This window comes from Bacteroides sp. NSJ-48 (assembly GCF_014287405.1).
GTDB lineage: Bacteria > Bacteroidota > Bacteroidia > Bacteroidales > Bacteroidaceae > Bacteroides > Bacteroides stercoris.
On record NZ_JACOOD010000003.1, the window covers coordinates 115,343 to 170,265 of the forward strand.

The following is a 54,923-nucleotide window of genomic DNA, read 5'->3' on the forward strand; positions in this document are numbered from 1 at the left end:
GGGAGTTCTCCGGCAAAACCACTTCATAAAAGTTAGCGTATATCACCCGATGGGACAGCACATGTTTCACATTTCGAAACACCAAACGTACTTCCGGTACCTCTCCTTCCGCTATAAGTGAGCGAAAAGATGCGGATGATAAAAATTCCTCTTCCGATAGATTTCTATCCGTTTCAACCAATAGCAATTCAAACAGGTTTTTCCAAATATCATCAGCCGTTCGTTTATGTATAAAGGTACACGCGCCCATGCGTACATATATATAATTAAAATAACGGTTGGACGTCTTGGTTCTATGTTGCTTCACGGGAAGTTGCATAACCTGTCCTTTCGATAAGGCGGAACAGCTATCCGCCAAAGGACAAAACATACAGTTAGGAGACTGTGGCGTACACTGAATAGCCCCAAAATCCATTATAGCCTGATTATAAGTAGCCGGGCAGGATTTATCGAGCATTTCATCAGCTAAAGCAGCAAAAAGTTTCTTTCCTTCCGTAGAGTCAATAGGCACATCAATGCCGCAATAACGGGAAAGCACACGATACACATTTCCGTCCACTACTGCATAGGGCATATTATAGGCTATGGAACAAATGGCGGCAGCCGTATAATCCCCTACCCCCTTCAAAGCCCGCACTTCCTGATAGCTTTCCGGAAACTTACCGTTCATACTCTTAGCAGCAGCATGCAGATTACGGGCACGAGAATAATACCCCAATCCCTGCCAATACTTCAAGACCTCGTCTTCCGAAGCCGAAGCCAAAGTTCTCACATCAGGAAAACGGCGGATAAAACGAAGAAAATACTCATATCCTTGTACCACTCTCGTCTGCTGCAAAATAATCTCAGAAATCCATATCCGGTAGGGATCAGTAGTGCCTCTCCAAGGCAAATCACGTTTATTATCCGCGTACCAATCCAATAAAGCTTCAGTCAATCTATTCATATATAGTTTCATACCCCAAAAGGACACACATCCTTTTTCAAAAGAACAAAAATACAGTTTTTCAGTCTAACAAAACCTAATGCTTTGACTTTTTTCAAAAAATGTCCAAAATATATTTTTTAGAGCCGCTAAAAAGCTATATATTTGCAGTCCAAAAAATTAGAAAACTATAGTAATAATATTTTTTTTAAGAAAAAAATGACTAAAGCTGATATTGTAAACGAAATTACAAAGAACACCGGAATCGACAAAGTAACAGTGCTTGCAACCGTTGAAGCGTTCATGGACGCAGTGAAGGCATCTTTATCTAAAGATGAAAATGTTTATCTCCGCGGGTTTGGTAGTTTTGTAGTAAAGAAAAGAGCTCAAAAAACAGCTCGTAACATCTCAAAGAACACTACTATCATTATTCCGGAACACAACATTCCGGCTTTTAAACCTGCCAAGACATTCACCATTGCTGTGAAAAAATAATAAACAATTAGTATTAACCCATAAAATTTTGAAGCTATGCCAAGCGGAAAGAAGAAAAAAAGACATAAAATGTCTACGCACAAGCGTAAAAAAAGACTAAGAAAGAACAGACATAAAAGCAAAAAGTAATTTTTAGTCTGAAGGACAAAATAAAGAACAAACTTGTGAAGCTAATTGTCTCGCGGGTTTGTTCTTTGTTTAAGTATCAAACCGGTTCGTCAATGTAAAAAAGATTGATGTACCGGTAAATCTGAACAGAAAACATCTGTATAATAAAAATGTAAAAGCAAATTATTGTGACAAGCGAACTCGTTGTAGACGTACAGCCCAAAGAAGTTTCCATTGCTTTACTCGAAGACAAAAGCCTGGTGGAACTCCAAAGCGAAGGAAGAAACATTTCCTTCTCTGTGGGCAACATGTATTTGGGACGTGTCAAGAAATTGATGCCGGGCCTGAATGCCTGCTTCGTGGATGTAGGTTACGAGAAAGATGCTTTTCTTCATTATCTGGACTTAGGTCCTCAATTTAACTCATTAGAAAAATACGTAAAGCAAACTTTAAGCGACAAAAAAAAGCTTAATCCAATTACCAAAGCAACCATACTTCCCGACCTTGAAAAGGACGGAACAGTATCCAACACACTCAAGGTAGGACAAGAAGTAGTGGTGCAAATCGTAAAGGAGCCTATCTCAACCAAAGGGCCGAGACTGACTTCCGAACTCTCCTTTGCCGGAAGGTATCTTGTATTGATTCCCTTTAATGATAAGGTTTCCGTATCACAAAAAATTAAATCAAGTGAAGAGCGCGCCCGCCTCAAACAACTGCTGATGAGCATCAAACCCAAGAATTTCGGTGTCATCGTCCGCACTGTTGCCGAAGGTAAACGCGTGGCCGAGCTTGACGGAGAGCTTAAAGTTCTATTAAAACATTGGGAAGAAGCTATTGTCAAAGTACAAAAAGCCACCAAATTTCCGACACTGATTTACGAAGAAACCAGCCGCGCCGTAGGTTTGTTGCGCGACTTGTTCAATCCTTCTTTCGAAAACATCTATGTGAACAACGAAGCTGTATTCAACGAAATCAAGGATTACGTAACACTCATCGCCCCTGAACGGGCAGGAATTGTAAAACTGTACAAAGGACAACTTCCTATTTACGACAATTTCGGTATCACCAAACAGATAAAATCGTCATTCGGCAAAACCGTTTCATACAAAAGCGGGGCTTACCTGATTATTGAGCACACCGAAGCGCTTCACGTAGTAGACGTGAACAGCGGTAACCGCATCAAGAATGCCAACGGGCAGGAAGCCAACGCACTGGAAGTGAATCTGGGAGCTGCCGATGAACTGGCGCGCCAATTGCGGCTAAGAGATATGGGTGGTATCATCGTGGTGGATTTCATCGACATGAATGAAGCCGAAAACAGACAAAAGCTTTACGAACGTATGTGTGCCAATATGCAGAAAGACAGAGCACGACACAACATCCTGCCACTCAGCAAATTCGGATTGATGCAGATTACGCGTCAACGAGTACGTCCGGCAATGGATGTGAATACTACGGAAACCTGTCCAACCTGCTTTGGTAAAGGCACTATTAAATCGTCCATCCTCTTTACGGACACTTTAGAGAGTAAAATTGACTACCTTGTCAACAAACTGAAGATAAAGAAATTCTCGTTACACATCCACCCGTATATCGCTGCCTACATCAATCAGGGAGTTCTCTCACTGAAACGGAAATGGCAAATGAAATACGGATTCGGAATCAAGATTATTCCAAGTCAGAAATTAGCATTTCTGGAATATGTTTTCTACGATCCGCAGGGAGAAGAGATTGACATGAAGGAAGAAATCGAAATCAAATAAAAGAAACGGCGAAGTCAGATAAGATACTTCGCCGTTTTTTTTGTTTATCACAGTGCCAGACGGTAGATTTCCTTACTGTCCTGTTTAGTCAGTTTCACATAATTGCCCACAAACTCTCCCTTATTGCGATGCAGGTTATCCGCCAAGCGGTCTATATCGGGATTCTCAATACCCAGTTCCTTAAAGTTAACCGGCAGCCCTATAAAACGGAAAAAGTGTTTCAAACGGGATACACCCGCCAATGCCATCTCTTCCAAATCCTCCGATTCGGGAACACCGAAAACACGGTTGGCAAACCGGGCTATCTTTTTCGGATTATGTCCGGCCACAAAAGTCATCCATGCCGGAACTATTACAGACAATCCGGCGCCATGCGTAACGTTGTAAATCGCACTGACTTCATGTTCCAGAAAATGCGAAGCCCAATCTTCCTCGCAACCCACACCACAAGTCCCGTTATGAGCAATCGTTCCGCACCACATAATATTGGCGCGCGCACCGTAATCTCCCGGATTTTGTTTTATGCGATAAGCTTCTTTAATGATAGCCGTCAGCGTACCTTCACAAAGACAGTCGCTAATCTCCACATCCTGCGTATTAGTAAAATAACGTTCCATGATATGCACCATCATATCGGCAATGCCGCAAGCCGTCTGAAAAGGCGGCAATGTATAAGTCAATTCCGGATTCATAATGGAAAAGACAGGGCGCAACAATTCCGGCACACGCAAGCTTAGCTTTTGCAGGGTATCCACTTTCGTTATCACCGAGTTGCCCGAGCCCTCGCTACCCGCAGCAGGAATTGTCAGCACAACAGCAACTTTCAATGCTTCCGTCACTTTTGCCTTACCTATAAAGAAATCCCAAAAATCGCCCTCATAAGGTACACCGGCAGCAATAGCCTTTGCTGTATCAATTACAGAACCGCCTCCTACCGGGAGCAGTAAATCAGCCTGTTCACGACGGCAAATTTCAATCCCCTCATACACCTTCGTATCCACCGGATTAGGTTGCACACCACCCATCTCGCAATAACGAATACCGGCTTTCTGCAAAGATTGCTTCACTCTGTCCAACAACCCGCTGCGCAGCACGGAACCGCCACCATACACAATCATTACTTTCCGTGCCCCATACTTACCGGCTAAGGCACCGACTTGCATTTCCGTGTCCTTGCCGAATACAAATTCGGTAGGACTATAAAAGACAAAATTATTCATATACCTATAACATAAAAACAGATTAACGCAAATATACGCAGAGTTTCAAGATAAAGAATGCCCCCTGCGTAAATTTGCGTTAATCCACACCTGATAAATTATCCTATATACCGACTGTATCTTTCAAAGAAACGCTTGAATGCTCCCCACTTCATCAACCCTTGTTCAAATACCAGAACCCCCAGCAACGCGCAGGAAATGCCCAACATCACATCAATCAGATAATGATGTCCGGAATAGACAGCCGTCCACCAGATACCCGCCATGATAACAGAGAACAAAGCTATCAGCCATTTCTTGCAACGTCCCATAATAGCGTATGCTACAGCCACCACCATATAAGCCGCATGCAATGAAGGAACAGCGGCAAACACATTGGCGTTCCGTCCATAAATGGAATGAAAGACAGAGCACCCCAACAGTTCGTCAAAGCGCCCCAGTCCCGCTACATTACCCGGAGTATTGAGAACCGGCTCAAAGCCATAATTCATGGCATACCAGGGCGGTGCTGCCGGATGAATATAATATCCGGCAAACCCGATAAGATTTACCAGCAGAAAGACCATGGCAAAGCGAAGATATACCTTGCGTTCGCCTTTCAGATAAAGCCACAGACCGAATGCAATGGGAACAGGAACCCAGCAAAGGTAGAATATACCGGCAAAGAAATCGCCTACCGTACAGTGATTCTGTGCAAAATACTCGCAGGGAATCAATCTTGTCCCATCAATCGAGATACCGAACAAGGACTTCTCCGCCTCATACAATCCCTGCACATCAATAGGATTCACCTCATAGTTGGGATACACCCGCATCCAGTCGTAAGAAATGCCAAAGATGATAAAAGGAAGTAGCGCTACCGCCAATTTACGGGTTGTTTTTCCTGCAAAAAAGAGTATCAGAAACAGTCCCGTCATTAAAAGATGCTCTGTACGCAACCCTATACACACGGCTGTCAGCAACAAGAACAGTGCTGTAAGGACAACAACAGGCAACGCTTCTTTGACAGAAGGAAAAATATCTTTTCTCATTATTGTTTCTTTAATAATTTATAGCAATGCGCAATGCGCGCGAATGCTGTCAGATTAGCAAGAACGGCTATCACGGCCATAGGAACAATCAGTATCAGCATAGGGTCGAACGCCTCGCAATCTCCGAAAATACCACAGAATAAAGCACCAAGGCTGGTCAGCACCACACGCTCGGGACGCTGCATGAAGCCTACTTTACATTCCAGTCCCAATCCTTCGGCACGTGCACGCACATAACTCACCATAAGCGAACCGACCAATGCGACAAAAGTAATCATCGATCCCCACAGATACCCTTGCAAAATCAGATAATAGAAAATACCGAACAGCGTCACCATCTCGCTATAACGGTCGAGCACCGAGTCATACAATGCTCCGAACGTAGAAGACATATTACCTACACGCGCCACGCGCCCGTCCATCATATCAAACAAACCGGCAAAGAGAACAATACCTCCTCCCCAGCCCACATAAGCAAGCTCACCCGGTTTATACATGCCCGCATACACAAATACGCATGCAGCCACGATGTTCATCACCAATCCGGTAGTAGTAATAAAATTAGGCGTAATGCCTACCTTGATCATTCCATGCACAACCGGATTTATAATCTTATAAATCAACTGTTGCAGCCAATCTCTATAATTCATATCAGTTCTATTTAGTCTCTAAAATATTGTCGTATAAATTTCCCGAAATTATGATTACGATATACGAATACCCGTTGCAGATGATAGTTCCAGAAGAACGCCACCAGGATGGCTACGATAATCTTGGACAGGATAAACACATCGTTTATATAATGTCCCAGCAATCCGTCCACCCAGTGCATACCCGTCAGCCACTCGGTCAGGGCAAACGTGCCCCATGTATTCAATAAAATACTACCTCCCCAGACAAAAAGATACTTCAGTGCAACATGCGTCTTTTTGCAGTCGTCCGCATGAAATACCCACCCGTAATTGATAACGCAATTCACCACGCCGCCAACTACAGAGCCCAGAAAAGTAGCATACAAATAAAAAAGTCCGGATAGTTTAACCAGCAGAATGGTCACCAAGAAATCTATGAGACTTGCCACGTATGACGAAAGCTGAGCCTTGATAAAGACCCAAACAGCATGACGCCAGCCTGCAAATCCCGGTTTTCCTTTCAGCTTATCAGCCATCTTACTCCGATTAAGACTACAAAGCTATAAATTCCCGCCAAGATATCGTCCATCATCACGCCAATTCCGCCCGGAAAACTTTCCATGCGACGGATGCCTAACGGTTTGAATATGTCAAACAGACGAAAGAGAGCAAAAGCCCCCAACGCATACCATACATTTCCAGACGGTGCTGCCAGCAATGCAATCCACACTCCTACCATTTCGTCCACCACCACCCGTGACGGATCCTCTCCCCAGAAAGGTTCAAGACGATTGGTCGCCCATACTCCCATTACCGTAAAAAAGAGAATAAGAGCCACCGTCAGCCATATCAGGCATATTTCCGAAACAATGAAAGATATTCCGAACCAGATAAGCACGGCCAGTAAAGCGCCTGCCGTACCCGGAGCGAAAGGAGAAAAGCCCGAACCGAAGCCCGTACCGATGATAACCGGGAAAAAAGAGGGTTTCTTCATTGATAAAAAGTGATAGAATAATAAAAGTGACAAGATAATGCGGTGATAAAGTCATAAAAGTGGTAAGGCAGTAAAGTGATGACATTTCAAGCAGAAACTTGCCAATCACTCTATCGCCTTATCACTTTTATTACCTTACCGTTTTCTTATTTTAGTCCAAATAGCTCGGTGCAGTTTCGCCTACCATATTACGCAGGGTTTCCTTCACCATTCTCCATTGTTGGAACAAGTCATGTACCGGTTCGTGTTCAAAGTCGTGCATCGGGCTCTTGCAGAAGAATGACAGCCAAGTCTGGATACCGCACATACCGGCACGCAGAGCGAGGTCACTGAAGATAACTAGGTCGAGTGCGATAGGAGCTGCCAGGATAGAGTCGCGGCACAGGAAGTTAACCTTGATTTCCATCGGATAACCCATCCAGCCGAAGATATCGATATTATCCCATGCCTCCTTGTTGTCCTTACGGGGCGGGTAATAGTTGATACGTACTTTGTGATATACATCACCGTACAAATCGGGGAATTTTTCGGGTTCGAAGATATTGTCGATAACGGACAGCTTGCTGACTTCTTTGGTCTTGAAGTTTTCCGGTTGGTCAAGCACTTCACCGTCACGATTACCCAAGATATTGGTAGAGAACCATCCGCTTACACCCAGCATACGGGTCTTGAACATCGGAGCAAGTACAGTCTTCATCAAAGTCTGACCGCTCTTGAAGTCTTTACCGGCAATAGGCACATTCATCTTCTTGGAGAATTCCCACATAGCCGGAGTATCTACGCACAGGTTAGGAGCACCCATGATGAACGGAGCACCTTCTGCGATTGCAGCGTAAGCGTAGCACATGCTCGGAGAAATAACTTCCGTATTGTTTTCCTTCATTGCCTTTTCCAAAGCAGCGAGCGACTTGTGCTCTTCTGCCAGAGGAACATAAATTTCAGTACTTGCAGCCCACAACACGGCGATACGGTCGCAATTGTTGTTTGCCTTGAAAGTGCGGATATCCTCACGCAACTGCTCTACCATGTCCCAACGTGTAGCTGCATTCTTGATGTGCGTACCGTTCAGACGTTTTGCAAAATTGTGGTCAAAAGCGGCAGGCATAGGTTTGATGGCCTTCAACTCATCTTTTACGAGGTTCAAGTCCTTTTCCTTCAAAACCTCTGCATACATTGCAGCTTCATACGCATCATCAGCGAAAATGTCCCAACCGCCGAAGACGATGTCGTTCAAATCAACCAAAGGCACTATATCCTTAATCAGATGTTCTTTGCCGTCCTGCATACGCATAGTAGCCATTTGTGCGATTGAGCCTATAGCTTTTGCCAACCCCTTACGGGCTGCTAATGTACCTGTAATCATAGTGGTTGCAACCGCACCACCTACTCCGACTACCAGTACGCCTAAACGACCGGTTGCCGGCTTAATGTTTTCTTTCATTGCCATTGAATTATTTTAGTTTAAAAAATTGCTCAAATTTAGGGTATTTTACCCAATATAGATTAGTCTTTTTATCCGATTTAATGCTCTGTTAGTAAGATTTAAGTTAAAATGTCATGTGCAGACTGATTCTAAGCCCGGATTTATCTATATTCGGTAAATCGCGGTAAGTCAAACGCCATACATAATCCACCCGGAGCACTTTCAAAATGTTCTCAATGCCTACCCCTACCTCCACGTACGGAGTGTGTCCCATAGTAGTGCTTCCTACCGGAAAGGCAAACAACCCTTCACTGAATTCCGGATTGTTCTTGTCGCTCAGATTTCCATAAATTCCCCGACAGGACAACACTTCGCGCCATTTCAATTTTTTCAACAACGGAATACGGTTGAAGAGAAAACCGTTCAAAAAATAAGTCACATCCCACGAGGCATATTCATCGTTCATAAATTCCATTGCATTCATCAGCGAGTAAGACTCCGGCTGAATGGTATAGGACAAGTTGGCATTGGGAATGATAAGCAGCGGAAAAGGAACTTTATTCCACACCTTACCGGCTTTCAGTATGACGTCCGTATAGCCGAAAGCCGAGAACCAGAAACGTTTCTGAAATCCTGCCTCCGTATAATGATAGGTATAGTCTCCACCCAGCACTCCTTTGGTGGCCATGGTATGCGTCAGCGTAAATACCGGAGCATCCAAAGATACCGGAAAACGATTCCACTGTGTCTGAAAGAACTTCTCATTAGGAGCATAACGCAGTTTAAGTTCCAGTTCACTGGTCGAAATACTTTTTACAAACGACTTATCTTCATCCTGCCTGATGAAAGGAATGAGATGCGAAGATTCATCTTTCCGCAGACGTGTGGTTACTTGAAAGGAGAAGCCCGAATGAAACTCGTTCGTATACGTCAGTTCCGCTTTCCGCTGATAGCCGATACGGTCGTCCTTCTGGCGTTTCAACGCCAAAAAAACGTTATCCTGACTGGTATAGAGATAATGTTGCCCATACTGGTTGACATCGGACAAATAACGGAATTTGAGCGAATGAATCGGAAACTCATTGGCATATTCCTTTTTCCTATGGAAAGAATATTCCAGTTCCGCCAACCCCTTCACACGTTCGTCGCGGAAACCGTACGCCACATATCCCCTGCCGAACAAATGCGGATTAAGCCATGCCGTTGTCATCCCACCGGCACGCACACGCACTCCTTCCAGCGCATTACCGCTGATGGTGGTGTTCATCATACCGATATAGAACAAAGGAGCTTTCTCCTTAGGTGCGGGAATATATCCGGTAAACAGCACCTTCAGCACCTTCTCCGTCCAATAATAAACCGGATAACTACGCAGTTGCGCCATCATCTTGTCTACGGAAGTCTCTTTCTTACTCACTTCCGCAAGGCGGTTGGCATCCCAGTAAGCATCTGAATGAGCGGAAGAGTCCATACCCTCAATCACCTTCTCGGGTTTTCGGAACGCCTGCAAGGCATCGGCGGTGGGTTCGTAAGCATAATTCTGGTAATAAACATCCCGTTTGGCATAGATGCCGTCGCTGTTGTCCACCAATTTGAATTCCGTCGTGATACTTTCATTCATAAGTTGCCTTGTACCGTCTTCCGCACGGTCGAAGTCCTGTTCTATCTTCATGTAATCCACAAAGTTCAGATTGATTTTCTGAGGAAAGTTCATCACTACGCGACGCACGAAATACGTACTGTCCAGCATGACGTACAGATGCCCCGTAAAGCCGAACGACTCGGAGTTGAAAGGTACGAAAGTCAAGTCCACGCAAGGCTTTCCGGCAACGGTCAGCGTATCCATCAGATAGTATTTGTAGAACGAAGGGCCTAAAGAAGATAACGGACTGACAAACTTATTGGTAAACAGCGTTATGTTGTTCTGATAAATATCCACGTCCGTCATAGTAACGCTGATGGCCTGCTCCATCCCCTGCTGTGACAGCATTTCGTCCACTCCCGCCTGCCGCCGCGCCTTCACCCATTGCTTTTCGCTGTGCGGCGACTTACGGTAATAATCCGTAGCCAGCAACTCGCGGTTGGACACCGCCAGTACCGGTTTTCCCGTCACGGCGGAAGTATCCACATAATCGGTCAGGAACTTGAACTTGCGGTACAGCCACTTCTGCTGCTTCACACTGTCAAAGTTGTTAATGGCAAACGTCATTTTCTCATAACGCTCGCGCTGCCAGAAGTCGCGCTCATCCGGAGAATAATCATCCCGGTGCTCTATCATCTTCCGCACAAACTCCACAGCCGGATTGTTTTTCTTCTTGTAGCGCTCGCGTTTCGGTTTCACCACCACTTCATTCAGGGCATAAGTGGTGGGGGCAAGCGCCACTTTTATACGCTCCCCGCGTGCCGGATGAATCAGCCGGATGTATTCATTATAGCCCACGGCCGAGATTACCAGCCGTGCTTCCGGGCGATAGGTCTTGAAGGAAAATACCCCCTTGTCATCAGTCATCCCCCCCTCTGTGGTTCCTTTCAGATAGACCGAGGTATATGGCAACGGCTCCCGTGTCAGCGAATCCGTGACAACACCTTGCACTATATATTGCGCCCTCACAGGAAGTGCAATTATCTGCAACAGCAGAAATACCCTAATAAACAACCTCATACCTTACCCATCTATCATTCAGTGCGCAAAGGTACGGAAGAAAACTTTTTCTAAAAGTCCGGTTTTGCGGAATAAATGTTCTAAAAAACCACTTTTATTCAAAACACTTCCCGTTAAAACCCGTTGTATAGCGAATACGACTTACAAAAGACGTACAAACCGACCTAAATACTTAATTATGGAATGGATTTTCAACCAACTCAGAGAACGTCCCGAATTAGCCATTTTCCTCACCATTTTTCTGGGGTTCTGGCTGGGTAAGCTGCGTATCGGCAAGTTTACTTTAGGAACCGTCACCAGCGTGTTATTGGTAGGCGTAGTGGTAGGACAACTGAATATTGCCGTACCCGGCCCGGTCAAGTCAGTGTTTTTCTTGCTGTTTCTGTTTGCCGTAGGCTACAAGGTAGGCCCGCAGTTCTTTCGCGGACTGAAAAAAGACGGATTGCCCCAAGTGGCTTTTGCGGTGCTGATGTGCGTATCTGTTTTGGGAGTAACCTGGCTGCTTGCCCTGCTCATGGGATATAACATGGGAGAAGCCGCCGGATTGCTTGCCGGCTCACAAACCATATCGGCCGTCATCGGCGTGGCCGAAGATACAATGGCAAACATGGGACTGGACGAAGCGCAACGGCAGAGCTACGTCAACATCATCCCCGTATCCTATGCCGTAACCTACATTTTCGGTACCGCCGGCTCGGCTTGGGTGCTATCGTCCATCGGACCGAAAATGCTGGGCGGACTGGATAAGGTGAAAGCCGCCTGCAAGGATTTGGAAGTCCGTATGGGCAACTCTCAGGCAGACGAACCCGGCTTCATTCATGCCGCACGCCCCGTCACTTTCCGCGCCTATCGCATCGAAAACGAATGGTTCAAAAACGGGAAAAGGGTCATAGACCTTGAAGTGTACTTCCAGCAACAGGACAAGCGTCTGTTTGTGGAACGGATACGCAAGGCAGGCATTATCCGCGAGGTCAGCCCCAACGTGCAACTGGAAATAGGGGATGAAGTCGTACTAAGCGGACGCCGGGAATACGTTATCGGCGAAGAGGATTGGATAGGACCTGAAATACAAGACCAGCAGCTATTGGACTTCCCCGCAGAAAAACTGCCCGTCATGATTACCAAAAAGACCTTTGCCGGAAAGACCGTTTCGGCCATCCGCAACGAGAAGTTCATGCACGGTGTCAGTATCCGCAGCATCAGGCGTGCGGGCATCGACATCCCCGTCATGGCGCAGACCACCGTAGATGCCGGCGACGTGGTAGAGGTAGTGGGAACCAGGCAGGAAGTGGAAACAGCCGCCAGACGTTTGGGCTATATAGACCGTCCTACCAATCAGACTGATATGATTTTCGTAGGGCTCGGCATCCTTGTAGGCGGGTTGTTCGGTGCACTATCCGTCCACATCGGCGGCGTACCAATCAGCCTGAGCACCAGTGGCGGAGCGCTGATAGCGGGATTGCTCTTCGGCTGGCTGCGCAGCAAGCATCCCACTTTCGGACGCATTCCCGAACCGTCGCAATGGGTACTGAACAATGTAGGGCTGAACATGTTTATCGCCGTAGTAGGCATATCGGCAGGTCCCGGTTTTGTACAGGGATTTCACGATGTGGGTATCAGCCTGTTCCTTGTAGGCGCAGCAGCCACCACTTTCCCACTGATTATCGGGTTGTTGCTTGCCAGGTATCTGTTCAAGTTTCATCCGGCCATCGCATTGGGATGTTGTGCGGGCGCAAGGACCACTACGGCAGCCCTCGGAGCCATACAGGATGCCGTAGAGAGTGAAACGCCTGCGCTGGGTTATACCGTGACGTATGCCGTAGGCAACACCCTGCTGATTATATGGGGAGTGGTTATCGTCCTGCTGGTTTAATGCCCTGAAGGCTTAAAGCAGATTACCTAATAAGTAAAAACTGTTTTCAAGCTTACTAAAATCTTTCCGTCCGACAGCTGTCGGACGAAAATTCAACAATTGTCGGACGATAATTCAACAGCTGTCGGACGAATTGAAAACAATTATCGGACGAATAGATTTTAGCATACCTGGAATTAGTTTATGCTGACTGTCACTTTTATTATAACGCTTTTTAAAAACTAAACTTCAGATTATATGGATACAAAACTTTTAGAAAAGAAGATGGAGAATATCAGTCCCTTTGAACTGAAAAACCGTCTTATCGACATGGCAGATGAAAGCCTGAAAAAGACCGCCCGTACCATGTTGAACGCCGGGCGCGGTAATCCCAACTGGATTGCAACCACTCCACGCGAAGCCTTTTTCCTTCTGGGAAAATTCGGATTGGAAGAATGCCGTCACGTCATGTTTCTCCCCGAAGGCATCGCCGGCATCCCCCAAAAACAAGGTATTGCCGCCCGCTTTGAGCAATTCCTCAAAAGCAATACCTACCAGCCCGGAGCCAAACTGCTGGAACAAACCTACCACTACATGCTGATGCAGCATGCCGTAGACCCCGACAGCCTCGTACACGAATGGGCGGAAAGCGTCATAGGCAACCAATATCCTGTGCCCGACCGCATCCTGCAATTCACCGAAATGCTGGTATGCGACTACCTGAATCAGGAAATGTGCGACAACCGTCCGCCTCGCGGAGCTTTCGACCTGTTTGCCACCGAAGGCGGAACGGCTGCCATGTGTTACATCTTCGATTCGCTGCAAGAGAATTTCCTGCTGGACAAAGGCGACGGCATCGCCCTCATGGTTCCCGCCTTTACACCTTATATAGAAATTCCCCAACTGGACCGTTACCGGTTCAAGGTGACCGAGTTGCATGCCAACCGCATGAGCAAAGACGGGCTGCATCTGTGGCAATACAGTGACGAGGATATAGACCGGCTGAAAAATCCGGCCATAAAGGCTTTGTTTGTCACCAACCCGAGCAACCCGCCCAGCTATACGCTCAGCCCCGAAACAATGGCGCGCATCGTAAACATCGTAAAGGAAGACAATCCCAACCTGATGATTATTACGGACGATGTGTACGGTACTTTCAGCCCGCATTTCCGCTCGTTCATGGCAGAAATTCCGTACAATACGCTTTGCGTATACTCTTTCTCCAAGTATTTCGGCGCTACCGGCTGGCGCAATGCCGTCATAGCGCTGCACGAATACAATGTATTCGACAGACAAATATCCCGATTGCCGAAAGAGAAGCGCGAAGCCCTCAACCGCCGCTATGCCACGCTGACCCTGCATCCCCAAAAATTGAAGTTCATAGACCGCATGGTAGCGGACAGCCGTCAGATAGCCTTGAACCATACGGCAGGACTTTCATTGCCTCAACAGATGCAGATGAGCTTATTCGCCGCCTTTGCCCTGCTGGACAAAGAGAACAGCTACAAGCAGAAAATGCAGGAAATTATCCGGCGCCGCTTGCAGGCTCTTTGGGACAATACCGGGTTTACGTTAGTGGAAGACCCTTTACGGGTAGGCTATTATACGGAAATCGACATGCTGGTATGGGCCGAAAAGTTCTATGGAGATAAATTTGTGGAATACCTCAAAAAAACGTACAGTCCGCTGAACGTAGTATTCCGCCTTGCTCAGGAAACATCTTTAGTGCTTCTGAACGGTGGCGGCTTCGACGGGCCCGAATGGAGCGTACGTGCTTCCCTTGCCAATCTGAACGAGAGCGATTATGTTACAATCGGCCAGGGAATCAAGCGGATATTGGATGAGTACGCGGAAGAATGGAGGAAAATCAGAAGTTGAGAATTGGGAATTCTCAATTAAACAAGATTCGGAAGCGGGTCAATCCGTCATTGTATGTGCGCAGGGAGAATGCACAACCGTGACGGCTCAGCACTTCCCTGATAAACACCAGGCCAATCCCCTGCCCGTTCGGCTTGGTGGAGAAGAAGGGACTGAAGAGTTTAGCTTCGGTCTCTTTGCTGATTCCGGGACCATTGTCTACGATTTCTATAAGAGCGGGGGCAGTGGTCCTTACCGTTATTTCGCCCTGCTTGCCTGCCGCTTCTCCGGCGCTCTCTATACTTTCGGCAGCATTCTTAATGATATTTACCAAAACCTGCTCGAACAGCGAAGCATCCAGACGCACCTGCCCTACTTCGGGGTCGCATTCCAAGCGGAGAATAATGTTACGGTCATTGCACATTCCCTCCATAAAACGCTTGCACATGGATACCAATTCGTTCAGTTGAACCTGCGCTACCGTAGGTTCGGGAATCTTCACCACATCGGCAAAGCGGGTAATGAAACGGCTCATAGAGAAACAGCGCTCCGTACACACGCGCATCACCTCGCAAATGTCTTCCATATTTTCTTCCGTAGAAAGCGCCTGCTCCACCGTATCCAAGGTAGAGGTAATGCCAGCAGTGGTATTGTTCACCTCGTGGGCAATCATACGGATAACCTTTTCGTATGCACGCTTTTCCGCTTTCATCACTTCATCCGTCATGCGCTCTATCAGGAAGAAAGGATGCTTGAACCCTCTGTCTATAAACGAAGAATGGGTACATTTGTAGATATTCGCATCGTTCAACCGCACCACGGAAGTCGTTTCTTTAGGAATGGATGCCAGCTCTTCCGCCAAAGGCGAATCAATTTTATCCAGTTTCCTGTTCTGCGCCTCTTCCAGACGAACGCCCAGCATCTTTACAGCCATCGGATTGAGTTGTGACACCTCACCGTCCAACGTCATAATGACAACCCCCATAGGCGATGCCTGAATCAGCAAATCAAGAAAATGATTCTGCTCGCGCATACGCAAACGCTCATTCTTGAGTTGTTCCATCATACGGTTGAAAACGTTCACGATACGGTCGGCCTCATACTGTCCCACCCAGCTGAGCCGGCTGCTGAAATCCTGCTCGCGCAACAACTCCATACCGCTTCCTATCGTACTCATCGGCTTGACAATCTTACGATAGAACACCGCCAGATAAAGCAGTATGAATACAATAATACCCTCCACAACATATAGATGCGTGGTCTGCATTTTGCCTGCCAGATATATCAACGCTCCACCCAGCCCAAGCAAAAACAATACAAGAATAAAAAAATAAAATTTAATACGCACGTGAGGTAGGGATTAGGGGTTAGTGATTAACGATTAACGATTAGCGATTAGGGGTTAGGGGTTAATGATTAGCGGGTAGTGATTAACGATTAGGGGCTGGTAAGCGACGACTAACGGTCAAGATTTAAATGACTAAACACTTATCGCTAATCACTAATCGCTATTTTATATTTTTCCAGCCGTCTGTATAGAGCAGCCCTGCTGATGCCCAGTGCCAATGCAACCTGACTGAGATTGCCTTTATGCTGTTCTAAGGCTTGCAGGATAGTTTGCCGTTCTATCTCATCCAGCGTCATGCCGGCAAAGGAAGTGCCATCTGCGGCTTTTGCAGGTTCGTCGTGACGTTGGTACTGCGATTCAAAATCAGAAGCATCCAGGGTTTGTTTTCCACTGACAAGAATGGTACGCTCCACCAGGTTTTTCAATTCGCGGATATTACCCGAATAAGGCAGACGGGAAAGGAAGTTCAGCGCATCCGCTGAAAATTCGGTACGCGGCAAGCCGTTTACGGCAGCCTGACGGTCGGCAAAGTGACGTGCCAACAGGGGAATATCCTCACGGCGTTCGCGCAAGGCGGGCAGTTTTACGGTTATCAGATTGATACGGTAGAAAAGGTCTTCGCGGAATGTGCGTTCGGCAACCATTTTGCGCAAATCGGCATTGGTGGCGGAGACAATACGCACATCCACTTTACGCGGGCGGCTGTCGCCCAGCACCTCAAACGTCTGGTCCTGAAGCACACGCAATAGTTTAACCTGGCAGGACAAATCCAAGTCGCCTATTTCGTCCAGAAAGATAGTTCCTTTGTTTGCCAGTTCAAAACGCCCTATACGGTCGGCACTTGCATCGGTAAAAGCGCCCTTCTTATGACCGAACATCTCGCTCTCGAACAGACTCTGCGAGATACCGCCGAGATTGACTTTCACAAAAGGCTGTCTGGTGCGCTGACTGTTGATATGGATAGCTTCGGCTATCAGTTCCTTACCTGTACCACTCTCGCCGGTAATGAGTACGGAAGCGTTGGTACGGGCTATGCGGGCTACGGTATTCAGCACCTCCATCAGTCCTTGCGATTTTCCGATGATGTGACTGCGGTTCAAACCCTCCGCCTGCTCTTCCGGCACTTCTTTCGGAGCGGCGCTCAGTTCCAAGGCGGTTTCGATACGCTGCAAAAGGGCGGCATTGTTCCACGGTTTGGTAATAAAATCAAAAGCCCCCGCCTGCATCCCCTGCACGGCAAGTTGGATGCTTCCCCATGCCGTCATCAGTATAACGGGAACATCGGGACGGAAGACCTTTACCTGCTTCAACAGCGTAAGCCCCTCCTCTCCGGTAGTGGAAAGTGTAAAGTTCATATCCATCAATATCAGTGCGGGAGATTCTGCACGAACTATATCCATCGCCTCACGGGGTCCCGGTGCTGTTTTTACCTCATAACCGGCACGCTTCAGCATAAAACTAAGTGAAGAACGTACGGCACTATCATCATCGACTATCAGTATCATAGTATTTTGTAGTTTGTTACTTGCAAAAGTAAGTTTTTTCGCCACAGGTCATACAGATTTGCACCATTTTTTTGTTATTTCCTTTATAATCGTACAAATCGGCATAATTTCCACCGGCATCAGCCTTTGATTATATCTTCAAAGTCGGCTTCCAACTCCATGTTCCGTTCAAAATCCCAAAGGGTCAGGCTACGGAGTTGATAGAAGTAATACCAATAATAATAAAGTTCGGAGATGTGCTTTTGCCGGGCTTCGTCTTTGGAATTCTGCGCATCGTTGAGGTCAAGGGTACTTATTTTACCAATCATAAAAGTCTCTACACTGGTCTTGTAACGTTTTTCGGCTATCTGGTCCGCCTCTTCGGCTATTTCCAACTGCTGGGCTTGGTTGTTGAAGTTTGCCACCAGCAGGAAAATGTCCTGATTGAAGTCCATTTGTTCCTGTCGGATTTTGGAAAGTACCACTTCGCGGTTGCTCTTGGCTACCCTCACCTTGCCGCGACGTTTGCCCCAATCGAGGATAGGTATTTTTACACCGACCTTGACAATCTGATTGTCCAGCAAATCCTGATAGGCAGATGAGAACTCATAGTTTTGTCCGGTATAGCCAACGCTGGCAAACAGGTCTATACTCCTTAAATTTCCACGTGCCGTAGCCACTTCATAATCGGCTTCTAACTGGCGGCGACGTATATTCTGGGCAAACGAGTTGCGTTCCAAAGCTTTGTTCAGAACACGGTCGTAGTCCATTTTAATGCCAGGAACGGAAGCAGGTATAACAGGATTCAGCCCCTCGCTCTCCGACACGCCGAGAAACGAACGTAGCTGAAACATCTTGGCGTTCAAAGTGCTTTCGGCTTCAGTCACATCGGCTTTGCCTTGCAGGGAGTTCAGCTTGAGTTGCAGCAAGTCGTTTTCCGAAATCTGTCCCATTTTCCGTTTGGCAATGGCCACTTCGTAAAGGCGGTCTGAATTAGCTTTGTTTTGCTGCGCTGTGGCAAGCGCTTCCTTAGCCAGCAACAGTTCGAAAAAATAAGTAATAGTCTTCATCGTTACCTGCTCCGTTGCCGAAATAAAGGCAGCTTTTGCCTCTGCATACCGGACAGGTTCGATACGGCGGTTCCACTTCAAACTGTTCACGCCGAATATAGGTTGCGTCAATTCAAGGCTTACGGGTACGGACATAAACTGTTTGTCGCCGCCGGAACCCAACTGCTTGATGTAATCGAGAGAAGAAGCCAGCGACAGCTTACCGCCTGTGAACCAAATGTTCTGGTCAATGGAAAGTGCACCGGACAACCCCAATGTATTGTTACGGACAAAGCTATAGGAACCGTCCGAATTCTGATAGGTGCTGTACGACTTATTATAATTGGGCAATGTTCCCGTAAAATTTATTTCGGGCAACAGGTCTGCACGGAAAGTACGGTATTCCCAATAGGCTGTCTTCAATTCGTTGAGCGCCACGGCAGCATCTACAGATTGGGTACGCGCCAGTGCAATGGCTTCCGCTAAAGTGATTTCACGTTCGTGCGTCAAAGTATCATTCTGTGCCGAGGCAAACAGTGATATCCCAAAACAAGCGGCAAGTAAAATATTCTTTTTCATGTTCGGTCTTTAAAATTGTCGTTGACAGAAAAGCAAAGAGTGTGCCAAGCAGGCAGGAAAGTATTACGCAAGGGGGAGTGTCCGAAATCGGACACTCCCCCTGTTCGTTTGCGGACGGTTAATAATGACTCAGTCCGAGTCAAACACTAAAGCACCCCTTTTGAGCTTGGCAATTCATAGTGATAAATATCGCGTTTCACCGCCATCTTCAAGGCTCTTGCCAGTGCTTTGAAGATTCCCTCTATCTTATGATGCTCATTCTGCCCTTTCGCCTTGATGTTAAGGTTCATCCTGGCTGCATCGCTTAATGACTTAAAGAAGTGCAGGAACATTTCCGTAGGCATCTCTCCTATTTTCTCGCGTTTGAACGCGGCATCCCATACCAGCCAGGGACGTCCGCCAAAATCCAGACATACCTGACACAGACAATCGTCCATAGGCAGTGCATACCCGTAACGTTCGATGCCGCGCTTGCTGCCCAATGCCCGATACAGGCACTCGCCCAAAGCGAGGGCGGTATCCTCTATCGTATGATGCTCGTCTACTTCCAAATCACCTTTTACGTGAATGGTCAAATCCATGCCGCCATGCTTGCCTATCTGTTCCAGCATATGATCGAAGAAACCAAGTCCGGTATGAATATCACAATGACCGTTACCGTCTAAATTTACAGCCACGTAAATATCCGTCTCTTTCGTAGTACGGCGCACTTCCGCTTTCCGTTCACCGGCAAAAAGGAATTCAGCAACCCTATCCCAATCCTTTGTTGCCAAAGCACAGACGTCCTCCAAGCCCTCACACGCAGCTTCACCACCGGCCGATTTCGGTTTCAGCATATTCGTATCTTCCTGTAAGAGGATAGCACGGCATCCCAGGTTCTTAGCTAACTCCACATCCGTAGCACGGTCGCCTATCACAAAACTATTTGCCAAATCGTATTCAGGATTGTCGAGATACTTCGTCAGCATACCGGTACGCGGCTTGCGGGTTGGCGCATTGTCTTCGGGCATGCTACGGTCTATGCAAATATCATCGAACGCAATTCCCTCACCTTCCAACGTCTTCATCATCAGGTTATGCGCCGGCCAAAAAGTTTCTTCCGGAAAAGATGCCGTACCCAACCCGTCCTGATTGGTAACCATAACGAACTCAAAATCCAGCCTGCTACGGACAAAACCAAGATTACGCATTACTTTCGGATAAAACTCCAGTTTCTCCAACGAATCCAATTGATAATCTACAGGCGGCTCTATAACCAATGTCCCGTCACGATCTATGAAAAGTACTTTCTTCATACCCTATTACTTTATACTTTATATTTCTCCAACGCCTCAACCAGCCTCTCATTCTCGTTTCTTGTACCTACCGTTACCCGCAGACAGTTTCCGCAAAGCGATACGGAGTTACGGTTACGCACAATGATGCCTTCAGCCACCAGATAATTATAAATCTTCACCGCATCCGTCACACGGACCAGAAAAAAGTTTGCATCCGAAGGAAATATTTTCACCGTACAAGGCAGTTTCACAAATTCGTTTTCCAGATTCTCACGTTCTTCTTTCAATGTTTTTACCCAACGCTCTATTTCATAATAACGGTACAACATCTCCATCGCTTGTTTCTGAGTCAGCTGGTTCACATTATAAGGATACTTTATCTTGCTGAAAATCGAAATGATTTCCTGCGAAGCAAAAGCCATGCCCAAACGTATGGCAGCACAGCCCCATGCTTTGGAGAAAGTTTGCAGTACAATCAGATTAGGATATTTGTCCAGTTCATCCAAAAAAGAAGGCGCCTCTGAAAAATCGTTATAAGCCTCATCCAATATCACCAGCCCGTCGAATTCGCGGATGATTTTCTCAATCTCACTCCGAAGCAAATCGTTTCCTGTGGGATTATTGGGAGAACAAAGAAAAATCAGCTTCGTATGTTCATCCGCAGCCGCCAGCAACTTATCTGCCGAAAATTGAAAATCCTCGTCTAACAGTACCTTGCGGTACTCCACATCATTTATTTCGGCACATACCTGATACATGCCGTATGTAGGGTCTATAGCTACTACATTGTCTATACGCGGTTCGCAAAAAGCGCGAAATACAAGGTCTATTGCCTCATCACTGCCATTTCCCAGAAATATGCGTTCGGGGGAGATTTTCTTTACCTTCGACAGTTCTTTCTTTAGCTCCCGTTGCATCGGGTCCGGATAGCGGTTGTGCGGCATATTGTACGGATTTTCATTTGCATCGAGAAAAACGGATGCGGCAGCGCCATTATATTCATCGCGTGCCGAAGAGTAAGGTTTCAAACGCCGGATATTCGGTCGGGTAAGTTCTTCTAAGGTTCTCATGGACAGAAAGAGTTAATTTACGGATTATGAATTATCAATGATGAAGTATGATTTTTAATTTTCAACTCTCAATTTATCAAGTCTGACAGTTACCGCATTCTTATGCGCATCCAAATGCTCGTTGGCAGCCATTTCCTCTATAGCAGGGCCAATAATGCGTATCCCTTCCGGCTCAATTTCCTGGAAAGTAATCTTACGTATAAAGCTATCAAGGCTAACACCGCTATAAGCTTTGGCATAGCCATTGGTGGGCAGCGTATGGTTAGTGCCCGAAGCATAATCTCCTGCACTTTCCGGAGTCAGAGAGCCCAAAAATACCGAACCGGCATTAACCACCCGCTCCGCAACGGACATATAATCCGCTGTTTCGATAATGAGATGCTCCGGTGCATAGGAATTGGTCAGTTCGATAGCTTCGTCCATATTGCGCACAACAATCAGTTTACTATTGGCAAGAGACTTTTCCGCAATCTCTTTACGGGGCAACAAAGCCAATTGACGCTCCACTTCTTCTTTCACAGCCTGCTGTAATGCCGGGGAAGTGGTAATCAGCATCGCCTGACTGTCGGCCCCATGCTCTGCCTGGCTCAGCAAATCGGCAGCTACAAAAGACGGATTGGCTGTTTCATCCGCCAGCACTTCTACTTCCGAAGGACCGGCGGGCATATCAATAGCTACATCACGCAAGCTCACCAACTGTTTGGCAGCCGTTACGTATTGATTGCCCGGGCCAAATATCTTATATACTTTCGGCACGCTTTCCGTTCCATAAGCCATTGCCGCAATAGCTTGCACACCACCAGCTTTGAAAATACGGTTTACTCCCGCCACCTTAGCTGCAAACAAAACGGCGGGGTGTACTTTTCCATCTTTGCCCGGAGGCGTGCAAAGCACTATCTCCTTACATCCTGCAATCCTGGCTGGAACTGCCAGCATCAGCACGGTGGAAAAGAGCGGTGCTGTTCCACCGGGGATATACAATCCGACTTTCTCTATGGCAACCGCCTTCTGCCAACAAGTAACTCCCGGCTGAGTCTCTACCCGTTTACTTTCGAAGCGTTGTGCCGCATGAAACGTCTCTATATTCCGTTTGGCCAGACGAATGGCTTTTTTCAATTCCTCGCCTACCGACGCTTCCGCTTCCGCCTGCTCCGCTTCCGTCACAGCCAATGCGGTCAGAGCCACTTTATCAAATTTTTCTTCGTATTCCAATACGGCACGGTCGCCTTCCGTTTTTACACGGTCTATAATAGCCCGTACCGTATCAAAAAGGTTCTCCGTATTCATCACCGGACGTTTCAGCAATTCCGCCCACTGAGATTTATCAGGATTAGTAATTAAATTCATACCATTAACATTTAAAGTATCATTTTTTCAATCGGCAAAACCAGAATACCTTCCGCTCCCAATGTCTTCAATTTACCGATAATCTCCCAGAAACATTTTTCATCCAGCACTGTATGTACGGAGCACCAGCCCTCTTGCGCCAACGGCATCACCGTAGGGCTCTTCATACCCGGAAGTACGGCTATAATTTCATCCAGTTTTTCTTTCGGCGCATTCATCAACACGTATTTCTTGTCTTCCGCTGTCTTTACCGCATTCATACGGAACAACAATTCATCCAGAATCTCCTTCTTCTCCTCACTCATATTCTTGTTGCCAATTAACAGAGCCTCGGATTTCATCACTACTTCTACTTCTTTTAGGCGGTTGCTCACCAAAGTAGAGCCGGAGCTTACAATATCAAAAATCGCATCAGCCAGGCCAATCCCCGGAGAGACCTCCACCGAACCGGTAATCACGTGTATTTCCGCTCTCACCCCCTGTTCTTTGAGGTATCGGGAAAGAATGCCTGGATACGAAGTGGCAATCTTCCTACCCTCAAACCATTGCGGGCCCGTATATTCAATATCCTTAGGCAAAGCCAATGACAGACGGCATTTGCTAAATCCCAAACGCTTTACAATCTCAGCATCTTCCGCCTTTTCCATGAACTCGTTTTCACCGACAATGCCCAAATCGGCAACTCCCGTAGCTACTGTTTGCGGAATATCATCATCGCGCAAAAACAATACTTCCAAAGGAAAGTTGGAAGACTGTACCAGTAACGTGCGTTTCGTTGCGCTTAGTTTAATATCCGATTCTTCAAGGAACGACATTGTTTCGTCAAAAAGACGGCCTTTGGCCTGTACTGCAATTCTTAACATGATATTATTTATATTTATGGTTTGCGAATAAAAAAACGAGGTTTACCAATGTTCGGTAAGCCTCGTTCATTATATGTTCTTCGTTATACACATATCCTCATACGCCCACCGGGTTATTCGTCAGGATGATAATGGTGATGATGTGCAACGATATTCTTCATACTTTTTCTATTTCTAATGCGACAAATGTAAACGATTTGTTTTAAACAAGCAAGGATTTATCACAAAAAGTTTGATTTTTCTTTCATTTTCATCAAATAAGAGGTAAGATTTCATCCGGTTCTACATCACAATGATGAAAACACATTTCCTTTTCCGCCTTTTCCTGCGGGAAAGTAAAATAGGTACATGTAGCCTCCGTACAGAGTTCGCCCATGCTGTTATACAATCTTGCTTCTATAACGGCAATATTACGTTTCTGCTCACGCAACGATGCCCGTAACACCAAGTGTGTATCATTGGTAGATATGGACTTACGAAAACGAGTCTCCATTTTAGAGGTCACTCCTCCGGTCTGCAACTTACGGAACACCACCCAACCGCAAATTTCATCCAGCAATACGGACTGAATACCCCCATGCAACGTATTCAACCACCCCTGATATTTCGGACGGGGCTTCCAGATACTTACGATCTCATCGCCGTCTTCATAGAATTCCATTCTTACACCTGCCTCATTATCGGGAGAACAGCCAAAACAATTATAACCTTCCATGTTTTTCCATGGGTTGATAATCTTCTTCATACGATATCTTTATTATATATTTCTTTCACAACTCTTCTGCCACATCATATCTTTCTGTATAGCCTTGTAAATCGTTATACGTACACATTACCTTATTAAGGCGACTTGTGCACGAGCGGCAACTAAACCAGATAGTACAACTGTTATTAACAGATATATCCTATGAAATTCCATAATACCTTTACATCTGTTTTTCATTCACAATGTTTTTCATTCACAATGCTTTTCACAAAGATAGGAAATCTTTAAAATGGAATATTAGTAAGAATACAAAAAACAGTATAAAATCGGAATAAACGGTTAAGTTTTTCCGATTTCACACTGTTACCAATATTACAAGATATACTACTCTTTACTTCTTGCATTCCATACCAACAAAGCCAACAGAACAGACAACAATGCCGCACCTATCCAAAACCAATTGATATACGTAAAATCGTAAACCTCTACACCATCAACAAGCTGTTTATTACCTTCAATCAATACACCGCTCATCACATCCTGCAAACCTGCTCCGATATAACTGGCAATACCTACCACGCCTAAAGCTGCACCCGAAGCATTGCGAGGAGCAATATCCACAGCCATTAATCCACCCAGAAAGCAAATTAGCACACCGATACCCAAGCCAAAGAGCATCATCGCTAAAGCATCCATCCAAAAATGTACACCCGGAACAAGCAGGAAAAGACATAGAGCAAACACATTCATCAAACCGAAAATCAAGGCAGGAATATTGCGACGACCGCCAAAAAACCTATCTGAGATAACGCCGGAAAACATTGTTCCTACAATGCCGAATACCGAACTTATAGAAATAATGAAACTGGCATCCAACGTAGAATAGCCCTTCTCAGCCTGCAGATAGAAAACACCCCAGCTATTTACCGCATAGCGGCTGATGTACATGAAAGCACTACTAAGTGCAAGTATCCAAATAGCCGGGTTTCTCAATACCGCTTTCTGAGCACGATTGAACTCCTCCGTCTCTAAAGCATCCATCTCCTTTTTCTTTTCAGGAGCATTGACAGCAGGAAGTCCCTTGCTCTGAGGAGTATCATGGAAAAAACGCCAGACTACCAAAGCGCCAATCAGACCGACAAGGCCAGCACCCAGAAAACCGTAACGCCATCCCAGTGCACTTACAATAGAGGCTACGATAATAAAAGTCATTGCCTCACCGATGTTGTGACTCGCACTCCAAAAGCCGTAAAAAGAACCACGTTTCTTGTCCGTGAACCAACGGGACAAGCCGACCACACAAGAAGCAGCACCCATAGACTGAAACCATCCGCTGATACCCCAAAGAACGGCAAACAGAATAAAAGAATGTACAAATCCCAAACAGAGGTTCACCAAAGCAGTCACCAGCAAACCGGTCGACATAAAACGATTGATATTGCTACGGTCGGCAAGAAAACCGTTCATAAACTTACCTACAGCATAGGTAAAGAACAGCACAGCACCGATAATACCCAATTCCGTTTCCGAAAAAACGCCCTCATCTACAATCGGTTTCTTTACAACATTCAAGCTCAGACGACAAACGTAATACATGCCATAACCAAGTGTAGCAGCAAGAAAAGTAGACCACTGAAGACGTTTCAAACGCTGTTTCTGTTCGGACAAAGATCCTTCATTACAAGGTTTCGGTTGTGAAACCCTGTAAAAGTTTATTATATTCTTCAACATACTTTTAAGTACCCCTTACATCTCAATCATGCAACTTTCTTTTCCGTAAATAGTCCAGTAAGTAAGCAGGACGATCGGTTTGAATGATACGGCATCCTAATGTATCAATTAAGTAGCCATAACCTGAATCCGGATTCTGCAAAGACATATCATCATCGTGTCCGCCAGCCATTGTATCCCATAAAGTATTATACCAAATTAGAGAACGTCCGTTCAAGGTAGTTGCAAATTTTTTAGGAAGCAAGTTTGTATCTTTTACAAATAGTAACTCAAAAGCAACTGGAGACATATCTTTAATAAAAGCCTCTATGTGTTTCTCGGCTCCAGAAGCATCAAGGTCAACAATTGGCATATAAATTACATCTTCCAAATAATCACCAAATTGTTTCTTCACTTCGGCAACCGGTCTTCTCCCTTTCATTATAATTTGTTTGGTAGTTCCGGTTTTCTTCATAAGCTCATAAATCTGATCAAAGTAAAGGTCTGCCTGATCCAAATTTATCATGATTTTTCCTTTAGCATGCAACAATGCCTCTTCCAAAGTCGGCACTTTGTGAATAGTACGGATATTACAACCATTTCTCAAATTCAACTTACGAATATCACTCAATGTGTTTTCAGAAACCAATCCTTTTCCGGTAGTAGTACGATCCAATGTGCGGTCGTGCATAAGAATCAGTTCGCCGTCTTTCGTCTTCTTAACATCCAACTCAACAATGTCTACTCCCATTTTAATAGCATTATCTATTGCTTCCAACGAATTTTCAGGAAAATTACGCCAATCTCCACGATGAGCCACTACAATTACAGAAGTCGAATCGCGACTCATCAGCTTTTCACGAATCTGCGCAACATGATCTTGTGCTGAAAGTTGCAATGCAACAAAGACAGCATACAATAATATATATATTTTTTTCATTTCTATTATTTTTAAAGGAGAGTGTGTCAAAACTAAGATTCGCTTACTATTGGTTTCTTTTTAGGTACAGATTACACAGAAAACATAGATTTTCTTTATTCTTTTTCCGTGAAATCCGTGTAATCCGTACCTAAAAGAAATCGTCAAGTGTATTTTGACACACCTCTATAGTTTATTAATTACTCAACCGTATACCCTTCATTCTGCCAGCCGTCCTTATCACTGACATTCTCTATTTCTGTCTGAGGAATCGGATATAACTGACGATAAGCAGCTATTCCCGGAAACACAGTAGTCATTTGTCCGGTACGTACGATATCAAACCAACGGTCACATTCCAAAGCCAGTTCCAGACGCCGTTCTTTATATACAGCCTGACGAAAAATTTCTTTTGTAGATAACTCTTCTAATGTCTTTCCCATGAGATTAGCATTAATACGAACCGCATTTAAAGCATCTAAAGCTTCCTGTGTAGGAATGGCAGAAAGTTCATTGGCAGCTTCCGCGTACATCAACATCACTTCGGCACAACGCATAACAGGGAAATCCGCACTCGTTTCATTATTTGTTGCGGGAGCATCGAATTTACCTGGCCGCTGACCGCTTCCCGTTGGAGCTACTAACGCTTTCCGATTATCGTCATTATTTTCAAATTCAGCTTGTTCCAAAGATATTATATTACCGTTATCATTATTTCTATATCGATTATTCTGATGAACGGATTCTCCTACACCACCTTTCAGATACTGGACTGCAAAAATTATATCTTTACTAGTCTTTAAATTATTAGGAAAAGTTTGAGGCATAGGTACCAAAGATAAATTCCGCTTAGCATTGATATCAGCAACTACAGAAGTCAATTCATTGATCACTTCTTGATAGTTTTTCATGTACAAATATACTTTTGCCAACAAAGCACGTGCTGCATAAGATGTAGCACGCCCTCGCTCTGATTCATCCCACACTTCCGGCAAACCTTTGGCTACAATCAGGTCTTTGATAATCAAGTCATAAACCTCACTAACAGGAGAACGCTTGTTGTTACGTGCTTCAGCTACAGTCTGCGTTTTTGTAATAATAGGAACCTCTCCCCATAAACGCACTAGATTAAAGTAACACAATGCACGTACAAAAGAAGCCTGTCCTGCTATTTGCGTTCGTTGTTCTTCAGTCATTTGTACTTTCTCCATATTTTGGAGTACAAGATTACAACGATAAATAGTCTTATATAAAGAAAGCCATGCACCCGACAAATTGGAATTAGCCGGAGTTTCGGTAAATACCTCTATTTGATAGGTAATACCACCACTGGCACCAGAATTGTCATTCTTAACATTATCCCCCCGAACTTCCATTAAAGTCATGAACTTAGAACCATATTGATCACTCGATTGCAACTCATCATAAATACCAATAATAGCCCCTTCTAATCCCTTGACATCCGTATAAAAAGTTTCCTCTGTAGGAAAATCAACAGGTTTCAAATCTATAAAATCATTACAACCAGAAAGAGCAATCGCTGTAAAAATAGATATTATTATTTTTTTCATATTATAGTATTTTTAAGATTAAAACGTAAGGTTAACACCTATAGAGGTGGTTCTTGCCAACGGATAAACCCCATAATCCTCACCATTGGTAGTCACTGCACTACGATTGGAAACTTCTGGATTATAACCTTCATAGTGAGTGAATGTAAATGGATTTTGGAGTGTGCAGTAGATACGAGCAGATTTTAAATAAACCTTCTTTATCCAATTTTCAGGTAATGTATATCCTAATGAAATATTCTTGATACGTAAATACGAACCATCCTCTACATGCCAAGTAGATGTAGTACCATTCTGTCCTTTGCTAACACGATTGGCACGCACGTTCATTCCACTTCCCGGCTCATCTTCCGACTTCCAACGGTTTAAAGCACCCTTATAATTATTCATATTCCCTTCATGATTATAAAAATAGCGCCGAGAAAGATTCAAGATTTCATTTCCTTGAACACCCTGAAATACGATGCCAAAGTCAATACCTTTCCAAGCTAACGTTGCACCAAAGCCGTAAGTAAAGTCCGGCATATAATTACCTACAATAGCACGGTCTGTATCTGAGATATCAAGCACTTTATCACCATTCACATCTTTAAACTTGAAATCCCCGGGTTTCGTGTCTGCTAAGCCGTAGTTTGTTGGAGAATCCATATAGTGCAAGGTTGCATCCACTTCTTCCTGATTCTTGAAAACTCCCTCTACTACAGGTAAATAATAACTTCCAATAGGCTCACCCACACGGGTTATAAAATAAGCATTACTCACTGAACCGGAAGAAATTATATCTGCATTACCTGGCCCGAGTTCCTTTACTTCATTGATGTTTTTCGAAATATTAAAATATACACTCCAATTAAAATCACCCATCTTCTGGTTGGTAGCAATATTAAATTCCACACCTTTGTTATTGACTTTACCAATATTTTCCAGACGAGTTTTATACCCTGTTGTCATCGGAACCGGAACATCCAATAATAAATCATAAGTATTACTATTGTATAAGTCCAAACCCAAAGTCAGACGGTTTTTAAATAATGATGCATCAAAACCAATATTAACTTGAGCTGTCTTCTCCCAATGTAGTTCAGGATTAGGCATACTCTTGGGGGCAGCTCCCTTAACAACATCTGCACTATTCCCACCTAATACATAGCTGTAATAAGCAACTTCTCCCTGAGCCCCATAATTGGGAATACGGAAATTACCCGTCAAACCATAACTAGCACGAAGTTTCAAATCATCAATAAAGGTCAATGATTTCATAAAAGGCTCTTCCGTTAAACGCCATCCCGCCGATACCGAAGGGAACCACCCCCAACGATTATCCTTACCAAAACGAGAGGCACCATCTGCACGAAGTGCTCCAGTAACCATATATTTACCTTTATAATTATATTGGACTCTAGCAAGTCCTGAAAGCAAAGCCCACTCAGAAGCATGAGAGTCTCCGCGCGTTACAGTACCGGCATTCAGAGTAGGCACATTATTTGTTATAAATCCATTAGCAAAAGCGTATGTACTCTCATCGCGCTGATATTGCATAGTCCACCCTGCCAACGCAGAAATAGAATGCCCTTTAATATCCTTATTATAGGTTACAGTTTGCTCAAACAACCAATTATACATCTTAGCCGTTTTGGCTGTTGCTTCAGGCTCAGATTCCGGATTACCTTCCGTATTGGCAACAGGAATAGTAGATGGACGAAATGTATCTTGTGAGCTGTTGTAAATATCTACACCAAAATTTGCACGATATTTTAATTCGGGCATAAAAGCTACTTCTCCATAAACATTACCAAATATACGGGAAGCTTTTGTTTCATCCTTTTGCAACAAAGCCAATGCTACCGGATTCCACACTTGAGTTTGGCTATTTCCTTTTTTAACAGAACCATCCTCTAGTGTCGTCTGCGTATTCGGACTCCAAGCATTCTGTGCAAAACAAAAAGAACCATCAGCATTGTAAACAGGAAATATAGGAGCACTATGCAAAGCTGAAGCAATAATGCCACCACCATCCTTATTATAAGCACCATCAGAGTTCACTGCATTCTCTATCGTTACAGACGGATTTAAAGAGAGCCCAAACTTAAAAATACCTTCAGTAACATCCAGATTAAAACGAGAACTATATCTCGTAAAATCACTGTTAATAATTACACCGTCTTGTGACAAGTAATCTACAGAAGCATAATATTTTATCTTCTGACTTCCACCAGATACCGAAACAGAATGATTCTGCATACCTGCCGTACGAAAAATCTCGTCTTGCCAATCTGTATCAACCAATCCCTTTTCACCCCTTAGATAAGGTAAGATTTCAACCGGAACAATCGTATTATAATCATTACCGGTATTTTGTAAACGTATGGCATTACTATCAGTAATACTAAAGGCCAAAGGCTGTTTATTTTGAGCGATACGTTTACGGTTTACCGCTTCCATTTTATCTACATAGGTATTATTTCGAGCGTCGTTTACCAAATCGGCATATTCGTAAGCGTTCAGCATATCTATTTTTTTAGATACAGTCTGCCAACCATAATATCCATTATAAGAAACCGTAGCTCGTCCTTCCTGTCCTTTCTTGGTAGTAATCAGCACTACGCCATTAGAGCCTCGCGACCCATAAATAGCAGAAGAGGAAGCATCTTTCAGAACCTCAATAGACTCCACATCATTCATGTTGAAAGTATTCAGTTGCTCTTTGGCAAGAGGTACTCCATCTACTACATACAACGGTGATGTTCCAGCAGTAATAGTACCTGTACCGCGCACCTTAATTTGTAAAGAAGAACCCGGTGCACCTGTAGATTGTGAAACTTGTACACCCGGCATTTTGCCAACCATTGCTTCAGCCATAGAAGTTACAGGCTGTCCTTTCAAATCACTGGCACGTATACTGGCAATAGCAGTTGTCACATCGCGCTTCTTCTGTACACCATATCCTACTACTACAACTTCATCCAGCAATTCATTATCCTCTTTCATCATTATTTTATCAAGTCCTTTGCCATTGGCTTTCAACTCTACTGTCTGATAACCGATATATGAAAAGGCAAGTAATGCATTTTCCGGCACATCTATCAAATTATAATTTCCATCCATATCAGTAATTACACCATTAGTAGTGCCTTTTACCAATACACTGGCACCAATGATAGGTTCACCATCTTGATCGACAACTCTTCCCTTGATATTTCTCAGTTTTATACCTTTCGAAGTGCCTTGTCCGGTTTTCTGTTTACCAACAGATATTGTATGATTATCCCTATTGAAATACAATTTTGTCTGTAAAGTAATACGCTCCAAAACATCCTGTAGAGAGGCATTTGATACTTTGAGGGTAATGCGGGGAGCTGAATTAACAATTTCTTGATCATAGAAAAACTTCAGTCCTGTTTGTATACTCAATTGATTAAAGACATTTTCTGCCGTTTCGTTCTGAACATTTAATGTTATGCCCTTCACTTCTTGCGCCTGTATATAATAACTTGTAAATGAAAAGCATATGAAAAGTAAAAAAGCTAAAAATGAATGTACATTTTCAGACTTCCTTTTTGTATTAGGAAGATTATTCATAAATTTGTGCGTTTTAGTAATTGTAATAAATTATTTAAAACAAAGGTTTGTAATACACGAGACGCTATTCACACGGGTCGAAACGAATGAATATCTGTCCGGATTACTAGTATAGGGGCTGCTCTGAGAGATAGCTCCTATTTTTTGGCAGATTAAGATGGTGGTTTCATATCCGATATAGACTAATGTTTAACAATACAAATATAATACACTGTAGTTCTCAAAGACAGGGGTGTATTTTATATTTTTTCACTATTTATAGAGCTGAATCATATTCCCCATTCTCTTGTAATGAATACCGCTTGTATACTCCACAGCCTGTAATACAGCGTCCAAACTCTTATTATCATGTTCACCAGAAATGAGATTGTCAAAATTCTGTCCCTCAGCAAAAGTAATGCGACAATTATACATACGCTCCAATTCTTTAGCCACATCATGTATCGGAGTGCTATTGAAACGTAAATTACCTTTTCGCCAAACTGCCATAGTGCGCTCTTCGCGCCTCTTATTATATTCTCCTGAAACAGTATTGATAAGCACCTGCTCTTTAGCACGTAGACGCATCATCGCTTCCGGCAAATCAATCTGGACTTTACCACTTTCCACATCTACTGATACTACCTCGTCCGAAGAATAAGATTTGATATTAAAACAAGTACCCAAAACACGCACATCGAAGTGGCGGGTATCCACTACGAAAGGCTGCTTCTCATTATGATATACGCGAAAATACCCTTCACCTTCCAGTTCTATTCTACGTTCCTTACCGGTAAAACGATCTGGATAGTGAACACGCGAACAAGAGTTTAATATCAATGTCGTACCATCGGGAAGCTGTACTTCCTTGCGTTCGCCAAAAGAAGTAGAAGCCTCTAAATAAGATACCTGTGTCCTATCTATATAACGAATGTAACTAATACTGCCAAATACAAGACAAACCATCGCAGCCACACTTGACACAGCCAATGCAGCCCGACGAATCCACATACGTTTCTTATGCTCTATACGCTTTAATAACAGTCGCGCCTCTTTTTTATATTGTTCGCGTTCAAGGTCTGTCTGCGGTGATTGCAGGGAAGTTTCTTCCCATACTTCAGCAGCCAGATCCTGAAGCATATCTGTATCATACTCCGAAGTCTGTAACTCATCCAACAACTTACGGGCATCATCCATTGTATACAGATCGTCCAAATAACGACGCAGCAGTGATTTATTATTTTCACTATTTTTCATAAAATATAATTCTAAATGAAGCAAGATTATTAAAAATAACCCTTTGACATTAAGATATACACATAAGAAAAGAATGACTGGGGTGTGATTAATATTTTTTAATATACACTGTTAACCAAAAGCCTTTATTAATAATAAAATCATGATTATCAATAACTGAAAACACAGAAAAGCACAAAATAAAGTCAGTGATTCTACATAAATAAGCAAGTTCAAATCAATATTTTTTGTCGAATAAATACCTGAATTTATCATTTTATAAATTCAAACAAATAAGAATCAAAATCAAATCAGAACCTACTATCGAATTCTTTTCCAAATAAGCACGCAGTGTTTTCAATGATATGGAAATGGATTCTTGTACCGTATTAACAGAAATACCTAATACTTCAGCTATTTCACGATGAGACATTTGTTGCTCCCGACTCATCTCGAATATTTCACGTTGGCGAGGGGTCAACTGTTGCAATGCACAGGAAATAAATTGCCGCAAGTCGTTTGCTATAATTTCATCTCTTGTTTCGTTGGTATAATTCACAGCTTGTGAAAGTATCTGTTCCCTTAATTTATCCTGATAAGACAAATCGCGTAGCTGATTCAGTATACGGTTTCGCACGATTGTATACAGATAAGCGGAAAATGAAGCATCCGGATTGATGAAACGGCGTCCCTGCCACACTATTGTAAAAGCATCCTGAAAAATATCTTCCGCATATTCACGCGATTTCAAAAAGCGCATAGCAAAGTATATCAAACGATTCTTATAGGCAGCATAAAGCTCACAAAAAGCATCTTCTTCTCCTTCAATCAAACGAAGTACCAAAGAACGTTCATCACTAGGAATTTTGGTTGCGTACATACTGTATTTTTAGATTTTGCGACAAAGGTATCGTTATGATGTTACAAACCTATGTAAAATTCAGGAAATAAAAAAGGAAAAGGACGTATTCTACTCTTTATTAAACGGAAATTCACTATCTTCGTATCAATAAAGCAATAATAGAATGCTAAGAGGAATCTGCTTTTGCATATGTATGTCGGTGATGCTTTCTTTGTTTGCCCAAAATGAAGAAAGCAATTTTATTGCACCTGACCGTACTGTCCATAAACGTTCGGAAATTATCAAAAGAGCAATAAAAAAATTCCTCAATTTCAGCGATTTCGACACAGCATATATCAGCCCCAATCGATATAACTACGCCTTAATGCTCGATCATTTCACTAATTACGAATACTATTCCGTAGGAAGCGGTACCCCCGAACCGCAACGTTTGCGTTTCTCACCAAAACCACATAATAAAATAGGCGTTTACTTTGGCTGGCGCTGGCTTTTTCTAGGATGGGCTGTTGATGCAGACGGACTTTACGGAAAGAAAAATGGGAAAAAAAGAGGCAGAGAGTTCGACCTCAGTCTTTACAGTTCTAAACTAGGTGTGGATATTTTTTATAAACGTACCGGAAACTCTTACAAAATACACAAAATAACAGGGTTCTCTGACCGTATTCCAACCGATTATTCTGAAGATTTCAACGGGCTGAAAGTAAAGATGAAAGGGTTGAATCTATATTATATATTCAATAACAGACGCTTTTCTTATCCTGCCGCTTTCAGCCAGTCCACCAACCAGCGGCGCAGTGCCGGCTCTTTTATTACCGGATTTTCCGTATCTGCGCATAATCTGGATTTTGATTACACCCAATTGCCCCCTATCATTCAGGAAACGATGAATCCGGGCATGAAAGTAAATCATATAAAATACACCAATATCAGTCTTAACTTCGGCTACGCCTATAATTGGGTATTTGCACGCAACTGCCTTGCCTGCTTGTCACTTAATCCGGCAGTAGCCTACAAAACCTCACGCATCAGAAAAGCGGAAGAAGAAACAGACGAATGGTACAAAAACTTCAATATCGACTTCATCCTGCGTGTAGGTATCGTGTACAACAACAGCAAATATTTTGCAGGTACTTCATTCGTAGGCAGAACATACGATTATTACCGGAGCAATTTCTCATTGAACAACGGCTTCGGGACACTGCAAGTGTATGCAGGCTTTAACTTCTGCTTGAAAAAGGAACACCGCAAGAAAAAACAATGACAGCCCGTTCTTATCAGAAAGAATAAGTACAAGCCACTCCTACTATATTTTTTCGCGCCTTACTCTCCCACTGACGGCAATAAAAGACGTCCGCTTCCCAACAATCAGAAAACAACGGAAGCACCACTCCGCCACGATAACGCATACGCTGTACATCAAACCGTTCTCCACGGTTCAATCCGTTATACATTTCAACAGAAGCGTAAGGCTCTATCTTGCATTTCGGAATATCATACGCCAATTTAACACGCGAACGCCAACGAAACTCATCGCCACTGCTGTCGAAAGTATGTTGAAAACGCTCACGAAGTGAAACCTTCAGTCTTTGTACACGCGTGGAAAGCGTTCCGTCAAAATGATAACGGTGACGGAATTTCCAACCGGCTTCTCCACGATTGCGGTAATGGATTTCGTAACCGGCCGCTACTTTCAGAAAAGGAAGCACGGAATAGGCTCCACCCACATCCAATCCCCAGCGGTCTGTCTTACCCAAATCATCCTTTGTACGCCATTCCAATTTTCCGGACAAGGTAAATGCCGGCTTTACTTTATATTTAAAACCGGCACTTGCCCATGTAGTAAAGTCCTTTTCCTGTGCATGCAGAAAAGCAGGTACAATACATAATACCGCTACTACCAAACCATAGATTTTCCACGTATAAGAATCCTTTTTTACCATAACTGTTCCTGAATATATCATTTAACATTGATTTCACGTGTGCAAAGCTAAAGATTAATTCTGTAACAAAACTGTAATATCAGATTTCTTTACACAAAACCGATTGTTACGGCAAAAAATCCAAGTTGTTTTTTCAGGATAGCAGAATTATGGCTAAAAAACGACTTGTCCGTGCGAAATTTCTTTCAAATGCTTCTCTATCTTTTCAAAGAAAGAAGCCAGATGCGACCCGTCTACAAAAGCATGATTCACATATATGGAAAGCGGAAAGACCAGACGCTCTCCGCGGGACACCACTTTACCGGCAGTCATCAACGGATGGCTGCAACCGTTACCGGCTTCGGCAACGGTATAAGTAGTTGAAGTGAAATACATCTTGGGCACTGCACTCAAATGCACCACATCGTAATCACCTTGTTGCATCAATACTCTTTCAGCGTTATAAGGGTCTCCGTCCTTAGGGATGTTTGTAATCAGTGTATGGGCCTCGGCATAAAAATGTTTGAAGTCTTCATGATAAGGAATACGAACCGTATAAAAAGTCTTTCCCGGAACAGCTATTGGAGAAATAATATCCACCCGATCATGAAAAACGACCTGTCCGTTCTTGTCTGTACGGTAACGGAGTTCGTCCACCTCGTTGGCTGAACGGAGAACCGCATACAGGTAATAAAGAAAAAAAGAGTGTCCGGACTGTTTTGCAGCAGCACTGGCCTCCGTACAGTCTATCTCGGTAGTCACCGAATACCATGAATTTAAAAACGTTCGGAAAAAGCCGTAATTGTCACGACGTTCCCAAGTGTCAATGTCGATAATGTGTTTCATAAATAAAAAACGGATTATGAAAAAAGGACGCTTATACAGCATCCTTTTTCCAATTTAATTTATCATTTCTCTTTTTTGTAGTTCTCCAATCCGGTCTGCAAGAACTCAATGTACTTCGGAATACTCTCATCATACGAATATGACTTATTGAGCGGTTTGCCTTCATTGTCAATCAACACATAGAAAGGCTGCGCATTTGCACCGAACTTCACACGCTGCAAATAACTCCACTTATCGCCCACCGTACGCAAAGTACGTTCCGTACCATTCTCCATAATCTTCACCGGTGAAGAAAGCGGAGTTTTGTTATCTACATAAAGTGTAATGAGTACATAGTCATTATTAATAATATCGCTAACTTTAGGGTCGGTCCATACGGCAAGTTCCATCTTACGGCAGTTCACACAACCGTAACCGGTAAAGTCAAGCATCACCGGCTTGCCATGCTGGCGGGCATACTCCATACCGAGGTCGTAATCATCGAACTTGGCATGCACCTCATTATTGTAAAGATTGAAATCCTGAGTCTGCATGGGCGGCGCAAAAGCGCTGACAGCTTTCAACGGCGCTCCCCACAAACCGGGAAGCATATATACGGCAAACGCCAATGAGGCCAATGCCATGAAGAAACGGGGTACACTGACTTTTGTGTCATCATCATCGTGCGGGAACTTGACTTTGCCCAACAGATAGAACCCAAGCAGGGCAAACAGCACAATCCATAAAGCCAGGAATGTCTCACGGTCGAGTATGCGCCAACCGTAAGCCAAGTCAGCAACGGAAAGGAATTTCAACGCAAACGCCAATTCCAGGAATCCAAGCGTTACCTTGATTACATTCATCCAACCGCCTGATTTGGGCATTGACTTCAGCCAGGACGGGAACAGTGCAAACAAAGTGAACGGCAGTGCCAAGGCAATGGCAAAGCCCAACATGCCAATAGCCGGAGCTATCATGTTACCGGTAGTGGACACTTGTACCAACAAGAAACCGATAATAGGACCTGTACATGAGAATGACACCAATGACAATGTAAATGCCATTAAGAATATGCTCAGCAAACCGCCTGTTTTTTCTGCTTTTGAATCCACGGCATTACTCCATTTGGAAGGAAGCGTAATTTCAAAAGCCCCAAAGAAAGAAGCTGCGAAAACGACCAGCATCAAAAAGAAGAAGATGTTAAAAACAGCATTCGTCGACAATGAGTTCAAAGCATTGGCGCCAAATATCCCGGTAACCAACAGCCCTAAACCAACATATATCACTACAATAGACGCACCGTATGTCCAGGCATCGCGGATACCTTTCTTCTTATCTTTACTGCGTTTCAGGAAGAAGCTGACAGTCATAGGGATAATTGGCCATACGCAAGGCGTAAACAAAGCCAGCAGTCCACCTACAAATCCTGTGATAAAAATATAAATCCAAGACATATCTTCCTGCGAAACGGTTTCGCCTAATGCTTGCAGTTCATCGATAACCGGCTTCCAAAGATCGGTGGTTCCATCACCGGCAACATTTATTCCGGTATTGCTTTCCGCACCGCCAATAACGGCCATAGCTGCGGTTTGAGCGGTATCAGAAGATTTTTCCAATTCTACATTTCCGGCATCCGCAGCCTTATCGGCTGCCGGTCCATTAACGGTTGTACCTTCCGCCTTGCCCGAAAACTTAAACGGCACTTGTGTAGGCGGTAAACAATTCTCATCATTACATGCGCCATATTCCAAAAAACCTTCTACCTTATATTCGCCACCGGTCAGTTTCAACTTCTGTACGAACTGAGCGGTATTTTCAAAATAGCGCACTTTCATTTCAAACAACTTATCGAATGCGGCCACCTCTTTCCCTACCGGTTTTAATTTTCCGACAAGTTCCGCACCTGAAATGGACTCGACATTGAATGTGGCCGATATAGGTCCGCCATCGCCCAAATCGGTCGAGTACACATGCCAGCCCTTATCAATAGTTCCGGTAAAGACAACTTCCGCTTCACCAGCCTGCAAAGTCTTTAATTCCGACTTAAACTTAACCGGCTCTTGTATCTGTGCTTGTACCACTACGGCAAACAGCAACAGAAGTATGGAGAATATACTTTTCTTCATGTTATTATCCCATATTTTATTTATACTTCATAGTCTACACAAGCACGGCTTTCCTTAACCTCGGCTATAAGCTTACCGGCAGCTACATGATCGGGATGTGCAGCATAGAATTTCACATCGTCCAAAGTATCGAACTCACTGTAAAGAGCTATACTCCAAGTCTCAGCCGGATTAATGTTCAATCCCACTTCAATCTTACGTATAACTGGTATTTTAGCAGGCAGCGCTTCAATAGCTTTCTTAAAATCATTCATCGCCGCTAACTTTTCGTCAGCAGAAGCTTCGTCTTTCAGCTTAAATAATACAATATGCTTTACCATAACTTTGTTATTTAAATGATTTAATCTATATTTGTCAATCGAAACAATAACATTTTTAAGACACAAAAATACTCGTTTTTTTCAAATATATACTTAAACGGATGTTAATAATAGGAATTGCAGGCGGAACCGGGTCGGGAAAGACCACCGTCGTACGTAAAATTGTTGAAAGCCTGCCGGCTGGTGAAGTAGTTTTATTACCTCAGGACTCTTATTACAAAGACAGCAGCCATGTGCCAGTAGAAGAACGGCAGAATATTAATTTCGACCACCCGGATGCTTTCGACTGGGGACTTTTGTCCAAACACGTATCCATGCTTCGCGAAGGCAAAAGCATCGAACAACCTACCTATTCCTACCTGACCTGCACGCGACAGCCCGAAACAATCCACATCGAGCCTCGAGAAGTCATTATCATTGAAGGCATCCTTGCCCTATGTGACAAGAAGCTGCGCAACATGATGGACCTCAGAATCTTTGTTGACGCAGACCCGGACGAACGCCTTATCCGCGTCATCCAGCGCGATGTCGTAGAGCGTGGCCGCACGGCCGAGGCTGTAATGGAACGCTACACGCGTATTCTGAAACCTATGCATCTGCAATTTATAGAGCCTTGCAAGCGATATGCCGATCTTATCGTACCGGAAGGCGGAAACAATCAGGTAGCAATCGATATTCTCACAATGTATATCAAAAAACATTTATAAATAATTCGAACAGTACATATGGCCGAGCGTACTTCCCCAACCGGGCGCAATTTGCCAGCTTTCCACTGTCAATTACTGATTGCATTAGTCTTGCTTTGCAGTGTTATGGGGTGTCGCGGCAATCATAATGCGGCAGCCGAACAAGAAGAAGCCGCTGATTTACAACAGATAAAAGATAACGGTGAACTGGTAGTGCTGACTTTATACAGTTCTACATCCTATTTTATTTACCGCGGCCAGGACATGGGATTCCAATATGAATTGGGTGAACAGTTTGCCAAAAGCCTCGGCGTCAAGTTAAAAATAAAAGTTGCCAAAAACATACACGACCTGATTGAAAGACTTCTTGCAGGCGAAGGCGATCTTATTGCCTACAACCTGCCCATCACCAAAGAATGGAAAGACAGTCTGACATACTGCGGTGAGGAGGTGATTACCCATCAGGTCATCGTACAACGTACAGGCGGCCGCGTCAAACCGTTGAAAGATGTAACGGAACTTATCGGAAAGGATGTGTACGTAAAACCCGGAAAGTATTATGAACGGCTTGTCAACCTGGACAAGGAGCTGGGTGGCGGCATCCATATCCATAAGGTCAGCAATGACAGCATCACGATTGAAGACCTTATTATGCAAGTTTCACAAGGCAAAATACCGTATACCGTAGCGGACAATGATGTAGCCCGCCTCAATACCACGTACTACCCGAACCTCAACATCGGGCTTTCTATCAGTTTCGACCAACGGGCTTCGTGGGCTGTACGTAAAGATTGTCCGCAGCTTGCAGAAGCTGCCAATAAATGGCATGAGAAAAACATGACTTCTCCGGCTTATACCGCGAGTATGAAACGGTATTTTGAAATTGGCAAAGCTATCCCACACTCTCCTATTCTATCTCTGCGAGAAGGGAAAATATCACACTTCGACCATCTATTCAAGAAATATGCACCAGACATTAATTGGGACTGGCGTTTATTGGCATCTTTAGCTTATACTGAATCCAACTTTGATACTACCGCCGTTTCATGGGCAGGTGCAAAAGGACTGATGCAACTGATGCCTGCCACAGCTCGTGCCATGGGAGTTCCTCCGGGAAAAGAACAAAACCCCGAAGAAAGCATTAAAGCTGCCACGAAATATATTGCCGCCACAGCCAAAAGCTTCTCGAAAATTCCCCAAGAAGAACGGATTAATTTTATTCTGGCATCATATAACTCCGGTATAGGACATGTATTCGATGCTATGGCATTGGCTGAAAAATATGGCAAAAACAAATATGTGTGGCGGGATAACGTGGAAAACTTCATCCTCTTGAAAAGCAATGAAGAGTACTTTACCGATCCGGTTTGCAAGAACGGGTATTTCCGTGGGATAGAAACTTATAACTTCGTGAGGGATATAACGGCAAGGTTTGAACAGTATAAGAAAAAGATAAAAAGCTGATTCACGGGATAGGACATAAAAATTACAGTGTTTTCAGACATAAGGACAAGAGAATAGAGTAGGTTGCAATGTATAGCTTTTTGCTGCATATTTTTCTGTTCTCTTGTTCTTATATCTGCAATACGACAGTGAAAACCTCAAAACAAATTCAGCCGATTAGCCTTTGCCTCTTCAAGAGATACTGTTTCAACTTGTTTCTCCTGATTTTTCTCGCGCAACTGCTGATACTTGTTAGAAAGCTTCTTCACGAACTCTTCCTTTTGGTTAGGATTCATCAAACGGGCTGCCACCGTTGCATTCTGCGAGGCGTCTTTCAGGTGAATAACCGGAGCATGATAAACCGGAGCAATCTTTAATGCCGTGTGCAAAGGAGAAGTAGTAGCGCCACCTATCAACAATGGTACATCGAGTCCCGCCTTTTCCAATTCAATGGCAACATGTACCATTTCATCCAGCGAAGGAGTGATAAGGCCACTCAGCCCAATCATGTTTACCTTTTCCTCTATGGCCCGCTGCACAATCGTTTCAGCGGGAACCATTACTCCCAAGTCGATTATCTCATATCCGTTGCAAGCCATTACTACGGAAACAATATTTTTCCCAATGTCGTGCACATCACCTTTCACCGTAGCAAGCAACACCTTGCCGGCAGAGGCAGCCCCTTCCTGCTTTTCCGATTCAATGACAGGCCGAAGAACAGCCACCGCTTTCTTCATAGTACGTGCCGTTTTCACCACTTGCGGAAGGAACATCTTACCCGCACCGAACAAATCGCCAACATGGTTCATTCCGGCCATCAGCGGACCTTCAATGATATCCACAGCTTTAGGATAAACTTTCAAAGCTTCAGCGAGGTCTTCTTCCAGATAATCTCCGATGCCTTTTGTCAAAGCATACTTCAAACGTTCCTCTACGGTATCTTCACGCCAGGCAAGCTGAGAACTGAGGCTTGAAAGCTGGGAGTTACCGTTAGAGAGAGAATTCTTGGCCGCTTCCGCCTCGGCTTTCAACCGTTCGGCAGTCTCAATCAACCGCTCGGCAGCATCCGAACGACGATTGAGAACAACATCTTCGATACGTTCCAGAATATCGGCGGGTATATCGGTGTAAAGTACGGAAGTGGCAGGGTTTACGATACCCATATCCATCCCCTCGCGAATGGCATGATAAAGAAAGACCGCATGCATTGCTTCACGAATATAATTATTACCCCGAAAGGAAAATGAAAGATTACTGACTCCACCGCTGACATGAGCGCCGGGCAGGTTCTTCCGTATCCAACCGGTAGCACGGATAAAATCGACTGCATAGTTATTATGCTCGTCCATACCCGTAGCCACTGCAAGTACATTCGGATCAAAAATTATATCTTGCGGATTGAAACCGACCCTGTTTACCAACAGACGATAAGCGCGTTCGCACACCTCAATTCTGCGTTCGTACGTATCCGCCTGTCCCTGTTCATCAAAAGCCATTACGACTGCAGCAGCACCGTATCGCTTTATAGTACGGGCATGTTCAAGAAACTTTTCTTCGCCCTCTTTCAAAGATATGGAGTTGACAATGGACTTTCCTTGCATACATTTTAACCCTGCAACTATCACATCCCATTTAGAAGAATCTATCATTACAGGAACACGGGCTATCTCCGGCTCGGATGCTATCAGATTGAGAAAAGTGGTCATTTCCTTTTCCGCATCCAGCAAACCGTCGTCCATATTTATGTCGATAATCTGCGCTCCGTCTTCTACTTGCTGCCGGGCGATACTTAGCGCTTCATCATATTTTTTCTCATTGATTAAACGCAGAAACTTACGTGAACCGGCAACGTTGCAACGTTCGCCCACATTGATAAAGTTGTTTTCAGGCTTTACCTCCAACAGTTCCAAACCGGAGAGCCAAAGATTATCGGGCAGAGAAGCCGGTATACGTGGCACAGCTCCTGCTATCAAAGACGAATATGCAGCAATATATTCATCGGTAGTGCCACAACAACCGCCTATTATATTTACCAGCCCTTCATGAATGTACTCCCTGATCTCATCTGCCATTTCAGCCGGAGTTTGGTCGTATGTACCCAGACTGTTAGGCAATCCCGCATTGGGATAGGCACTGATATAATAAGGAGCACGAGCAGCCAACTGTTCAAGAAAGGGTTTCAATTGACGGGCTCCGAAAGAACAGTTAAGCCCGACAGAGAAAATATCCGCATGTTGCACAGAAGCAAGAAATGCTTCCAGCGTCTGTCCTGACAAAGTACGTCCGCCTATATCGGAAACCGTTACGGAAAGCATCAGCGGAACCCGGACACCTATAGCTTCCATCGCCTGCTCCGCAGCATATATCGCAGCCTTAGCATTCAACGTATCAAATATGGTTTCAATCAGCAACGCATCCACACCGGCTTCGAGCATCGCTTCCATCTGCTCGCGATAAGCAGCAGCCAATTCATCATAAGTCAATGCACGAAAAGCCGGATTGTTAACATCCGGACTCATGGAGCAAGTCTTATTGGTAGGCCCGATAGAGCCTGCCACAAAACGCGGTTTATCAGGAGTTAAAGCAGTAAATTCATCGGCAACTTCACGCGCCAGTTTTACAGCGGCAAAATTTATCTCACGCACATACTCCTGTACGTGATAATCGGCCATGCTGACGCTTGTAGAATTAAAAGTATTGGTTTCGATAATGTCCGCACCCGCCGCAAGATACTTACGATGAATATCCCGTATTACATCCGGACGCGTCAGACAAAGTATATCATTATTACCTTTTAACTGTCCGGGAATTTGCGCAAAACGTTTACCCCGGAAGTCCTCCTCCGTCAAGTTGTATTGTTGTATCATAGTGCCCATAGCACCGTCCAGAATAAGAATGCGCTCACGCACCAACGTTTCAATAGAAGCCACTTTTATTTAAGTATAAAGTATGAGGTATTCTTTTTAAAGTATGAGGTATGAAGTATTAAATACGAGGTATGAAGTTAAAATACAACCGATAAAATTATCAAGATATAAATATTACACCTGCTTATACTTCAGACCTTATACTTACTATACGTACTGCTTATCGTTTGAATGCACGCGCCATATCGCGTTTGTCATCTTTTTCTTTCAAAGCCTCGCGCTTGTCGTATTGCTTCTTACCCTTTGCAAGAGCTACGACTACCTTTGCCAGCCCTTTTTCATTGATGAACATACGAACAGGAATTATGGTAAAGCCGGGGTCTTTAGAACCACGTTGCAACTTGTCCAGTTCTTTCTTTGTCAACAGCAGTTTGCGCTCCCGACGTGCATTATGATTATTGTACGAACCGTAAAAATATTCGGCAATATGCATATTCTTCACCCATAGCTCGCCATTGGCAAAGTAGCAAAACGTATCTACCAGACTTGCCTTTCCCAAACGGATAGATTTAATTTCCGTACCGGTGAGCACAATGCCTGCCGTATAGGTATCTACCAATTCGTAATCGAATGTGGCACGTTTATTCTTAATATTTATAGGAGCTTGTTTCATAAAATCAATCAGTTTAGCACTACCGTCAGCTTATTGAAAACGAATTCTATCACTGCCGGACAAGCTATTAACAACATGGAAGAAAGAATGGTAAACCTTAAACGGTCTTTTTCCGCTATTTTCATCAGAATAGCACTTCCTTCCCACACCACATATACAATATAAAATTGAAGCAACAGGGCTATTATACTGAAATCGGGCAATATGCCGATTATGATTTTCAGCATGAAAGACACTACCAACGCATAGCCGGCAAACTGTTGCACCAAAGGTATATCATTGTCCATAGCAAACATACGGACACGTAGCCCATTGATGAGATAGGCTGCCAAAAAATATCCCCCGAACAAGGATACCGCCACCGCACAACATTGCGTCATGGCATATTGAAAACTTTGCGGACCACCCCATCCCTTAGCCACCAAAGAGCCTATAAAGACAGACAACCCGCATAAGCCAATCATAGGATAGACAAAAGCTGTAAAGACTTTTCGCCTATCCTCTAAACTAATTTCCTCCCAGGCACGTGCCGGAGAGGAAATCAGTTGCATTGCTATATGGAACAGTTCTTTGTAATTCAATTAATTATTATTGATTTGAAGGATTCCATTTAAAATTTTCAATCGTATAATCTGTATACTTCTCAGGCAATTTAGCACCATCCATATCGATTTTTGCTTTAATTCTTATCGTTGTAGGATAGCTACCGTGCTTTCCTTTAAAATCCGACATGATTTGTTTTACATCGTAAGCTTTGTTTCTAACAGCAAAAACGTCTGTCTTGGTATCAGTTCCTTTGTTATGTCTCAAATAAAAGACAAGTTCTGTACTGCTTTCATTAGATTCATCCTCTATATACACCAATTCCATTGTATGCTGTTTCAACATTTCCTCCTTATTCTCCATTTTCCAAGAAATAGGCAACACGAGCATTTCAGCACCATACATCCAAGGCTTATAAGTCTGTCCGTAATTGTCTGTCGGCTCCAAAGTCACAATAGGAGCAGTTTCTGGCATAGCCTCCGCCTCCATATTTTCCACAGAACTTACATGTTTGGTAGAATAAGAATCCACAGCAATTGCACTGACTAACTTTATACGATAATCCTGCGGAGTAAAAGTACCACCCTCAGCTTTAGTTGCCGGAGTATCTTCCACATATTTAAAAGCAATCTGAGCTAAATCAGTACCTGACATTTTAAAACCCTGAGCTTCCATTTCTGTAACGGAAGCCATTGTCGGATGATATGTATTACCATATAAATCAACAAAATAACTCCCCATTACAGTGCGTACATATCCTATTCCATCATACATGCTTTCGCCGGCATCATCATTAAGACACGAAGTAAAAGAAACGCCCATTAATAAGGTAAAGGCAACCATTAAGAATTTCAATTGTTTCATAAACATTATTTTTTAGAGTTTGCAAAGATATAAAATTCAATTCACATAAGGTAAATGCAGAAACTTAAAAAATACTGCAACTGTTACTTTATTATTTTCGCAAACGACTCCAAATGTTCATCTACATAGCTTGCAACCAAAGCCGTATACTCCTCTTCTTTCTCCAGAAACTCATCTTCCAACCCGTCAAAAGCCTCATACTGCTCGTACATTGCCATAAATTCGTCATCGGTACGCTCACGTTCCAAATCTTCACGATGAACATCATATATTTTTTTGGCGGCATACACCAATTTGCTTAAATCGCCCACTCCCCACAAACGCATTACTTTGGCAAACGGATTGGCAAAGATATAGCTACCATATCCGTTTTGTACCAACTGGCAGAAACCACCTTCCATGAGTTCGTCGCGGAATATCTGATACGCCAGCAACGAATGCTGCTCTCCGGTAAGCAACGGCATCGTATCGGCAGTAAGTTCGCCGCCTATCATTTTTTTATATGCATCTGTAAATACTTGGATGAAAGCATCCATTCCTTCGCCCGCAGCTTGTTGCAAAGCCGCATCAGTAACTTCTACCATAATAGTATGTATATTGAATTAACGCTGCAAAGTTAATACAAAAACTGCAAAGTCTACTTTACATTCCACAGAGTTACAACTTATTATTACCTATTTTTAATAAAAAAGTCAAATTGAACGGTTGGCAGAAAGCAAGAAAACGACTACCTTTGTGACCGTTTAATAAAACATAGAACTACGTTTTTTTTAAATTATAACTTAAAAAAGAGCTAATTATGACTTATTCACACGAAGTGGAACACATGTGTGTTGTAAAGAAAGGTCCTAACCACGGACCGGCTCCCATACCCGAAGAAGGCAAATGGGTAAAATCAAAAGAAATAGTTGATATTTCAGGTCTGACACATGGTGTAGGTTGGTGTGCTCCTCAGCAAGGTGCTTGTAAACTGACTTTGAACGTTAAAGAAGGCGTCATCCAAGAAGCATTGGTTGAAACAATCGGTTGCTCCGGTATGACTCACTCGGCTGCTATGGCTGCTGAAATCCTTCCGGGCAAGACAATCCTCGAAGCATTGAACACCGACCTCGTTTGCGACGCTATCAATACAGCAATGCGCGAACTCTTCCTGCAAATCGTTTACGGTCGTACTCAGTCTGCTTTCTCTGAAGGCGGTTTGATTATCGGTGCCGGTCTGGAAGACTTAGGTAAGGGATTGCGCAGCCAGGTAGGTACTCTATACGGTACTTTGGCAAAGGGTCCCCGTTACCTGGAAATGGCAGAAGGTTATATCAAGACTATTGCTCTTGACAAAAACGATGAAATCTGCGGATATGAATTCGTTCACATGGGTAAATTCATGGATGAAATCAAGAAAGGTACTGATGCCAACGAAGCTTTGAAGAAAGTAACCGGTACTTACGGACGCTTCACTGCAGAACAGGGAGCTGTTAAACACATTGATCCACGTCACGAATAATATAAGGAGGAAAGAAACTATGATTAGAGAAGTAAAATTTGAAAGTCAAGACCGTCGTATCAAAGGTATCATCGAAGCCTTGAACGCCAACGGCATCAAAGACATAGAGGAAGCTAACGCCATCTGCGAAGCTGCCGGACTCGATCCTTATAAGACGTGTGAAGAGACTCAGCCTATCTGCTTTGAGAACGCAAAATGGGCTTATGTTGTAGGTTGTGCCATCGCTATCAAGAAAGGCTGCAAGAATGCTGCAGATGCTGCCGAAGCAATCGGTATCGGTTTGCAGGCATTTTGTATTCCGGGGTCTGTAGCCGACGACCGCAAGGTAGGTATCGGTCACGGTAATCTGGCTGCCATGTTGCTCCGCGAAGAGACTAAGTGTTTTGCTTTCTTGGCAGGTCACGAATCATTCGCTGCTGCAGAAGGTGCAATCAAAATCGCTGCTAAAGCTGACAAAGTACGTAAAGAACCTTTGCGTTGTATCCTGAACGGTTTGGGCAAGGATGCTGCACAAATCATCTCCCGTATCAATGGCTTTACATATGTTCAGACTCAGTTCGACTATTACACAGGTGAACTGAAAGTTGTTCGTGAAATCGCATACAGCGATGGTCCTCGTGCCAAAGTAAAATGCTACGGTGCTGACGACGTTCGCGAAGGTGTGGCTATCATGTGGAAAGAAGGCGTAGACGTATCCATCACAGGTAACTCTACCAACCCGACCCGTTTCCAGCACCCTGTTGCAGGTACTTACAAGAAAGAACGCGTTCTTGCAGATAAGCCCTATTTCTCAGTAGCATCCGGTGGCGGTACAGGTCGTACGCTTCACCCGGATAACATGGCTGCCGGTCCTGCCTCTTACGGCATGACGGACACTATGGGTCGTATGCACTCAGACGCTCAATTCGCTGGTTCTTCATCAGTTCCTGCTCACGTGGAAATGATGGGCTTCCTGGGTATCGGTAACAACCCGATGGTAGGATGTACAGTGGCTTGTGCCGTTGACGTGGCTACTGCCTTGAACAAGTAATATAAGTTACTTAATACAGATAAGCTCCTGTAATCCTTGTGGTTGCAGGAGTTTTTTTATTTGTGGTAACTTGACTTAGATAACAGATTGAAACACCTTGCATCACTCACTATTCAGAGTGAATGAATAGTGAATCAGTAAGGAGATAACAAGATAAATCCTGCTTTATTTAAGTCCAAACAACTCATGTAAAGAGTAGCCAATTACCCCTCAAATCAAGCCATAAACAGGTTACTTTTGCAGCCGATTTGCAGCCGAATTTGCCATTCTTAAAAAACGGCTGCAAGAATTGGCATAATCAACTATAATACAATGCGATACACTCCATATAACATTTAATTTAAAATGGAGAAACATTGTACAATGGTTTACTTTTCATTAAGAGAAAGTAAGCAAAACAAGAAAGGTCTATCACCTATTGAGGTTTCAATCACCACTAACGGAAAGAGAATCTACTTTAGTACAGGTAAACATGTACCTGCTGCCGATTGGAACAAAGAGAAGCAAGCTGTAAAAGGCAAGAGTGAAGAAGCTCAGCTAATCAACGGTTATCTGATTCAACTACGGAATAAGATATATCAGAAAGAAATTGAGCTGCTTCAAAAGGGCTACCTTATCACTGCTGAACTATTAAAAGAAGCTATCACAGACAAGGTGGAAGCCCTAAACGAGAAGACTTTATTGGATGTTCTGAACGAACATAACACAGAGCGTAAAGCTATGGTAGGTAAAACCGTTGCCCCTGCCACTTATTGGGTGTTTGAATATACAGGCAGATTATTCAAAGAGTTTATTCAGAAGAAATATGAGCGTAAGGACTTATATTTAAGAGAGATAAACTTGGGCTTCATTCAAGGATTCCATGCTTTCCTTTTAGGAGAGAAGAAGATGGGACAAAACTCCTGCACCAAGCATTTAAAGTTCTTAAAGAAGTTGCTAAATTTAGCTGTCGCCAACTCTTATATATCCTACAATCCTGTAAATGCTTATAAAGTAGAACGTGAACCTGTGGAAATTGACTTCTTGGATGAAGAAGAATTGAGGAAGATTATCAACTTTGATACTCCTTTGCCACGATTGGAACGAGCTAAAGATATGTTTCTCTTTGGGTGCTTCACTGGGCTTAGTTACATTGACATTAAGACCTTGGCACCAGAACACTTTGAGAAAGACAGTGCAGGCAGAATATGGATAAAGAAGCGTAGGATTAAAACAGGAGTTCTATCACGAATCCCCCTACTCCCTATCGCCAAACTGATATTGGATAAGTACAAGGGTGGAGAGAAATTACTCCCTATTCAAGACCCTGCGGACATCAACAAATATCTAAAGGATATAGCTATACTCTGTGGAATTAATAAGCGAATCTGCTTCCACACAAGTAGGCATACATTTGCAAGTACCGTTACTTTAGCCAATAACATATCTCTGGAAGTCGTTTCTAAGATGTTGGGACATACCAATACACGAATGACTGCCCACTATGCAAAGCTAATAGACAAGTGCATAGGTGAGCAGATGGATAAACTCATGGATACGTTTACAGGAGCTTCTGATTACTAAAGCATATCCTATCCACAAATTCCTCACTTGTAGCAATGCAGGTGGGGATTATTTTTTAATTTTGCCTTAAACTAATAATTATGGAGAAGCTAAAGGAAGATTACATAAGCATTGATACTCGTTTGGAATACATGGAAGCCATAGCCGTTAAATATGTTCCAGACGTAGATATAGACCCAGCCACAGGAGAAAGATACGTCTGCGGCACTACCGCCTTACCCCTATTCATAAGAAGATACAATCAGAATGAACTATATGGTAATTTCACATACGAAGATTATATAGCCAATGAGGACATACAGAATACATTGAAAGGTTTGAGAGTTGATATAGATAAGTTCTGGTTTCTACTTCTGTTCATCTTTGACTATACTTGTGGAACGTGCTTGGATGGAATGAAAGCTACAGGCATAGGAATAGAACAGCTCACCAAATTCGCTAAAGCCATAGCTGACAACCATAAGGAGATTAACCAATTTGGAGTAAGTTTTAAAAAGCCTATTACCGTCTCTGTAAAGATTGAAGGCAAGCATCAGATAGTAATTGACAATGCCAATGCAATAGGTTACTTGGCTACTATCATTGCCAACAACCTAAAAGAGATAGAGGAACATCCTTGGATGCAGAACCAACAAGTCAGCATAAGCACCCATGCAGAAGAAAAGGAATCCGTTCAGATATGGCTGTTCTATAAGATGTTCAATGACTTCTTCAATTTAGAGCCATATAATAAGCTGTTTAATGTCAGACAGAAGAAAGGAAGCACCATATCACTTAGTAAGACATTGCTCATATCAAGGCTTATCTACTTCACTAAGCTATCTAAACATAGTAAATTCTCAGATGATGAAGATGTCCTAAAAGGTTACATCAAGCAATATAAAGACAAGAGAATTGATACTGCGAACAGCATATACTTCTAATAAACTTCTGATAATTAATACAGTCCTGCTCCGTACCATTAAGAGGGTACATAAGAGCAGGACTTTTTTTCTCTCTTTTAATCCTGCCATTATATCCCATCTTTGCAGCGTCAAAACGATAGCGGACGAGCTGACAATTAAGAGGGGAAGTAAAACCACCCATTAATTTCTCTCTTTTAATCAGCCCAGAAGCAAGTAGTTTTGCAGCGTAATCAGAAAGCCAAGTGCGCATAGATTGGACGGTTACAAAGAACTTAATTTGATAATTAAAAACAAGATGACAATGAAAACAATGACTAAGACAGCAGGAAAGACTGCAACCAGCAAATCAGTAGCTAATGCTAAAGCTGGAAAGGCAGTGCGCACTCTCAGCTTACAACAACAGTTGATTAAAGCTGAAAGAGATTTGAAGAACATAGTTAACAGACAGTTGGGAGAAACCGTTCTACACGCCCAAGAGTTAATTGTGAAACAATTAAAGCAGGCTATTGAAGAGAAGAATAGTAAAGCCCTCACACTTAAAGACGAACCTATTACATTCCAATTAACTAAAACTGAGGAGAAGGTCTCTAAGAAGATTGCCTTTGTAAAACATAACAGAAGCATTGATTCAAAGAAAGTAGATACGTTCATTGCTATTATTGACAATGGCAAATATGAAGAAGCCTATCCCATCATCGTGATAGAAGCTTCAAAACTAATAAAGGCAGGATATGTCGTAACAGATGTAAACGGTAGAGTTCTGACAGAAGAAGAGGCAGAAGGCTACTTTGTAATCTTGGACGGTCAACACAGAAGCACAGCATTTGCCAAACTAAACTCTGTCAAAGGTAATATGACTATCCCCAATGTCTTTGTTAAGGATATTAAGGATATAGGAACTTATTTGGAAGAAATCAACAGAGTTGGTAATTGGGATATGAAAGCCAAGATAGGGGTTGCTGCCTTGACATCCAAAGATGAACTCTTTGAGAATATGGCTGAACTAATCCAACAGGGATTCAATCCTACGACAGCAGGTCTGATTTATACCAAGAAGAACATTCCAGAGAAGATATTGAACAAGGTTTTAAGAAGAGAAGAATACAATCTACCAAAAGATGCCATAGTTGACATCAAGAGAGGTAACGATTTTATAACTCTATGCAAAGCTGCCAAAATCAGCGTCACATTTCTCACTAAACGTTACTTCATTAAAGGATTTAACAGTTATGCTAAAGTACATGGCGAAGAACAAGCATTCAAGGCTTTGGATAAGCTAAAACAATTAGAACTTAATGATGACAAACTAAAGAAAATAAAGGAAGATGATGATTTTCAAGCAATGCTACAAAATGCTTTAGAAGCATAATACATACTACGGAGCAAAGCCCATGTGACAGGTGGGCTTGTTCTCCCCAAGTTCTTAGAAATTCTGAATAGTCTAAAGTCTGATTACTAAATGTGTGGTCTTATCATTAGTTTCTCACTTATGGAGTTACTATCTTTACAGTACTACAAGCAGATAATCCCACCACATAGATTGACGGACTTACAAACTATTCAGAATATCTAAAATGGAAGAATTTACTTATGAGCAGATAAGAGTTAAGGCTCTTAAACAGGGAGTAAAAGATAACAAGGTTCACATTGGATTGTGGGCTAATCTTAATAACTATCTAAAGACAAGGAGAAAGAAGAATGGAAAGGTTGCTACCTATTATATCTCATTGCAGAAGTTGGCTTATTAATTCACTGATATTTAAACTGATATGATAATTCATCTGCCAACAGGAAAGAAGTTTCACAACAGAAAGGAAGCCAAGATATACTTTGGAACTGCCTACTATTACAGGATGGAACGAGAGAAGAAAGATTTAATGTTTACCAATACTATTCAATCAGCTACTAATGAATATGAAGATACCTCAAAGATACCTGCAAAACAGGACAAGTAACATTAGGCAGGATTATGCTACCATTAACAAGTCTATTGTAGATAAACTCAATCCACCCAATTTGTACAGGTTCTTCTGTCTGTCCTTATATAGAAACGACTATTATAAGGTCAGATGGAGAATCAAAGACTTAGCCAAACGAACTGGAGAGAAAGAGGACGCATTAAAGAACTTCAATAAGGATATAGAGGCAGTGCTGATTAGAAAGAGATATAGGGAAGCTATCAACCATCCTCTTATAGAATTTGTAATGAGGAACATTTACTGCATTCCACCCATTGAACATCCCAACTTCATAACACTGTCCTACCTCTTTATGACAGTGGATTTGAATATTAAAGTGAAAGGATATTATATCAAGCTCCTATTAATAGCAGAGAACAACAAGATACTGCTTACTCCTAATAAGTTGGCTGACAAATTGGGAATGGGTAAGAAGAATGTAGAGAGTTACAATCTGGAATTATATAGTGCAGGTTTGTTAAGATATATACCCAAAGGGATAGAGCTTACTCCCAATGAACTATTATTAGACAACAACATAGCCAAACAGCGCAAGGAGTGGAATCCAACCAACTCAAAAAACGTGGTTAAGATAGCTTTCAAGTCCAAATAACAGGCAAGTAGGATTTTTCGTACTGTTTATTAATATATTAAGAGATAGTACGAATAATCCCCACTCTGTCTTATTCTGACTTTAGAAGCATCTAAAGTTGAATTTCTACGATAAGGGTAAGCAGCCCTTATGAATGCTACTTCGTAATGACAATTTTAAACCATCAGAGTAATGCACAAGACACCCCTACCAACATAAACACCCCCTCATAGCTCTTAAATAAAAAGAATGCTTTAGAAATGCAGTCTGATAGTTGGCAGGAATAAGCATTCTTATTAATCCAAGAGCAGGCACGATGCACTATTGCCATAGCTAACCAATAATTTACTAATGCTCCTCATTTCCTTTGAAAGAATCTTTAGGGAAAAACATAGGACAGCCTAAGATACAAGCGAAGAAATTCACTTGTGTTTTAGGTTTGTTCCTATTAAATCCATTCAATCAATAACCATTTAATTCAATTTCATTATGAGAGATTTAGTAATTATGCCAGCTATGGCACAGCGTAGAGAATCATTAAACATGGGTGAGTTTGCAGAAGAAGCA

45 protein-coding genes (1 of these 45 cut by a window edge) are annotated in these 54,923 nt (G+C 43.3%); 14 read left to right on the forward strand and 31 right to left on the reverse strand.

The features are described 5' to 3' along the window. Positions 1-946 carry the 5' portion of an A/G-specific adenine glycosylase gene (gene mutY, locus H8S52_RS02490; protein WP_181987277.1) on the reverse strand. The gene continues 95 nt to the left of window position 1, outside the view, so only the first 946 of its 1,041 coding nucleotides appear in the window; the start codon lies at positions 944-946; the stop codon falls past the left edge of the window. Positions 947-1,090: 144 nt separating this feature from the next. On the opposite strand from mutY, the gene H8S52_RS02495 reads away from it, so the two are divergent. Together H8S52_RS02495 and H8S52_RS02500 are read left to right on the forward strand one after the other, a co-directional pair. Then, positions 1,091-1,420: an HU family DNA-binding protein gene (locus H8S52_RS02495; RefSeq protein ID WP_005654813.1), complete on the forward strand. Its 330-nt coding sequence runs from the start codon at positions 1,091-1,093 to the stop codon at positions 1,418-1,420. Between the two features lie 296 nt (positions 1,421-1,716). Continuing rightward, the gene (locus H8S52_RS02500; protein WP_005654811.1) at positions 1,717-3,291 is read left to right on the forward strand and encodes an Rne/Rng family ribonuclease; all 1,575 of its coding nucleotides are present in this window, start codon (positions 1,717-1,719) and stop codon (positions 3,289-3,291) included. Positions 3,292-3,338: 47 nt separating this feature from the next. On the opposite strand, the gene H8S52_RS02505 is transcribed toward H8S52_RS02500, so the two are convergent. The 7 genes from H8S52_RS02505 to H8S52_RS02535 form a co-directional block, all read right to left on the reverse strand. Continuing rightward, on the reverse strand, positions 3,339-4,511 hold the full coding sequence (locus H8S52_RS02505; protein ID WP_117954412.1) for an iron-containing alcohol dehydrogenase: 1,173 nt from the start codon (positions 4,509-4,511) through the stop codon (positions 3,339-3,341). A 98-nt stretch (positions 4,512-4,609) separates the two neighbouring features. Next, entirely contained in the window at positions 4,610-5,542 is a 933-nt protein-coding gene (locus H8S52_RS02510; RefSeq protein ID WP_117985856.1) for a phosphatase PAP2 family protein, read from the reverse strand. After that, positions 5,542-6,192 (reverse strand): CDP-alcohol phosphatidyltransferase family protein, encoded by a 651-nt coding sequence (locus H8S52_RS02515; RefSeq protein ID WP_117985855.1) that lies wholly within the window; start codon positions 6,190-6,192, stop codon positions 5,542-5,544. The genes H8S52_RS02510 and H8S52_RS02515 overlap by 1 nt, the downstream gene beginning before the upstream one ends. 11 nt (positions 6,193-6,203) lie before the next feature. After that, entirely contained in the window at positions 6,204-6,710 is a 507-nt protein-coding gene (locus H8S52_RS02520; protein ID WP_005654807.1) for a GtrA family protein, read from the reverse strand. After that, positions 6,695-7,168 carry a phosphatidylglycerophosphatase A gene (locus H8S52_RS02525; RefSeq protein WP_022103494.1) on the reverse strand — a complete coding sequence of 158 codons (474 nt, stop codon included), beginning with the start codon at positions 7,166-7,168 and terminating at the stop codon, positions 6,695-6,697. The genes H8S52_RS02520 and H8S52_RS02525 overlap by 16 nt, the downstream gene beginning before the upstream one ends. A 151-nt stretch (positions 7,169-7,319) precedes the next feature. Beyond that, positions 7,320-8,609: an inositol-3-phosphate synthase gene (locus tag H8S52_RS02530; RefSeq protein WP_016661357.1), complete on the reverse strand. Its 1,290-nt coding sequence runs from the start codon at positions 8,607-8,609 to the stop codon at positions 7,320-7,322. A 106-nt stretch (positions 8,610-8,715) separates the two neighbouring features. Next, positions 8,716-11,253, reverse strand: a complete 2,538-nt coding sequence (locus H8S52_RS02535; RefSeq protein WP_186909279.1) for a DUF5686 and carboxypeptidase-like regulatory domain-containing protein — start codon at positions 11,251-11,253, stop codon at positions 8,716-8,718. Positions 11,254-11,431: 178 nt separating this feature from the next. Here H8S52_RS02535 and aspT point away from each other — a divergent pair, with 178 nt between their 5' ends. Further along, positions 11,432-13,126: an aspartate-alanine antiporter gene (gene aspT / locus H8S52_RS02540; RefSeq protein ID WP_186909280.1), complete on the forward strand. Its 1,695-nt coding sequence runs from the start codon at positions 11,432-11,434 to the stop codon at positions 13,124-13,126. Between the two features lie 237 nt (positions 13,127-13,363). Next, positions 13,364-14,983 carry an aspartate 4-decarboxylase gene (gene aspD / locus H8S52_RS02545; protein WP_186909281.1) on the forward strand — a complete coding sequence of 540 codons (1,620 nt, stop codon included), beginning with the start codon at positions 13,364-13,366 and terminating at the stop codon, positions 14,981-14,983. 13 nt (positions 14,984-14,996) lie between these two features. Here aspD and H8S52_RS02550 read toward each other — a convergent pair whose 3' ends face one another. From H8S52_RS02550 to H8S52_RS02615, 14 genes are all read right to left on the reverse strand, one after another. Continuing rightward, positions 14,997-16,310: an ATP-binding protein gene (locus H8S52_RS02550; protein WP_186909282.1), complete on the reverse strand. Its 1,314-nt coding sequence runs from the start codon at positions 16,308-16,310 to the stop codon at positions 14,997-14,999. Between the two features lie 146 nt (positions 16,311-16,456). After that, positions 16,457-17,815: a sigma-54 dependent transcriptional regulator gene (locus H8S52_RS02555; RefSeq protein WP_186909283.1), complete on the reverse strand. Its 1,359-nt coding sequence runs from the start codon at positions 17,813-17,815 to the stop codon at positions 16,457-16,459. Positions 17,816-17,934: 119 nt separating this feature from the next. Then, positions 17,935-19,422, reverse strand: a complete 1,488-nt coding sequence (locus H8S52_RS02560) for a TolC family protein (protein ID WP_005654798.1) — start codon at positions 19,420-19,422, stop codon at positions 17,935-17,937. 146 nt (positions 19,423-19,568) lie between these two features. Continuing rightward, positions 19,569-20,717: a bifunctional histidinol-phosphatase/imidazoleglycerol-phosphate dehydratase HisB gene (gene hisB, locus H8S52_RS02565; protein ID WP_186909284.1), complete on the reverse strand. Its 1,149-nt coding sequence runs from the start codon at positions 20,715-20,717 to the stop codon at positions 19,569-19,571. Between the two features lie 11 nt (positions 20,718-20,728). Further along, a complete protein-coding gene (hisC, locus tag H8S52_RS02570; RefSeq protein ID WP_016661364.1) occupies positions 20,729-21,769 on the reverse strand; it encodes a histidinol-phosphate transaminase in 1,041 nt (346 codons plus the stop codon). 54 nt (positions 21,770-21,823) lie between these two features. After that, positions 21,824-23,116, reverse strand: coding sequence for a histidinol dehydrogenase (gene hisD / locus H8S52_RS02575; protein ID WP_186909285.1), 1,293 nt, complete (start codon positions 23,114-23,116; stop codon positions 21,824-21,826). An 11-nt stretch (positions 23,117-23,127) separates the two neighbouring features. Further along, positions 23,128-23,979, reverse strand: a complete 852-nt coding sequence (gene hisG, locus H8S52_RS02580) for an ATP phosphoribosyltransferase (protein WP_186909286.1) — start codon at positions 23,977-23,979, stop codon at positions 23,128-23,130. Positions 23,980-24,232: 253 nt separating this feature from the next. After that, positions 24,233-24,724 (reverse strand): PaaI family thioesterase, encoded by a 492-nt coding sequence (locus H8S52_RS02585; RefSeq protein WP_186909287.1) that lies wholly within the window; start codon positions 24,722-24,724, stop codon positions 24,233-24,235. Between the two features lie 345 nt (positions 24,725-25,069). After that, positions 25,070-26,416: an MFS transporter gene (locus tag H8S52_RS02590; protein WP_117902700.1), complete on the reverse strand. Its 1,347-nt coding sequence runs from the start codon at positions 26,414-26,416 to the stop codon at positions 25,070-25,072. Between the two features lie 22 nt (positions 26,417-26,438). Then, positions 26,439-27,335, reverse strand: a complete 897-nt coding sequence (locus tag H8S52_RS02595) for a glycerophosphodiester phosphodiesterase family protein (RefSeq protein ID WP_117985848.1) — start codon at positions 27,333-27,335, stop codon at positions 26,439-26,441. 179 nt (positions 27,336-27,514) lie between these two features. Further along, on the reverse strand, positions 27,515-28,885 hold the full coding sequence (locus H8S52_RS02600; RefSeq protein ID WP_060385222.1) for a RagB/SusD family nutrient uptake outer membrane protein: 1,371 nt from the start codon (positions 28,883-28,885) through the stop codon (positions 27,515-27,517). 18 nt (positions 28,886-28,903) lie between these two features. Then, positions 28,904-32,464, reverse strand: coding sequence for a TonB-dependent receptor (locus H8S52_RS02605; RefSeq protein WP_186909288.1), 3,561 nt, complete (start codon positions 32,462-32,464; stop codon positions 28,904-28,906). A gap of 252 nt (positions 32,465-32,716) precedes the next feature. After that, positions 32,717-33,700, reverse strand: coding sequence for a FecR family protein (locus H8S52_RS02610; RefSeq protein ID WP_117985846.1), 984 nt, complete (start codon positions 33,698-33,700; stop codon positions 32,717-32,719). A gap of 256 nt (positions 33,701-33,956) precedes the next feature. Then, a complete protein-coding gene (locus H8S52_RS02615; protein ID WP_005654773.1) occupies positions 33,957-34,559 on the reverse strand; it encodes an RNA polymerase sigma-70 factor in 603 nt (200 codons plus the stop codon). A 175-nt stretch (positions 34,560-34,734) separates the two neighbouring features. Here H8S52_RS02615 and H8S52_RS02620 point away from each other — a divergent pair, with 175 nt between their 5' ends. Next, on the forward strand, positions 34,735-35,802 hold the full coding sequence (locus H8S52_RS02620) for a DUF4421 domain-containing protein (protein WP_370527540.1): 1,068 nt from the start codon (positions 34,735-34,737) through the stop codon (positions 35,800-35,802). A gap of 13 nt (positions 35,803-35,815) precedes the next feature. Here H8S52_RS02620 and H8S52_RS02625 read toward each other — a convergent pair whose 3' ends face one another. The 4 genes from H8S52_RS02625 to H8S52_RS02640 form a co-directional block, all read right to left on the reverse strand. Next, a complete protein-coding gene (locus H8S52_RS02625; protein ID WP_370527539.1) occupies positions 35,816-36,481 on the reverse strand; it encodes a DUF2490 domain-containing protein in 666 nt (221 codons plus the stop codon). 153 nt (positions 36,482-36,634) lie between these two features. Further along, positions 36,635-37,306, reverse strand: coding sequence for a CatA-like O-acetyltransferase (locus H8S52_RS02630; RefSeq protein WP_117907135.1), 672 nt, complete (start codon positions 37,304-37,306; stop codon positions 36,635-36,637). A gap of 62 nt (positions 37,307-37,368) precedes the next feature. Beyond that, positions 37,369-39,411: a cytochrome c biogenesis protein CcdA gene (locus H8S52_RS02635; RefSeq protein WP_117986192.1), complete on the reverse strand. Its 2,043-nt coding sequence runs from the start codon at positions 39,409-39,411 to the stop codon at positions 37,369-37,371. A 20-nt stretch (positions 39,412-39,431) separates the two neighbouring features. After that, positions 39,432-39,731, reverse strand: coding sequence for a Dabb family protein (locus H8S52_RS02640; RefSeq protein ID WP_005654763.1), 300 nt, complete (start codon positions 39,729-39,731; stop codon positions 39,432-39,434). A gap of 101 nt (positions 39,732-39,832) precedes the next feature. Here H8S52_RS02640 and udk point away from each other — a divergent pair, with 101 nt between their 5' ends. Next, positions 39,833-40,438 carry a uridine kinase gene (udk, locus tag H8S52_RS02645; RefSeq protein ID WP_005654761.1) on the forward strand — a complete coding sequence of 202 codons (606 nt, stop codon included), beginning with the start codon at positions 39,833-39,835 and terminating at the stop codon, positions 40,436-40,438. A gap of 105 nt (positions 40,439-40,543) precedes the next feature. Beyond that, entirely contained in the window at positions 40,544-41,881 is a 1,338-nt protein-coding gene (locus H8S52_RS02650) for a transporter substrate-binding domain-containing protein (protein ID WP_186909294.1), read from the forward strand. Positions 41,882-42,018: 137 nt separating this feature from the next. Here H8S52_RS02650 and metH read toward each other — a convergent pair whose 3' ends face one another. From metH to H8S52_RS02675, 5 genes are all read right to left on the reverse strand, one after another. Then, positions 42,019-44,790 (reverse strand): methionine synthase, encoded by a 2,772-nt coding sequence (gene metH, locus H8S52_RS02655; RefSeq protein WP_117986193.1) that lies wholly within the window; start codon positions 44,788-44,790, stop codon positions 42,019-42,021. Positions 44,791-44,947: 157 nt separating this feature from the next. Beyond that, positions 44,948-45,400, reverse strand: a complete 453-nt coding sequence (gene smpB, locus H8S52_RS02660) for an SsrA-binding protein (RefSeq protein ID WP_022103737.1) — start codon at positions 45,398-45,400, stop codon at positions 44,948-44,950. Positions 45,401-45,408: 8 nt separating this feature from the next. After that, positions 45,409-45,981, reverse strand: a complete 573-nt coding sequence (locus H8S52_RS02665; protein ID WP_016661380.1) for a Yip1 family protein — start codon at positions 45,979-45,981, stop codon at positions 45,409-45,411. Between the two features lie 7 nt (positions 45,982-45,988). Continuing rightward, positions 45,989-46,807 carry a hypothetical protein gene (locus tag H8S52_RS02670; RefSeq protein ID WP_255469955.1) on the reverse strand — a complete coding sequence of 273 codons (819 nt, stop codon included), beginning with the start codon at positions 46,805-46,807 and terminating at the stop codon, positions 45,989-45,991. Positions 46,808-46,890: 83 nt separating this feature from the next. After that, positions 46,891-47,391 (reverse strand): DMP19 family protein, encoded by a 501-nt coding sequence (locus H8S52_RS02675; RefSeq protein ID WP_186909290.1) that lies wholly within the window; start codon positions 47,389-47,391, stop codon positions 46,891-46,893. A gap of 215 nt (positions 47,392-47,606) precedes the next feature. Between H8S52_RS02675 and H8S52_RS02680 the strand changes: the two genes are divergently transcribed. The 7 genes from H8S52_RS02680 to H8S52_RS02705 all read left to right on the forward strand — a co-directional run bounded on the left by H8S52_RS02680 (position 47,607) and on the right by H8S52_RS02705 (position 54,377). Further along, positions 47,607-48,308, forward strand: coding sequence for an iron-sulfur cluster assembly scaffold protein (locus H8S52_RS02680; RefSeq protein ID WP_005654748.1), 702 nt, complete (start codon positions 47,607-47,609; stop codon positions 48,306-48,308). A 19-nt stretch (positions 48,309-48,327) separates the two neighbouring features. Beyond that, positions 48,328-49,338, forward strand: a complete 1,011-nt coding sequence (locus H8S52_RS02685) for a GGGtGRT protein (RefSeq protein ID WP_186909291.1) — start codon at positions 48,328-48,330, stop codon at positions 49,336-49,338. A 345-nt stretch (positions 49,339-49,683) separates the two neighbouring features. Beyond that, entirely contained in the window at positions 49,684-50,901 is a 1,218-nt protein-coding gene (locus tag H8S52_RS02690; RefSeq protein WP_118207218.1) for a site-specific integrase, read from the forward strand. Between the two features lie 80 nt (positions 50,902-50,981). Further along, complete coding sequence (locus H8S52_RS02695; protein ID WP_118207217.1) at positions 50,982-51,824, forward strand: hypothetical protein; 843 nt, start codon at positions 50,982-50,984, stop codon at positions 51,822-51,824. 283 nt (positions 51,825-52,107) lie between these two features. Beyond that, entirely contained in the window at positions 52,108-53,175 is a 1,068-nt protein-coding gene (locus tag H8S52_RS02700; protein WP_004310790.1) for a hypothetical protein, read from the forward strand. Positions 53,176-53,575: 400 nt separating this feature from the next. Beyond that, positions 53,576-53,761, forward strand: a complete 186-nt coding sequence (locus tag H8S52_RS19890; protein ID WP_004310789.1) for a hypothetical protein — start codon at positions 53,576-53,578, stop codon at positions 53,759-53,761. Further along, positions 53,721-54,377, forward strand: coding sequence for a hypothetical protein (locus H8S52_RS02705; protein WP_186909292.1), 657 nt, complete (start codon positions 53,721-53,723; stop codon positions 54,375-54,377). Before H8S52_RS19890 ends, H8S52_RS02705 begins: the two co-directional genes overlap by 41 nt. Positions 54,378-54,923: the final 546 nt, after the last annotated feature.

What these genes read in the sequence shown, in the direction of transcription:
- H8S52_RS02505 (WP_117954412.1), bottom strand. Translation starts at nt 4,511, where the DNA reads ATGAATAATTTTGTCTTTTATAGTCCTACCGAATTTGTATTCGGCAAG.
- H8S52_RS02510 (WP_117985856.1), bottom strand. Translation starts at nt 5,542, where the DNA reads ATGAGAAAAGATATTTTTCCTTCTGTCAAAGAAGCGTTGCCTGTTGTT.
- H8S52_RS02515 (WP_117985855.1), bottom strand. Translation starts at nt 6,192, where the DNA reads ATGAATTATAGAGATTGGCTGCAACAGTTGATTTATAAGATTATAAAT.
- H8S52_RS02520 (WP_005654807.1), bottom strand. Translation starts at nt 6,710, where the DNA reads ATGGCTGATAAGCTGAAAGGAAAACCGGGATTTGCAGGCTGGCGTCAT.
- H8S52_RS02525 (WP_022103494.1), bottom strand. Translation starts at nt 7,168, where the DNA reads ATGAAGAAACCCTCTTTTTTCCCGGTTATCATCGGTACGGGCTTCGGT.
- H8S52_RS02530 (WP_016661357.1), bottom strand. Translation starts at nt 8,609, where the DNA reads ATGAAAGAAAACATTAAGCCGGCAACCGGTCGTTTAGGCGTACTGGTA.
- H8S52_RS02535 (WP_186909279.1), bottom strand. Translation starts at nt 11,253, where the DNA reads ATGAGGTTGTTTATTAGGGTATTTCTGCTGTTGCAGATAATTGCACTT.
- aspT (WP_186909280.1), top strand. Translation starts at nt 11,432, where the DNA reads ATGGAATGGATTTTCAACCAACTCAGAGAACGTCCCGAATTAGCCATT.
- aspD (WP_186909281.1), top strand. Translation starts at nt 13,364, where the DNA reads ATGGATACAAAACTTTTAGAAAAGAAGATGGAGAATATCAGTCCCTTT.
- H8S52_RS02555 (WP_186909283.1), bottom strand. Translation starts at nt 17,815, where the DNA reads ATGATACTGATAGTCGATGATGATAGTGCCGTACGTTCTTCACTTAGT.
- H8S52_RS02560 (WP_005654798.1), bottom strand. Translation starts at nt 19,422, where the DNA reads ATGAAAAAGAATATTTTACTTGCCGCTTGTTTTGGGATATCACTGTTT.
- hisB (WP_186909284.1), bottom strand. Translation starts at nt 20,717, where the DNA reads ATGAAGAAAGTACTTTTCATAGATCGTGACGGGACATTGGTTATAGAG.
- hisC (WP_016661364.1), bottom strand. Translation starts at nt 21,769, where the DNA reads ATGAGAACCTTAGAAGAACTTACCCGACCGAATATCCGGCGTTTGAAA.
- hisD (WP_186909285.1), bottom strand. Translation starts at nt 23,116, where the DNA reads ATGAATTTAATTACTAATCCTGATAAATCTCAGTGGGCGGAATTGCTG.
- hisG (WP_186909286.1), bottom strand. Translation starts at nt 23,979, where the DNA reads ATGTTAAGAATTGCAGTACAGGCCAAAGGCCGTCTTTTTGACGAAACA.
- H8S52_RS02585 (WP_186909287.1), bottom strand. Translation starts at nt 24,724, where the DNA reads ATGAAGAAGATTATCAACCCATGGAAAAACATGGAAGGTTATAATTGT.
- H8S52_RS02590 (WP_117902700.1), bottom strand. Translation starts at nt 26,416, where the DNA reads ATGTTGAAGAATATAATAAACTTTTACAGGGTTTCACAACCGAAACCT.
- H8S52_RS02595 (WP_117985848.1), bottom strand. Translation starts at nt 27,335, where the DNA reads ATGAAAAAAATATATATATTATTGTATGCTGTCTTTGTTGCATTGCAA.
- H8S52_RS02600 (WP_060385222.1), bottom strand. Translation starts at nt 28,885, where the DNA reads ATGAAAAAAATAATAATATCTATTTTTACAGCGATTGCTCTTTCTGGT.
- H8S52_RS02605 (WP_186909288.1), bottom strand. Translation starts at nt 32,464, where the DNA reads ATGAATAATCTTCCTAATACAAAAAGGAAGTCTGAAAATGTACATTCA.
- H8S52_RS02610 (WP_117985846.1), bottom strand. Translation starts at nt 33,700, where the DNA reads ATGAAAAATAGTGAAAATAATAAATCACTGCTGCGTCGTTATTTGGAC.
- H8S52_RS02615 (WP_005654773.1), bottom strand. Translation starts at nt 34,559, where the DNA reads ATGTACGCAACCAAAATTCCTAGTGATGAACGTTCTTTGGTACTTCGT.
- H8S52_RS02620 (WP_370527540.1), top strand. Translation starts at nt 34,735, where the DNA reads ATGTCGGTGATGCTTTCTTTGTTTGCCCAAAATGAAGAAAGCAATTTT.
- H8S52_RS02625 (WP_370527539.1), bottom strand. Translation starts at nt 36,481, where the DNA reads ATGGTAAAAAAGGATTCTTATACGTGGAAAATCTATGGTTTGGTAGTA.
- H8S52_RS02630 (WP_117907135.1), bottom strand. Translation starts at nt 37,306, where the DNA reads ATGAAACACATTATCGACATTGACACTTGGGAACGTCGTGACAATTAC.
- H8S52_RS02635 (WP_117986192.1), bottom strand. Translation starts at nt 39,411, where the DNA reads ATGAAGAAAAGTATATTCTCCATACTTCTGTTGCTGTTTGCCGTAGTG.
- H8S52_RS02640 (WP_005654763.1), bottom strand. Translation starts at nt 39,731, where the DNA reads ATGGTAAAGCATATTGTATTATTTAAGCTGAAAGACGAAGCTTCTGCT.
- udk (WP_005654761.1), top strand. Translation starts at nt 39,833, where the DNA reads ATGTTAATAATAGGAATTGCAGGCGGAACCGGGTCGGGAAAGACCACC.
- H8S52_RS02650 (WP_186909294.1), top strand. Translation starts at nt 40,544, where the DNA reads ATGGGGTGTCGCGGCAATCATAATGCGGCAGCCGAACAAGAAGAAGCC.
- smpB (WP_022103737.1), bottom strand. Translation starts at nt 45,400, where the DNA reads ATGAAACAAGCTCCTATAAATATTAAGAATAAACGTGCCACATTCGAT.
- H8S52_RS02670 (WP_255469955.1), bottom strand. Translation starts at nt 46,807, where the DNA reads ATGAAACAATTGAAATTCTTAATGGTTGCCTTTACCTTATTAATGGGC.
- H8S52_RS02675 (WP_186909290.1), bottom strand. Translation starts at nt 47,391, where the DNA reads ATGGTAGAAGTTACTGATGCGGCTTTGCAACAAGCTGCGGGCGAAGGA.
- H8S52_RS02680 (WP_005654748.1), top strand. Translation starts at nt 47,607, where the DNA reads ATGACTTATTCACACGAAGTGGAACACATGTGTGTTGTAAAGAAAGGT.
- H8S52_RS02685 (WP_186909291.1), top strand. Translation starts at nt 48,328, where the DNA reads ATGATTAGAGAAGTAAAATTTGAAAGTCAAGACCGTCGTATCAAAGGT.
- H8S52_RS02690 (WP_118207218.1), top strand. Translation starts at nt 49,684, where the DNA reads ATGGAGAAACATTGTACAATGGTTTACTTTTCATTAAGAGAAAGTAAG.
- H8S52_RS02695 (WP_118207217.1), top strand. Translation starts at nt 50,982, where the DNA reads ATGGAGAAGCTAAAGGAAGATTACATAAGCATTGATACTCGTTTGGAA.
- H8S52_RS02700 (WP_004310790.1), top strand. Translation starts at nt 52,108, where the DNA reads ATGAAAACAATGACTAAGACAGCAGGAAAGACTGCAACCAGCAAATCA.
- H8S52_RS19890 (WP_004310789.1), top strand. Translation starts at nt 53,576, where the DNA reads ATGATAATTCATCTGCCAACAGGAAAGAAGTTTCACAACAGAAAGGAA.
- H8S52_RS02705 (WP_186909292.1), top strand. Translation starts at nt 53,721, where the DNA reads ATGAAGATACCTCAAAGATACCTGCAAAACAGGACAAGTAACATTAGG.